Annotated in this window: 46 protein-coding genes (2 of these 46 only partly in view); 16 read left to right on the plus strand and 30 right to left on the minus strand. The window is 65.8% G+C overall.

Going from position 1 to position 57,671, the window contains the following annotated elements:
* The 4 genes from H582_RS0101780 to H582_RS33075 all read right to left on the minus strand — a co-directional run.
* A protein-coding gene (locus H582_RS0101780) for a response regulator transcription factor (protein WP_043110741.1) crosses the window boundary here: on the minus strand, positions 1 to 415 show its 5' portion. The gene continues 278 nt to the left of window position 1, outside the view; only the first 415 of its 693 coding nucleotides appear in the window; its start codon is at positions 413 to 415; its stop codon lies beyond the left edge, outside the window.
* 255 nt (positions 416 to 670) lie between these two features.
* Positions 671 to 1,567: a glucose 1-dehydrogenase gene (locus H582_RS0101785; RefSeq protein WP_028597122.1), complete on the minus strand. Its 897-nt coding sequence runs from the start codon at positions 1,565 to 1,567 to the stop codon at positions 671 to 673.
* Positions 1,568 to 1,682: 115 nt separating this feature from the next.
* Positions 1,683 to 4,391 carry a discoidin domain-containing protein gene (locus tag H582_RS0101790; RefSeq protein WP_043110742.1) on the minus strand — a complete coding sequence of 903 codons (2,709 nt, stop codon included), beginning with the start codon at positions 4,389 to 4,391 and terminating at the stop codon, positions 1,683 to 1,685.
* 888 nt (positions 4,392 to 5,279) lie between these two features.
* On the minus strand, positions 5,280 to 11,621 hold the full coding sequence (locus H582_RS33075) for an S-layer homology domain-containing protein (protein ID WP_052332867.1): 6,342 nt from the start codon (positions 11,619 to 11,621) through the stop codon (positions 5,280 to 5,282).
* A 458-nt stretch (positions 11,622 to 12,079) separates the two neighbouring features.
* On the opposite strand from H582_RS33075, the gene H582_RS0101805 reads away from it, so the two are divergent.
* Together H582_RS0101805 and H582_RS0101810 are read left to right on the plus strand one after the other, a co-directional pair.
* On the plus strand, positions 12,080 to 12,697 hold the full coding sequence (locus tag H582_RS0101805; RefSeq protein WP_028597124.1) for a TetR/AcrR family transcriptional regulator: 618 nt from the start codon (positions 12,080 to 12,082) through the stop codon (positions 12,695 to 12,697).
* A gap of 75 nt (positions 12,698 to 12,772) precedes the next feature.
* Positions 12,773 to 15,175, plus strand: coding sequence for an MMPL family transporter (locus H582_RS0101810; protein ID WP_028597125.1), 2,403 nt, complete (start codon positions 12,773 to 12,775; stop codon positions 15,173 to 15,175).
* A gap of 231 nt (positions 15,176 to 15,406) precedes the next feature.
* On the opposite strand, the gene H582_RS0101815 is transcribed toward H582_RS0101810, so the two are convergent.
* The 3 genes from H582_RS0101815 to H582_RS0101825 form a co-directional block, all read right to left on the minus strand.
* Positions 15,407 to 16,249, minus strand: a complete 843-nt coding sequence (locus tag H582_RS0101815; protein ID WP_028597126.1) for a sugar ABC transporter permease — start codon at positions 16,247 to 16,249, stop codon at positions 15,407 to 15,409.
* Positions 16,249 to 17,544, minus strand: a complete 1,296-nt coding sequence (locus H582_RS0101820) for a carbohydrate ABC transporter permease (protein WP_052332868.1) — start codon at positions 17,542 to 17,544, stop codon at positions 16,249 to 16,251. The genes H582_RS0101815 and H582_RS0101820 overlap by 1 nt, the downstream gene beginning before the upstream one ends.
* Before the next feature lie 105 nt (positions 17,545 to 17,649).
* A complete protein-coding gene (locus H582_RS0101825) occupies positions 17,650 to 18,990 on the minus strand; it encodes an extracellular solute-binding protein (RefSeq protein WP_028597128.1) in 1,341 nt (446 codons plus the stop codon).
* A 335-nt stretch (positions 18,991 to 19,325) separates the two neighbouring features.
* On the opposite strand from H582_RS0101825, the gene kduI reads away from it, so the two are divergent.
* From kduI to H582_RS25550, 8 genes are all read left to right on the plus strand, one after another.
* A complete protein-coding gene (kduI, locus tag H582_RS0101835) occupies positions 19,326 to 20,159 on the plus strand; it encodes a 5-dehydro-4-deoxy-D-glucuronate isomerase (RefSeq protein ID WP_028597129.1) in 834 nt (277 codons plus the stop codon).
* 63 nt (positions 20,160 to 20,222) lie between these two features.
* On the plus strand, positions 20,223 to 20,993 hold the full coding sequence (locus H582_RS0101840) for a DeoR/GlpR family DNA-binding transcription regulator (protein WP_028597130.1): 771 nt from the start codon (positions 20,223 to 20,225) through the stop codon (positions 20,991 to 20,993).
* Positions 20,994 to 21,032: 39 nt separating this feature from the next.
* Complete coding sequence (kduD, locus tag H582_RS0101845; RefSeq protein ID WP_174817677.1) at positions 21,033 to 21,779, plus strand: 2-dehydro-3-deoxy-D-gluconate 5-dehydrogenase KduD; 747 nt, start codon at positions 21,033 to 21,035, stop codon at positions 21,777 to 21,779.
* A 303-nt stretch (positions 21,780 to 22,082) separates the two neighbouring features.
* On the plus strand, positions 22,083 to 23,126 hold the full coding sequence (locus H582_RS0101850) for a LacI family DNA-binding transcriptional regulator (RefSeq protein WP_028597132.1): 1,044 nt from the start codon (positions 22,083 to 22,085) through the stop codon (positions 23,124 to 23,126).
* A 20-nt stretch (positions 23,127 to 23,146) separates the two neighbouring features.
* On the plus strand, positions 23,147 to 24,556 hold the full coding sequence (locus tag H582_RS25545) for an extracellular solute-binding protein (protein WP_240478900.1): 1,410 nt from the start codon (positions 23,147 to 23,149) through the stop codon (positions 24,554 to 24,556).
* Between the two features lie 54 nt (positions 24,557 to 24,610).
* Entirely contained in the window at positions 24,611 to 25,477 is an 867-nt protein-coding gene (locus tag H582_RS0101860) for an ABC transporter permease subunit (RefSeq protein ID WP_043110811.1), read from the plus strand.
* A gap of 3 nt (positions 25,478 to 25,480) precedes the next feature.
* On the plus strand, positions 25,481 to 26,350 hold the full coding sequence (locus H582_RS0101865; RefSeq protein ID WP_028597134.1) for a carbohydrate ABC transporter permease: 870 nt from the start codon (positions 25,481 to 25,483) through the stop codon (positions 26,348 to 26,350).
* Positions 26,351 to 26,376: 26 nt separating this feature from the next.
* Positions 26,377 to 27,864: a CehA/McbA family metallohydrolase gene (locus H582_RS25550; protein WP_052332869.1), complete on the plus strand. Its 1,488-nt coding sequence runs from the start codon at positions 26,377 to 26,379 to the stop codon at positions 27,862 to 27,864.
* Here the strand turns inward: H582_RS25550 and H582_RS25555 are convergent.
* Positions 27,849 to 28,649: a helix-turn-helix domain-containing protein gene (locus H582_RS25555; RefSeq protein ID WP_052332870.1), complete on the minus strand. Its 801-nt coding sequence runs from the start codon at positions 28,647 to 28,649 to the stop codon at positions 27,849 to 27,851. The genes H582_RS25550 and H582_RS25555 overlap by 16 nt on opposite strands.
* 151 nt (positions 28,650 to 28,800) lie before the next feature.
* On the opposite strand from H582_RS25555, the gene H582_RS0101880 reads away from it, so the two are divergent.
* The gene (locus H582_RS0101880; RefSeq protein WP_028597135.1) at positions 28,801 to 29,601 is read left to right on the plus strand and encodes a phytanoyl-CoA dioxygenase family protein; all 801 of its coding nucleotides are present in this window, start codon (positions 28,801 to 28,803) and stop codon (positions 29,599 to 29,601) included.
* Positions 29,602 to 29,811: 210 nt separating this feature from the next.
* Here the strand turns inward: H582_RS0101880 and H582_RS0101885 are convergent, their stop codons facing one another.
* From H582_RS0101885 to H582_RS0101895, 3 genes are all read right to left on the minus strand, one after another.
* Positions 29,812 to 31,044 carry an aminopeptidase gene (locus tag H582_RS0101885; protein ID WP_028597136.1) on the minus strand — a complete coding sequence of 411 codons (1,233 nt, stop codon included), beginning with the start codon at positions 31,042 to 31,044 and terminating at the stop codon, positions 29,812 to 29,814.
* A 155-nt stretch (positions 31,045 to 31,199) separates the two neighbouring features.
* On the minus strand, positions 31,200 to 31,598 hold the full coding sequence (locus tag H582_RS0101890; protein ID WP_028597137.1) for a nuclear transport factor 2 family protein: 399 nt from the start codon (positions 31,596 to 31,598) through the stop codon (positions 31,200 to 31,202).
* Positions 31,595 to 32,080, minus strand: coding sequence for a DinB family protein (locus H582_RS0101895; protein ID WP_028597138.1), 486 nt, complete (start codon positions 32,078 to 32,080; stop codon positions 31,595 to 31,597). Before H582_RS0101895 ends, H582_RS0101890 begins: the two co-directional genes overlap by 4 nt.
* Positions 32,081 to 32,286: 206 nt before the next feature.
* Here H582_RS0101895 and H582_RS0101900 point away from each other — a divergent pair, with 206 nt between their 5' ends.
* A complete protein-coding gene (locus tag H582_RS0101900) occupies positions 32,287 to 33,198 on the plus strand; it encodes a LysR family transcriptional regulator (RefSeq protein WP_028597139.1) in 912 nt (303 codons plus the stop codon).
* A 95-nt stretch (positions 33,199 to 33,293) separates the two neighbouring features.
* Here H582_RS0101900 and H582_RS0101905 read toward each other — a convergent pair whose 3' ends face one another.
* The 3 genes from H582_RS0101905 to H582_RS0101915 all read right to left on the minus strand — a co-directional run bounded on the left by H582_RS0101905 (position 33,294) and on the right by H582_RS0101915 (position 35,870).
* The gene (locus H582_RS0101905) at positions 33,294 to 34,475 is read right to left on the minus strand and encodes a hypothetical protein (RefSeq protein ID WP_127464392.1); all 1,182 of its coding nucleotides are present in this window, start codon (positions 34,473 to 34,475) and stop codon (positions 33,294 to 33,296) included.
* Between the two features lie 166 nt (positions 34,476 to 34,641).
* Positions 34,642 to 35,184, minus strand: coding sequence for a cupin domain-containing protein (locus tag H582_RS0101910; RefSeq protein ID WP_028597141.1), 543 nt, complete (start codon positions 35,182 to 35,184; stop codon positions 34,642 to 34,644).
* A complete protein-coding gene (locus H582_RS0101915) occupies positions 35,181 to 35,870 on the minus strand; it encodes an RNA polymerase sigma factor (protein ID WP_084136472.1) in 690 nt (229 codons plus the stop codon). Before H582_RS0101915 ends, H582_RS0101910 begins: the two co-directional genes overlap by 4 nt.
* Before the next feature lie 76 nt (positions 35,871 to 35,946).
* Here H582_RS0101915 and H582_RS32680 point away from each other — a divergent pair, with 76 nt between their 5' ends.
* Positions 35,947 to 36,921: a cyclase family protein gene (locus H582_RS32680; RefSeq protein WP_240478901.1), complete on the plus strand. Its 975-nt coding sequence runs from the start codon at positions 35,947 to 35,949 to the stop codon at positions 36,919 to 36,921.
* 123 nt (positions 36,922 to 37,044) lie between these two features.
* Here the strand turns inward: H582_RS32680 and H582_RS0101925 are convergent, their stop codons facing one another.
* The 4 genes from H582_RS0101925 to H582_RS0101940 all read right to left on the minus strand — a co-directional run bounded on the left by H582_RS0101925 (position 37,045) and on the right by H582_RS0101940 (position 43,263).
* A complete protein-coding gene (locus H582_RS0101925; RefSeq protein ID WP_052332871.1) occupies positions 37,045 to 39,816 on the minus strand; it encodes a ComEC/Rec2 family competence protein in 2,772 nt (923 codons plus the stop codon).
* A gap of 629 nt (positions 39,817 to 40,445) precedes the next feature.
* On the minus strand, positions 40,446 to 40,988 hold the full coding sequence (locus H582_RS0101930) for a deoxycytidylate deaminase (RefSeq protein WP_240478902.1): 543 nt from the start codon (positions 40,986 to 40,988) through the stop codon (positions 40,446 to 40,448).
* 82 nt (positions 40,989 to 41,070) lie between these two features.
* On the minus strand, positions 41,071 to 42,384 hold the full coding sequence (locus tag H582_RS0101935; protein WP_028597146.1) for a homocysteine synthase: 1,314 nt from the start codon (positions 42,382 to 42,384) through the stop codon (positions 41,071 to 41,073).
* Between the two features lie 54 nt (positions 42,385 to 42,438).
* On the minus strand, positions 42,439 to 43,263 hold the full coding sequence (locus H582_RS0101940; RefSeq protein WP_028597147.1) for a ComEA family DNA-binding protein: 825 nt from the start codon (positions 43,261 to 43,263) through the stop codon (positions 42,439 to 42,441).
* Between the two features lie 245 nt (positions 43,264 to 43,508).
* Between H582_RS0101940 and comER the strand changes: the two genes are divergently transcribed.
* Positions 43,509 to 44,348 (plus strand): late competence protein ComER, encoded by an 840-nt coding sequence (gene comER / locus H582_RS0101945; RefSeq protein ID WP_028597148.1) that lies wholly within the window; start codon positions 43,509 to 43,511, stop codon positions 44,346 to 44,348.
* A gap of 284 nt (positions 44,349 to 44,632) precedes the next feature.
* Positions 44,633 to 45,358, plus strand: coding sequence for a hypothetical protein (locus H582_RS29690; RefSeq protein WP_052332872.1), 726 nt, complete (start codon positions 44,633 to 44,635; stop codon positions 45,356 to 45,358).
* 84 nt (positions 45,359 to 45,442) lie between these two features.
* Here H582_RS29690 and leuS read toward each other — a convergent pair whose 3' ends face one another.
* Entirely contained in the window at positions 45,443 to 47,884 is a 2,442-nt protein-coding gene (gene leuS / locus H582_RS0101955) for a leucine--tRNA ligase (RefSeq protein WP_028597149.1), read from the minus strand.
* Between the two features lie 519 nt (positions 47,885 to 48,403).
* On the opposite strand from leuS, the gene H582_RS0101960 reads away from it, so the two are divergent.
* Positions 48,404 to 49,126, plus strand: coding sequence for a 3-ketoacyl-ACP reductase (locus tag H582_RS0101960; protein ID WP_028597150.1), 723 nt, complete (start codon positions 48,404 to 48,406; stop codon positions 49,124 to 49,126).
* Between the two features lie 105 nt (positions 49,127 to 49,231).
* Here the strand turns inward: H582_RS0101960 and H582_RS0101965 are convergent, their stop codons facing one another.
* From H582_RS0101965 to H582_RS25570, 11 genes are all read right to left on the minus strand, one after another.
* Positions 49,232 to 49,768, minus strand: coding sequence for a GNAT family N-acetyltransferase (locus H582_RS0101965; RefSeq protein WP_043110743.1), 537 nt, complete (start codon positions 49,766 to 49,768; stop codon positions 49,232 to 49,234).
* 106 nt (positions 49,769 to 49,874) lie between these two features.
* Positions 49,875 to 50,648, minus strand: a complete 774-nt coding sequence (locus H582_RS0101970; protein ID WP_028597152.1) for a class I SAM-dependent DNA methyltransferase — start codon at positions 50,646 to 50,648, stop codon at positions 49,875 to 49,877.
* A 22-nt stretch (positions 50,649 to 50,670) separates the two neighbouring features.
* Positions 50,671 to 51,783 carry a CvfB family protein gene (locus tag H582_RS25565; RefSeq protein WP_084136474.1) on the minus strand — a complete coding sequence of 371 codons (1,113 nt, stop codon included), beginning with the start codon at positions 51,781 to 51,783 and terminating at the stop codon, positions 50,671 to 50,673.
* A complete protein-coding gene (rsfS, locus tag H582_RS0101980; protein ID WP_028597153.1) occupies positions 51,780 to 52,127 on the minus strand; it encodes a ribosome silencing factor in 348 nt (115 codons plus the stop codon). The genes H582_RS25565 and rsfS overlap by 4 nt, the downstream gene beginning before the upstream one ends.
* A gap of 18 nt (positions 52,128 to 52,145) precedes the next feature.
* Positions 52,146 to 52,715, minus strand: a complete 570-nt coding sequence (gene yqeK / locus H582_RS0101985; protein ID WP_028597154.1) for a bis(5'-nucleosyl)-tetraphosphatase (symmetrical) YqeK — start codon at positions 52,713 to 52,715, stop codon at positions 52,146 to 52,148.
* Positions 52,708 to 53,322 carry a nicotinate-nucleotide adenylyltransferase gene (gene nadD, locus H582_RS0101990; protein WP_028597155.1) on the minus strand — a complete coding sequence of 205 codons (615 nt, stop codon included), beginning with the start codon at positions 53,320 to 53,322 and terminating at the stop codon, positions 52,708 to 52,710. Before nadD ends, yqeK begins: the two co-directional genes overlap by 8 nt.
* A 35-nt stretch (positions 53,323 to 53,357) precedes the next feature.
* Positions 53,358 to 53,654 (minus strand): ribosome assembly RNA-binding protein YhbY, encoded by a 297-nt coding sequence (gene yhbY, locus H582_RS0101995; protein WP_043110744.1) that lies wholly within the window; start codon positions 53,652 to 53,654, stop codon positions 53,358 to 53,360.
* Positions 53,655 to 53,701: 47 nt separating this feature from the next.
* Positions 53,702 to 54,598 carry a shikimate dehydrogenase gene (gene aroE, locus H582_RS0102000; RefSeq protein WP_043110745.1) on the minus strand — a complete coding sequence of 299 codons (897 nt, stop codon included), beginning with the start codon at positions 54,596 to 54,598 and terminating at the stop codon, positions 53,702 to 53,704.
* Between the two features lie 35 nt (positions 54,599 to 54,633).
* Complete coding sequence (yqeH, locus tag H582_RS0102005) at positions 54,634 to 55,752, minus strand: ribosome biogenesis GTPase YqeH (RefSeq protein ID WP_043110816.1); 1,119 nt, start codon at positions 55,750 to 55,752, stop codon at positions 54,634 to 54,636.
* A 20-nt stretch (positions 55,753 to 55,772) separates the two neighbouring features.
* Positions 55,773 to 56,300, minus strand: coding sequence for a YqeG family HAD IIIA-type phosphatase (locus H582_RS0102010; RefSeq protein WP_028597159.1), 528 nt, complete (start codon positions 56,298 to 56,300; stop codon positions 55,773 to 55,775).
* 239 nt (positions 56,301 to 56,539) lie between these two features.
* Positions 56,540 to 57,671, minus strand: the end of a protein-coding gene (locus H582_RS25570; protein ID WP_052332873.1) for a transglutaminase TgpA family protein. Its footprint extends 1,136 nt past the window's final position; 1,132 of the gene's 2,268 nt are visible here — the last part of the coding sequence; its start codon lies off the right edge, out of view; it ends in the stop codon at positions 56,540 to 56,542.

Below are 57,671 nucleotides of genomic sequence, written 5' to 3' on the forward strand. Positions count from 1 at the left end.
CCGCCTCGACGCGCCCGCTGTCCTCGGCCCTCGGCTGGGCGAGCAGCGCCGAGCGCCTCAGCTGGGCTTTCACCCGCGCGACCAGCTCCAGCGGATTGAACGGCTTCGTCATGTAGTCGTCCGCGCCGATGACGAGCCCCGAGATCTTGTCGAAGTCCGACGTGCGCGCGCTCAGCATGAGGATCGGCAGCGCATGCGCCGAGCGGATGCGGCGCGTCGCCTCGAGCCCGTCGATGCCGGGCATCATGAGGTCCATCACCGCCAGGTCGATGCCCCCGAGCTCGACCGCCTGGATCGCCTCGAGGCCGTCCTTCGCCTTTACGATGCGGAAGCCTTCCTTCTGCAGATGCAGCTCGATCAGATCCGCGATCTCGGCCTCGTCCTCCGCGATCAGAATCGTCGCTTGTCCCTCCATCGTCGTCACCGCCTTTCCTACTGTTCTACCAGAAAAGAGCGCGAAAGAAAAACGAAGCCCCCGTGCAGGCAAGCCGGATGGCTCGTCCGCGCGGGGGCTTAGGATGCGGCAGGGCTGGGGAAAGGGCTTCGTGGCGCAGCGCCGACAAGGGAGCTTCTTCCCTTGTTCACGCGGATTACGCGCGACGCAGCGCCAGCAAGGGAACTTCTTTCCTTGTTCCGGCGGATTCCGTCGGCGGCCTCGCCAGCCTCCGCCTTACGGCGTCGGCATGCCGCCGTTGGCGTTCAGCGTCTCGCCGACGACGTAGCTCGCCTCCTGGCTCGCCAGGAACACGTAGGCCGCGGCCATCTCCGCCGGCTGGCCGGGACGGCCGAGCGGCGTCTTGGCGCCGAACTCCGGCAGCACCTGCTGCGGCTGGCCGCCGCTGATCTGCAGCGGCGTCCAGACCGGCCCCGGCGCGACGACGTTCACGCGGATGCCCTTCGGCGCGACCTGCTGGGCAAGCGCCTTGCTGAACGTATTGATGGCGCTTTTTGTCGTGGCGTAGTCCAGCAGGATCTCCGACGGCGAGTAAGCCTGGATCGACGACGTGTTGATGATCGCGCCGCCGGCCGGCATGTGGCGGATGGCCGCCTTGCACAGCCAGAACAGCGCGTAGACGTTCGTCTTGAACGTCGCGTCGAACTGCTCGGTCGTCAGGTCGGCGATGTCCTCGACGTACTGCTGCATGCCCGCCACGTTGGCGAGGATGTCGATGCCGCCGAGCTCCTTGACCGCCGACTCGATGAGCGACTCGCAGAACGCCTCGTCCTTGAGGTCGCCCGGGATGGCGACCGCCTTGCGGCCGGCCTGCTCGATCTGCTGCACGACCTCCTTGGCGTCGGCCTCCTCCTCGGGCAAATACGTCAGCACGACGTCGGCGCCCTCGCGGGCGTAGGCGATCGCAACGGCGCGGCCGATGCCGCTGTCCGCGCCCGTCACGACGGCCTTGCGGCCAGCGAGCCGTCCGGAGCCCTTGTAGCTGCCGGAGCCGTCATCCGGCTTCGGATCCATTTTCGTTTCCAGTCCCGGAGGAGCCTGCTCCTGCTTGTATTCCGGTCCGGCCTTCGGGTACTGCGTCGTCGGGTCCTGCATGCGGTTCGGGTCGCTCATCATGCGATCTCTCCTTTATCGAGGGGCTTGCGGCCGGTTCAATCCGGCCTGTTCCTCCTTGTTATACCCCTCGGGAGCGAAAATGAACGCCGTCTCGCCTGAAAAACCGTTCGGTCTACCAGTTGTTGCCGGAGCCGCTCGCCGTGAAGCTCGGCGAGTCGTTCACAAATTTGCCGGACGGCGCGCCGTTCACCGCATTGTTCGTAAAGGTCGAGCTGCCCGTCGCGGAGCCGCGCACGTAGAAGCCGTGCGTGCCGGCATTCGTGATCGTGTTGGAGCTGTACGTCACCGAGATGCCCGGCGCGGGTTCTTCGATGAAGACGCCGGCGTACGTGCTCTCCTCGATCGTATTGCCGGCTACCGATACGGTCAGGCTTTGCGCCTTGCCGTTGTTGTTCAGCCAGTACGCCCAGATCGCGCCGATGCCGTAGCCGTAGTCCTTGTGCAGCGAGCCGGCGCGCACGAGGCGGTTGTTCTGGACGGTCAGCGTGCCGGTCATCGACGGCGGATTGAAGTTCGTTCCGAAGCTGATGCCCGACCCGTTGACGACGGTGTCTTCCAAAAGGTTGCTCAGCACCTTGTTGTCCTTGCCGCCGTAGATGGCGATGTTGTTCGCGAGCGTCGGAATCTGCACCGTGTTGAAGCTGAACGTATTGTTCGTGTTCAGGTAGGTGTCGGACCACATCGCCAGCCCGTCGTCTCCGCTCGTGCGCACCGAGTTGTTCGTCACGGTCGTGTTCGACGTGCCGTAGTGGAGGTTGACGCCGTCCGCCCAGACGTGGCGGATGCGGGAGTTCGAGAACGTCGCGCCGCTCGTCTGGTTCGTAAGCCAGAGGCCGACCTTGGCATGGGTGATCCACAGGTTCGTGATCGTGGAGTTCGTTCCGTTGCCTTCGACCGCCGTCACGCCGTTGTAGTCGTCGCGGATGCGGTCGTCCGGCGCGATCTTGAAGTCGGAGATCGTCACGTTGCCGCCGCGCAGGTACAGTCCGGCATACGCGCCGTTGATCTCGGAATGCCAGATGCCCGCGCCGCGCATGGAGACGCCGCTGTCGAGGTACAGGCGGGTGCCGGTGCCGTTGTAGCCGGCGCCCTTCGTGCCGCTGCCGATCGTGAACGAGCCCGCCGGAATCCAGACGCCCTTGAGCGTGCCGCCGGAGTTTTTGACCGCCGCGATCGCGCTGTTGAACGCCGCCGTATCGTCGCCGCCGCCATTCGCCGTCGCGCCGTAGTCCGTCACGGAGACATAGTTCGCCGGCTTGGAAAGGGCGGCGGGAACCGCCTCCGTCTCGACGAGGTCCACCGTGACGTAGGACGTCTGCCCGAAATTCAAGTTGCTGGCGTCGCGCTGCAGCTTGAGGACGGTGCCGGCCGGGTAGCTCTGGTCGAGCTTGAAGCTGACCTCGTCGTACATATGGTGCGGCGTCGTCGGCTGGGCGCTCGGGTTGTTGGACCAGCGGATCTCGCCGCCCTCGGTATTGTAAGATCCGTAGATCCAGCTGTACTTGGACGTCAGCGGCACCTGCTGCTTGAGCGTGCCGTTCACGTACAGGCTGATGCCTGCGTCGAGGCCGGTGCCGGCGGCGTTGTCCGGGATCGAGTAGCGCACCGTCACGCCCTGCGCCGCCTTGGCCAGCGTCAGCTGCACGTACTGGCCGGTGCCGGTCAGGCGCACCGCCCTGCGGCCGGATGCCTCGGAGGCCGGATCGCCGAACGTGCGGGACGGACCGATGGCCGTTCCGTTATGGGTCAGGCTTTCCGCCTGATAGGTGTCGTACGGCATCGTCGCCCCGAAGGAGCCGGACGGCGTAGGCGTCGGGGTCGGAGTGGCCGTAGGGGTCGGGGTTGGCGTGGCGGTTGGCGTGGCGGTTGGCGTGGCCGTTGGCGTGGCAGTCGGAGTCGGTGTCGCCCCGGCCTGGCCATACACCTCGAGCTCGGCGGCCTGGCCGCCCGTCGCGCCGCTGTTGGCGGTGAAGCTCAGGCGGACGTACCGGGCGGACGAGGCGGAAAAGGAAATCGCCGCTTCGTTGCCCGTCGCCGGATCGAACGTGTAGCTGGCCGACGCCTTCAGCGTCGAGTAGGACGTATTGTTCGCGCTGCCGAGCACGGCCAGCGTCTGCGAGCGGGTCCCCCAGCCGGAAGGCAGCTTGACCTTTACGCTGGAGATGCTCTGCGCGCTGCCCAGGTCGACGGTCAGCGTATTCGGGTAGGTGCCGGCAGCGCCTTCATAATACGAAGAGACATTTCCGTCCACCGCGTTCGAAGCCGGGAAGCCGCCGACGCTGCTGCTGGCCGTGGCGGCTTTGCCCAGCGCCAGGTTGGCGCCGAGCGACGCCTCGAGCGCCAGATGGTCGAGATTGACGTTGCCGCTGTCGGCCGCGTCGAACTTGTACTGGATCGTGTTCGAGCCTGCGTTCAGCGACACCGTCTCGCTGGCGGCGGCCCAGCTGTCCCAGTTGGCCGTGGCGGGCAGCGGCAGCTGCTTCAGCTTGGAGCCGTTGACGTACAGGCTGAGCGTCTGGGACGAGCCGGTGCCGTTGGCGTAGCGAAGCGCGGCGGAGTAGCTGCCGGCAGCGGCGGCGCTGACCGTGAAGGTCGTGGCGGCGCTGCCCTTGTTCGCGTCGGTATACCCGCCGACAAAGCCGCTGCCGGTATACCCGGCATGGTCGCTGGCGACGGACGCGCCGCCGGCTCGGGCGGCGGACTCCGCTTCGTAGATCGTCGGCGCGGCGGACGCTTGCGGCGCAGCCGCGACGAGCTGCACGGCCAGGACGGCGGCGGCGAGGACAGCAGCGCATCGCTGCATCCATGGAGATCGGTTCATTCTTGTTCCTCCTTAAAATTAGGCTGATCGCCTTTCGGCATCATCCGCGGACCGTTTCGGGCGGTCCGGATGATCGAATCCTGGTTTGCGCCTCTCTCCCCTTTCATGCCGAGATGCGGGCTCCGAAAAAGCTCGCCCCTTTGTCGAAAGCGCTTTCTACGAGTCCATTATCTCGACAACCGGATGCGGATACTACCATTCTGGTGACCTGTACGGACATTTTGAGCAGATTTCTGCTGCCATTCGTGCGCGATCCGATCCGCATTTCACCGCTCCATCGAGCTGCAACCCGAACTGCCGAGTAACTCGGTTTTTCCGCGCATCTCCGACCGTCCGCCTCTCCACTCTCCCGAGTAACTCGGTTTTTCCGCGCATCTCCGACCGTCCGGCTCTCCACTCTCCCGAGTTACTCGGTTTTTCCGCGCATCTCCGACCGTTCGCCTCTCCACTGACCCGAGTTACTCGGTTTTTCCGCGCATCTCCGACCGTTCGGCCCTCCACTTGCCCGAGTTGCTCGGTTTTTCCGCGCATCTCCGACCGTTCGGCACCCCACTCGCCCGAGCTGCTCGGTTTTTCCGCGCATCTCCGACCGGCCGGCTCTCCGCTCGCCCGAGTTGCGCATCTCCGACCGTTCGGCCCACCACTCTCCCGAGTTGCTCCGCCCCGCATCCCGACTAACTCGATTTTTTCGACTTAATGGCTCGACTGCGCACCACTGGCTGACATCCTGGCTCGCAAACGTATCGCACAAAGGCGACTGCCGTCCCCCATGTTCCCTGGACCGGCTGCTTCGGCTCGTCGTTCCGGAGACAAAAACAAAAAAGCCGCCCGCATGCCGATGGATCGGCAGACGGGCGGCCAGAGCTTCCTAGGTGCGGTCAAATGGAGTTACGGCCGCAGCTGCTCCAGAAGGCGGAGCAGAAGCATCGCGGCCTCGGCGCGCGTCACGTCCGCCTCCGGATGGAACTTGCCGTCCGGAGCGCCGAGCAGCAAGCCGCGCGCGGCCAGCTCACGTACCGCGTCCGCCGCCCAAGGGCGGATCGAGGCGGCATCTGCAAACGGAGGCGCCGAGGACGCTGCCGCTCCTGCAACGGAACTTCCGGCAGTCCCTTCTGCTTGCGCGCCGCCGCCTGCCTCCAGGCCGGCGCTCGCAGCGGCCTCGGAAGCGGCGGCCCCGCTCGCTGCCGAAACGCCCGCGAACGCCAGAATGCGCGCGGCGAGCACCGCCAGCTCCTGCCGGCTGAGCGCGTCATCCGGACGGAAGCGTCCGTCGGCATCGCCTTGCACGATGCCGGCTGCCTGCACGGCGGCCAGCGCCGCCGCGGCATTCGGGCGCTTGCCGGCGTCGCTCCATGCTGCCGGAACGGCAGGCAGCGCCTCCAGCTCGAACGCGCGGGCCAGAAGCAGCGCGATTTCCGCGCGAGTCACGCGGCGCGAAGGCTCGAACGAGCCTCCCGGCACGCCGGAAGCGATGCCTTTGGCCGAAAGCGCATGAATCGCCCCTGCCGCCCAGTGGCCGGCCGCCACGTCGCGGAACGCTTGAGCGGGCAGCTGCGCGACCGCGAAGCTGCCGGAGCTCAGCGTGCGCACGACGACAAGGCTGCCGGACCCATCCGGCGCTGCGAACGCCGGCGCGGTACGCAGCTTGCCTCCGGCCGAGCCGGCGACGAGCGCGGCCGTCCGGGCCGCATCCAGCCGTTCCGCCAGACGGAGCTGCAAGGAAACGTAGCCCAGCGAGCCGTCCGGCAGCGGCAGCGTCTTGCCGCCGGCGATCAGCTCGGCGCTCCAGCTGGCGGCGACGGCTCCCGTCACGCCGCCGCGCTGCGCTGCCGCTGCCGTAAGCTGCGCCTTCGCCGACGCCGGAGCGTCGCCGAGCGCAAGCCGCAGCGCTGCCGCCTTATCGCCCGCCGCGACAAGCCCGGCGAGCCCGGCCGCTTGGCGAGCCGACAGCTCCACCGCCCGGCCGTCCGCTTCCAGCCGCAGCAGGACGCCCGGCTCGGATGCCAAGCTCTGCAGCGCGGCGAGCGGCACAAGCGCGGCCAATCGGCCGTCCTCCGCGCGGTAAGCCTGCAGCCGCACGGAACGCTGTCCCGTGCGGACCGCTTCCTCCACGAGCTGTTCGTTGGCGGCAAGAGAAGCGTCTGCATCCTCGGCAAGCGCTGCTGCCGGAGAGGCTGTCGGCGAAGCCGTCGGGGCGGCGCTGGACGAAGGAGCCGGACTAGCTGACGGCGACGGTGTCGCCGACGGACCGCCCGGCTCGCTCGGACCGCCTGGTCCTCCCGGTTCCCCCGGACCGCCCGGACCGCCCGGTCCCCCCGGTTCTCCCGGCTCCCCCGGTCCTCCCGGCTCTCCCGGTCCCCCCGGCTCTCCCGGTCCTCCCGGCTCCCCCGGTCCTCCCGGTTCTCCCGGCCAGACCAGCCCTTCTCCCGTCGCCGCGCCGTCGGACGGCAGCGCTGCCGCCGCTGGCGCGCCCGGCGTCTCGGTCAGCTCGACCGTCGCGCCGCCGGCCCGGAACCGGCTGCCGAGCAGCGCTCCGCGCTGCTCCAGCCCTTCGAGAAATACGCGGCCCGCCACGCCCGGTCCGGCATGCACGCCCCAGGTGCCGGAGCCGTCCAGCACCAGATTGCGGATCGTGATCTCGCCTCCGGCCGCGCCCATCGGCTGGTTGCCGCTGACGTACAGGCCCGAGTACGTGCTGTCCAGCACATTGTTGTCGAAGAGGTCGATGGTCGCCTCGATCGGCAGGCTGTCCGTGAACAGCCAGATGCCGCCGAAGTCCTGCTTCCAGTTCGCCTCGCGCCCGCCGGTGCGGATCAGCGTGTTGCGCTCGACGACCGTGCGCCCGCCGAAAGGCACCGGATTGAAGCGCGTCGACAAGGCGATGCCAGCGCCGAATCCGACCGTATCGCTCAGCACGTTGTCCTGCACCTTGTTGTCCGAGCCGCCGAACACCGCGATGTTGTCCGCGAGCCACGGCAGCTGCACCGTGTTGTAGCGGACCGTGTTGCCGGACACGCGGGCGTCGTCCGCGCTCACGCCTTCCGGCCGCGCCGACCAGAGCGCGATCGAGTCGTCGCCGCTGTTGCGGACGTGGATCTGCTCGGCCATCGAGTCCCGCGTGCCGGTCGAGAAGTTGATGCCGTCCGCGTACGTATTGCGGATGCGCAAGCCCGCCGCGTACAGCCCGTCCGTGACGACGCCGCCGTCCTCGTCGTCGCTGCGCACCGACCAGATGCCGGCTTTGGCATGCTCGACCCATACCTGCTGGATCGTCGAGCCTCGCCCGAACGTGCCGTCGAACGCCGCCTCGCGCAGCTCGTCATGCCGAGCCGTCACGCCGACGTCAATCATGAGGTCGTACACGGAAATGCCGCCGCCGACGCCCATGAAGCCTGCGCCCTGCAGCTTGGAATGCCACATGCCCGCGCCGCGGATCGCGATGTCCCGCAGCTCGATCGGCCCTTGCCGCAGCTCGAACGTGCCGGCCGGAATCCAGACGCCCTCTCCGGCCCTGCGGGCATCCTCGATCGCGGCCCGAAGCGCCTCGGAGTCGTCCTGGCCGTCATTCGGCGCGGCGCCGTAATCGACGATCGACCGGTACCCGTCCGGCCGGGCATAGGCCGCCGGAGCCAGCTCCAGGTCCGCGCTGTCGATGACGACGTACCCGGCTCCGCTGTCGCCGCCGAACTGCAGGCGCAGCAGCGAGCCCGCCGGCAGCGTGCGGCCGAACCGCAGCTGCGACTCGTCGTAGAACCGGTGCGGATCGCCGTCCTCCGGCTCGTTGGACCAAGGATAGCTGCCATACACCCAGCTATGCTTGCTGGACAAGCCGATCCGGCCCGCATCCTCGCCGTCGACCGTCACGCTCAGCGCCGCGTCCAGCCCCGCCCCGTCGGCGCTGTCGGGCAGGACGTACCGCAGCGTCATCGCGCTGGCCGGCTCGTCCAGCCGGAACTCCACGAACTGGCCCGGCGCGTCCAGCAGGACCGCGCGGCGGCCCGAAGCCTCGGAGGCGAACGTCATGAACGCCCGGTCCGGCCCGACGACCGTGCCGTTTGTCGCCGCATGCTCGGCTTCATAGGTCAAAAAAGGCAGCGTCGCTCCGCGATAAGCGCGGCTGGTCGCGCCCTTCACCGTCAGCCGGTCGACGAGCAGCCCGCCGGCAGCCCCGTCCGGGAAGCTCAGCTCGACCGAGTTGGACCCTTCGCGCAGCGGCAGCGCGAGGGAGAGGTCCGTCCAGCCTGCGGCGCCGTCCAGCGCCAGCCGTCCCTGCGGCAGGCCGTTGACGGCAACGTCCGCTGCCCCCGAACCGCCCTCGGCCGCGACTCGAAACGCCGTCTCGTAGTCGCCGGCCGCGCCGGCCGCCACCGCCACGATGAGGCGGCTGCCCGCCTGCCCGATTCCGGCCGCATAGCCCGAGCCGCTATATCCGTCCCGCTGCAACGCCGCCGCCGCGCCGCCGCTCATGAAGCCGTTCTCGGCCTCGTAGCGGATATCGCCAGGCAGCTCCTCGAGCGTCCACAGGATGCTCTCCGGCGCCGCCCCCGTCTCGGCGGACGCCTCCAGGCGCAGCCCTCCGCCGGACAGCGCCAGCGCCTGTCCCGGCCGCGCCGCGCTGTGCAGCAAGATCCTGCCGCCGCGCGTCTCAAGCCGCCACTGCGCAGGCTCCGCCGCCGCTTCCGACGCTTCCACGGAGCGGATCTGGCCATCGGCGCCGACGGCCAGATAACGGCCGCCCGCGCCTCGCAGGCGCTGCCTGCCGTTGAAATCCTCCAGCCGCCACAGCGCGGCTGCTCCCGCGTCGCGGCCCGCAAGCGCCGATACGGCGCCATCGCTTGCCATGCCTGCATACCGATCCGCGCCGTTCCTCAGCCGGTAGACGCCTCCATGCGGCGCGGCCGGCGTCGAGCCGTCGCCGATCGCGGCGTCCTCCTCCGGCACGAAGCCGTCCAGCGGCGCGGCTTCCAGACGCCACTGCACCCGGGCCTTGTCCACCGAGCGCAGGCCGAGCTGGGCATACCCCTGGCCGTCCTCGATATGCACATATTCGTCGGAGCGGCCCGGCGACAGGCTGCGCAGCAGCGCCGTGCCGTCCGCCGGCCCGCGCTCCAGCGCCCAGCCGGAGCCGGAGCCGGTCCCGGCCGAGCCGGATTCGTCCGTCGCCGCTGCCGTCAAATAAGCCTTGCCCGCGCTCCAGCGAAGCCAGCCGCCCGTGGCCCGGTTCTGCAGCCGCCAGCCGCCGTCCTCCGCAGGAGCGGGCAGCCAGTGGGAGCGCTCGTCGCCCGGCTCCGCCGAGCCGTACAGCACCGCGCCGCTGCCGCCAGCCAGCAGAGCCTCGCCGCCGCTTTGGCCGATCAGCCGCACATAGCCGTCCGGCAGCTCGAGCGGCGGCTGCGGCTGCGGCTCTCCGCCTTCCGCGAACGTCTCGAAGCGCCATTTCGGACTGCCCCAGTTCGGATCGATCGGGTTGTACTCCGCCGTCTTGAGCTGATGCTCGACGTTCAGGTAGCCCGATGCGGACTCCGGACGCGCGTCCGCCGCGCTGCGGATGAGCCGCAGCCCCTTCGTGTCCTTCACGATCCATTCCGCAAGCAGGGAGCCGTCCGTCCGCTCCGCCACCCGCACCGGCTCGCGCGAGTCCGGCTTGACGCCTTCCAGCGTCATGTAATGTCCGGTCGCCCGGTTGCGGATCGTCTGGACGCCCTCCTTGCCCGGCATGTCCTCGACGAGCCACATCGCGGCCTCATCCGCCGCCGCGGCGTTGCCGTAGGCGAGCTTGCCGTCCTGCTCGAACAGATACAGCTCCAGATAATCGTTCTTGATGCGCACATAAGGCGACAGCTCCGCGTCCGGAGCCGGCTCCTTGACCGTCCACTCGGCAAAGGCGGCCTGCTCCGCTCCGATCGCGCCCGCGCGGGCCGTGCCGTCTCCTGCGGCCGCATGCAGCTTGAGCTCCGGCTCTCCCCATGCGGCGAAGCCGGCCTTGGTCCCCGCTCCGAGCTCGTCGCGGGCCGGCGTCAGGCTCCAGCGGACCGAATCGCCCGCTGCGCCCGCAGCCGCGAGCGCGAGCGGCGCGCCTGCGGCCGCGCGGCTCATATACCGGCCGTCGGCGACGTTCCGCAGCCGCACCGCCATGCCGTCGTCCTCGATCGCCCAATGCGACGACGGGTCCTGATAATCCGCCGCGAGCGAAGCGACGGCCCCGTCCCGGGCGGCCAGATACAGCCCCGAGCCGCCGTCCTGCAGCCGCATGGCCGGCGCGTCCGTCGCCGCTTCCAGCCGCCAGCTCGAGCTGCCCCAGCCGGGCTGCGCCCAGTCGCTGATCTGCAAAAAGCCGGTCTGCTGCTGCACATGCAGAATGTACGCCGGATGCTCCGCGCTGCGGAGCGTAAGCTTGCCGCCGGCCTGAGTCTCGACGAGCAGGTCGCCCGCCGAGCTGCCCTCCGGCAGCTCGGCCGCTTTCGCCGGCGCGTTCAGCGCGTCGCCGTCGTTGCCGAGGCGGTTCAGCACATGGCCGGTCGCCCGGTTGACGAGCCGCTCGCTGCCCGGCGTCGCGCCGGGCACGCGGAGCCAATGCGAGGCCGGGTCGTTCGCAACCGGCGTTCCGTATTCGACCTGGCCGTTCTTTTCATACAGAGCCATGCCCTTCCAATCGTCCACCAGCCGCACCGGCTCGACGTCCAGCGCGCGCTCCAGATGCCACACGGCAGAGCCCCAGGACGGCTGCGCCCAGTCGCTGGCGTTGGCGAAGCCGGTCAGCATCTGGATGTTCAGCACCTGGCCCGGCGCTCCCGGCACGGAGACGTTCACCGCGTCCGCTCCGTAACCGCCGCCGGCTGCCGATACGGTCCAGGCCGCCGCCGCGTCTTCGCGGGCCGCGAGCGCCACGCCCAGCGCATCGAGCGGATTCGGCGCGCCTTCCTTCGTCACCGCATGGCCGGTCGCCCGGTTGACGAGCCTTTTCGCTCCCCCCGGCCCTTCCTCCACGCTCCATTGGGCCGAACGGTCGGCGATCGCCGGGAATCCGTACCGCAGCTTCCCTTCCGCTTCATACAGGTAGTAGCCCTTCCATTCGTTCTTGAGCCGCACATACACGGACTCCCCGACCGTCGCTGCCGTCCCCGCGCCAGCGCTTGCGCCCGGCTCCTCCGCCGCAGCCGCCGACAGCGGCGGCAGCAGCAGGATCAGGCTGAGCAGCGCGGCCAGCAGCCGGCTGAAGCTTTTCCCCATCTGTCGTTCCCCCTCATGAGTCGTCCTTTCGTCTAAGCGCTTTCAGTTTAAGAAAAGACGGACCGGCCCTCTACCACAAACAGGACCTCCAAGAGCAAGATCGTGACCTGATGCGCAGGCCAAGGCCGCCGCGGAACGCAAAAAAGCCTCCCGCACGTATGTGCAGGAGGAGACAGAAAGGTTATGCTGCGGCCCGGAGCCCTCATCCGCGCCCACTCTCACATAAGCGCTCTGGGAAGGAGGCCGAGCGGACCGCAGCGCCGCGGATTTTGTCCTTGGCTCCGCCTAGTATAGCGCATCGGGCGGCTGAGCGCCTTATGAACCGGCAGGCAGCGGAGGGAAATGCTGCATGGAGAAAATGAAAGCGTTGCTCAAAAGGCAAACTTGCACATTGGGCAACAAGTAAAGTACGATGAAAACAGCTATTTTCAGTCCGCTTATTCAAGGAGGTGATTGACATGCGCCCGCACAGCCTGCGCGATCTTAAAAAAGAAGCGACCGCCCACGCCCTGGCCAAGGCGGCGTTCGAGCTTGCGCTCGAAAAAGGGCTGGACGGCTTCGTCGTCGAGGACGTCGTGCAGCGGGCCGGCTATTCGCGGCGGACGTTCGCGAACTACTTCTCGTGCAAGGAAGAGGCGGTCGCGATGATCGCCATGACGTTCGACGGCAACGTCGACGAAGACCAGGAGCTGCACATCGATCTCGCGGAGCGGCTCTCGCCGCTCGACGTGCTGCATCGCTGGCTGCAGGCCCGCTTCACGGCCGACCTGCTGGGAAAGGTGCGCGAGCTGTTCACGCTCTCGCGCCGCCATCCTACGCTGGAGCCGTTCATCCTGAGCGTGCTCAAGCGACTGCAGGCCGGCGCGGAGGAGGAGCTGCGGCGCTACTCCGCGGACGGCCGAGATATCGTCTACACCCATCTGCTCGCCGGAGCCGTATTCGGCGCGGTGCTGCCGATTCTCGACGGCACCCTCAAGGTGCGGCTGCCCGGCGATCCGGAGGACCGCGCGCCGGACGCGATTCCGTTCGAGCAGCATCTGGAGACGACGTTCGGCTATCTGAAAAGCGGCTTCTGACCGCCCTGCCCCAGCCCGCGCGGCGCTTCGCCGCCCGCTCGCCTCATCCCCCATCAAAGGAGAATGCATCCCATCATGTCCAAGCTCTTCTACAAGCTCGGCAAGACCGCCTTCGACAAGCCATGGGCGTTCATCGCCGCCTGGGTCGTCATCCTCGGCGCCGTCGTCGCCCTGATCGCATCCAATGGCGTGAGCGTCAGCTCCGAAATGAAGATCGAAGGCACCGAATCGCAAAAAGTGCTCGACAAGCTCCAGCAGGAGCTGCCGCAGGCAGCCGGAGATCAGGGCAGCGTCGTCTTCACCGCGCCTGACGGCGAGCGGCTCGACACGCCGGAGCGCCAGCAGGCGATCCTCGCCGCCATCGCCGACATCTACAAGCAGGAGTATGTCATCAACCCCGCCGATCTGGCGGCGGCCGCCGGCGCCCAGGCGCAGCAAGGCGCGGCTCAGGGCGGCCAGGATGCCGCCGCAGGCCAAGGCGCCGGCGCCCAGGACCAGGCCGCGGGCGCAGCCCAAGGCGGAGCCGCCGCAGGCGCGACCGGCGCGGCGGCGATGCCGTACGGCCCGCTGATCGTCGACGGCCAGCCCGTTCCCGGCGCGCTGATCGCCTCCGACGGCAGCGTCGCTCTGTTCCAGTTCCAATTCACGGTGCAAAAGACATCCGTCCCGACGGACGTGCTGAACGACATCATCGCCACCGTCGAAAAAGCCGAGAGCGGCACCGGCATCACCTCGCTGCCGAGCGACTCGCTGCTCATGCCGGAAATTCCGATCGGCGCCAACGAAGTGTACGGCCTCGTCGTCGCCGTCCTCGCGCTGCTCGTCACGCTCGGCTCGCTCGTCGCCGCGGGCCTGCCGATCCTGACCGCGCTCATCGGCGTCGGCATCGGCGTCGGCGGCGCGTACTCGATCTCGAGCTTCGTGCCGATGACGTCGTTCACGCCGATCCTCGCCCTCATGGTCGGCCTCGCGGTCGGCATCGACTACGCGCTGTTCATCGTCAACCGCCAGCGCCGCCTCATCCTCGACCAGGGGCTGACGGCGCGCGAAGCGGCCGGACGCGCCGTCGGCACGGCGGGCAGCGCCGTGTTCTTCGCCGGCCTGACCGTCATCATCTCGCTCTGCGGCCTGCTCGTCATCGGCATCGCCTTCCTGAGCACGATGGCGCTCGTCGCCTCCGTCACGGTGTTCATCAGCGTGCTCGTCGCGCTGTCGCTGCTGCCCGCGCTGCTCGGGCTCGTCGGCGAGCGCATCTGCTCGGCCAAGGCGCGCGAGAAAAGCCGCAAGGCCGGGGGAACGCAGAAGCACAGCTTCGCCCATAGCTGGGTCCGCTTCATCATCCGCTTCCGCTGGCTCGCCATCCTCGTCGTCATCGTCGCGCTCGGCGCGGCCGCCTTGCCGGTCCGCGACATGCAGATGGGCATCCCGTCCGGCGCGACCGCCAACCTCGACTCCGGCCAGCGCCAGAGCTACGACGCGATCGCCAAAGGCTTCGGCGAAGGCTACAACGGCCCGCTGCTGCTCGTGGCCGAGCCGCGCGAAGCCGGCGGCGCGATCGCTCCGGAAGCGCTCGGCAAGCTGGCGGCCGAGCTGCAGCAGGTGAAGGACGTCTCGATCGTTACGCCGATGGGCCTCTCCGAAGGCGGCAAGATGGCGATCCTGAGCGTCATTCCGAAGTCCGGCCCGACCGACGAGGCGACCAAGACGCTCGTCGAGACGCTGCGCGACCAGGACTCCGCCCTGTCCGCGGGCAACGGCGTGACGATCGGCGTCACCGGCTTCACGGCGATCAACATCGACATGTCGGCCCGACTGGCCGAAGTATTCCCGCTGTACATCGGCATCATCGTGCTGCTGTCGCTGATCATCCTGCTGCTCGTCTTCCGCTCGATCCTCGTGCCGATCAAGGCGACGGTCGGCTTCCTGCTGAGCGTGCTCGCCACGTTCGGCATCACGACCGCCATCTTCCAATGGGGCTGGATGAAGGACCTGCTCGGCTTCGATACGGGCGGCCCGATCATGAGCTTCATCCCGATCCTCGTCACCGGCATCCTGTACGGCCTCGCGATGGATTACCAGGTATTCCTCGTCTCCTCGATGCGCGAGTCGTACGTCCACGGCCATCGCGGACGCGACAGCGTCGTGCACGGCTACGAGCAGGCGAGCCGCGTCGTCGTTGCGGCGGCGGTCATCATGGTGTCCGTGTTCGCCGGCTTCATCTTCACGCATGACATCATGATCAAGCAGATCGGCTTCGCGCTGGCGCTCGGCATCCTGCTCGACGCCTTCCTCATCCGCATGACGCTCGTGCCCGCCGTCATGGCGCTGTTCGGCGACAAGGCGTGGAGCCTGCCGCGCTGGCTCGACCGCATCCTGCCGAACCTCGACGTCGAGGGCGACAAGCTGATCGCCGAGCTGAACGCGGCCGGCGGCGAGCGCGAGCAGGTCGCGAAGGTCGCTTCCGCGCGGAAGCCGTAAGGCGGACCGCAAGCGTTCCGATTCAAAAGGCACACCAAGCGTTCCATTTTAAAAGGCATACGCAAGCGCTCCAATTCAGAAGGCATACGCAAGCGCTCCAATTCAAAAAGAAGCGTCCCGACCCGCAGCGATGCGGGAGGGACGCTTCTTTTTGATGAAACGGATCGGGACGGCTGCCGAAGCGCATACGGCTCTCTTACGCGCCTCCGGCTCCCACGGCTCCCCATCCGGTCACCCCTTCGTCGCTCCGTCCGCCAGGCCGGAGATGAGGAACCGCTGCAGCAGCAGGAACACGGTGGCGATCGGGACAGCGATCAGGATCGTGCCCGCCGCGAAGATCGTGAAGTTGTTGGAGAACTTGTCGTTGATGAAGTTGTACAGCCCGAGCGCCAGCGTGTACTTCTCCGGCGAGCGCAGGATGATGCGCGGCGTCAGGAAGTCCATGAACGGCGCCATGAACGTGAACAGCGCCACGACGGCCAGGATCGGCCGGGCGAGCGGCATCAGGATGCGGAAGAACACCGTCAGATGCCCGGCTCCGTCCATCGTCGCCGACTCGTCGAGGTCGCGCGGGATCGTGTCGAGGTAGCCTTTGACGAGGAAGACGTTCATCGGCAGCCCGCCGATGGAATAGATCAGGATCAGCCCCGCGAACGTATCGAGCAGGTTGACGAGGTTCAGCAGCAGGTAGATCGCCACCATGCCCATGAGCACGGGGAACATCTGCAGCAGCAGGAACGTGTAGATGCCGTGCTTGCGGCCCGCGAAGCGGAAGCGCGAGAATACGAACGCCAGCATCGACACGAGCGAGACGCTGATGAGCGCGTTGAACGAGGCGACGATGAGCGTGTTTTTGTACCACAGCCCGTATTCGCTCAGCGGATCGGCGAACAGCCAGCGATAATGGTCCAGCGTCAGGTTGTCGGGAATCAGCTTGGCGCTGAACAGCGTGCTGCCGGGGTTGAGCGAGATGCTCACCGCCCACAGCAGCGGGTACAGGATGACGGCGAATAGGACCAGGACGATCAGGTAGATGCCGGACACTTCCAGCCGGGAACGCAGCGTGCGGCCCATCAATATCCCTCCTCGCGGAACGAGCGCGTCCGCCGGAACTGGTACAGGGCGAAGGCGGCGACGACGACGCCCATGATGATGCTGATGGCCGCGGCCATCTTGTAGTTGTTGTCGGTGAACGTCAGGTTGTACACCCAGGAGATGAGGATGTCCGTCGCCCCCGCGCTCTGGCCCGGCACCGGCGGACCGCCTTTGTTGAACAGGAAGATGATGTTGAAGTTGTTGAAATTGAACGAGTACTGCATGATGAGCAGCGGCGCGGTGGCGAACAGCACATGCGGCAGCGTGATGAAGCGGAACTTCTGCCAGCGGCTGCCTCCGTCGACGTCGGCGGCCTCGTACCAGTCCTTGGAGATGCTCTGCAGCACGCCGGTGAACAGCGTGAACACATACGGGAAGCCGAGCCACACCTGGATCAGGATGATCGCGGTCCGCGCCCAGCCGGCGTCGGTCAGCCACGGGATCTGAACGCCGAAGGGCGCGAGCAGCTGCGTGTTGATCGCCCCGAACGTATCGTTGAACATCGCCGCGAACACGAGCACCGTCATGAACGACGGCACCGCCCACGGCAGGATGAGCACGGTGCGGATCGCCTTTTTGAAGCGGATGCGGCTGTCGTTCACCAGCACCGCGAGCAGCATCGCGAGCGCGATCTGGAGCGTCGTGGCGACGAGCGTCCAGAAGACCGTCCAGGAGAGGACGGACAGCAGGCTCTGCGTCCACAGCGGGTTGACGAACAGCTCCTTGAAGTTGGCCCAGCCGACCCAGTCGAGCAGCTTCGCCGGCGGCGAATTGTACAGGCTGTAGTTCGTGAACGCCAGCGCGACCATGAACAGCAGCGGGAAAATGACGACCATCGCCAGCAGGATGAAGCTCGGCACGACGACGAAGTACGGGAAGCCTTTGTCGTAGCTGTCGTGGAACGCCTGCCGCATCGACGGGATGCGCTCGCCCTCGCGGCGGCGGACCGCGTCGCGCCAGGCGTCACGGATGTTCAGCCCGTAGGCGGCCAGCAGCGCGAGGCCGAGCAGCAGCGCGAGGATGCCCTCGGTCAGCAGCGTCCGGCTGTCGTCGACGTTCGGGTCCTCGCCGAGCGTGACGAGTCCTTGCAGCCCTTGGACCGTCCACGCCCCGAGCGACGCCGCCAGCGACAGCGCCAGCAGCAGCAGGATGGATCCCTTGATGTAGCGCCGGTTGTACAGCTGGCCGAGGCCGGGCACGACGGACAGCCACGCCGCCCGCTTCGGCGACGGCGCCCCGCCCGGACCAGGCCCGGTTTGCAGCGCATTTTGCATGATGACTCTCCTTCCTATCCCAGCTCTATTTCTCATGCGCGGCCGAAAAGAAAGCCTGCGGAGCGTGCCGGTCGCCCGGCGGCCCGCAGGCTCGTGCACGCTCGCTTACTTGCCGGACATCGCGATCTTGTCCTGCACCTGCTTGACGGCGTCGTCAAGCGACTGCTGCACGTCGCGGCCTTCGGAAGCGAACTTCAGCGCGTTGGCCATCGGATCCCAGACGTAGTCCAGCTCCGGCACGGTCGGGAACGGCTGGCCGTACTGCACCTGCTCGGAGAAGCCGGCGACGAGCGGATCGCCCGTCAGCTTCTCGTTGTTCAGCACGCCTTTGACCGGCGGCACCTGACCCGTCTTTTCGTAATACTCCAGCGCGTTCTCCTCGTTCGTGATGAACGCGGCCAGATCGCTCGCCCACTCCGGGCTCTTGGAGAACTTGGAGAGCATCCAGCCCTTGACGCCGATGAAGGACGTCGGGTGCTTGCCGTTGTCCAGCGTCGGCAGCGGCGCCACGCCGAGGTCGTCGCCGAGCTGCTTCTTGTAGTCGGTGATCGCCCACGGTCCGTTGATGACCGCGCCGACCTGGCCTGCTCCGAACAGGCCGCCGACGACGTCGCCGTTCACGCCTTTCGGCAGGTAGCCCTTGTCGAACCAGCTCTGGATCAGCTTCACGCCGGCGACGGCGCCTTCCTTGTTCAGGCCGATGTCGGCGGTGTCGAAGCCGGTGTCGGTCTTCTTGAAGATGTAGCCGTCGTTGCCGCCCATGAACGCCCACGCATAGTAGAAGTTCAGCCCTTCCATCAGGAAGCCGTACTTCTGCTTCTTCGCATCGGTCTGCTCGGCCGCCAGCTTCTCCAGATCGGCGACCGTCGCCGGCGGCGTCGGCACGAGCTTCTTGTTGTAGAACAGCGCGTACGTCTCTGTGACGAAAGGCAGGCCGTACAGCTGGCCGTCCTGGCTGAGCGCGGTGAGCGATTCCGGCGTGTACGCGTCCAACACCGGCTGCTCCGCCTTCACCGGCTGCACGAGCCCTTTGAGCACCAGGTTGCCGATGCCGGGCTGGAAGAACAGGTCCGGCCCTTTGCCGGCCGGTCCGTCGAGCGAGAGGATCTGCTGCTGGTCGTTCATCTTGACCGGCTTGACGCTCACCTTGATGCCCGTCTTCTCCGTGTACTTGTCGGTGATGGCCGTGATGGCGGCGACGCTCTCGGCGTTGTCGTCGGGCCAGATCGTCAGCTCGGCCGGCTTCTCCGGCATGCCGCTCGCTTCGCCGCCTGCGTTCGCGGCGGCGTCGTTGGACGGCGCGGCCGTAGGCGCCGCTTCGTTCGCGGCGCTGCCCGCATTGCCGGCGCTGCCGCTGTTGCTGTTGCCGTTGCTTCCGCAGGCCGCCAGGCTTGTGAGCGAGAGCGCCAGCACCAGCGCCGCCGCTGCGGTCGTTTTTTTGTTCATCGTTGTATCCTCCCCTATGTGTCGCGATCCAGCTTGCATGATGTCATTGTAGAGGCTGGGGCCATGCGCCCACTACCAACCTGGTGACCGGCTTGAGCACGATTGTGACATGGTTCGGGACGTCTGCTTGTAGCCGCTTCTCCAGAAGGATTCCGCCCTCTCCGCTTCCCGCAGACCTCCCCGCTTGGATGCCCTCGGCAAGCCGCCTCGCCATCAATTCCTTCGCCGAGCCTAAGGGGTCCCTGCTCGTCCCTCCTAGGATCAGCTTGCACATCGAACATGAATGAACTAATATGAACGTATTAATACGAATACGAACTCATAGGAGGTTCATCATGGAAATCCGCTACGCATCCCATCCGAACGAAGTCAAGGCGTTCGACACGACCCGCCTGCGACAGGAATTCCTCATCGAAAGCCTGTTCCAGCCGGACCGGCTGACGCTGACGCACACGCATGTGGACCGCTTCATCGTCGGCGGCGCCGTGCCGGCCGGCACCGGCATCAAGCTCGAAGCCGACAAGAAGACGATCGGAGCCGCCAGCTTCCTCGAACGCCGCGAGATCGGCATCATCAACGTCGGCGGCAGCGGCACGATCGTCGTCGACGGCACCGAATATGCGATGGCGCCGAAGGACTGCCTGTACATCGGCCGCGGCGCCCTCGACGTGGAGCTGCGCAGCGACGATGCGGCGAGCCCGGCGAAGTACTATTTCAACTCCACTCCGGCCCATCAGACGTACCCGACCGTCAAAGCCGCGATCAGCGAGGCGACGCCCGCCCATCTCGGCAGCCAGACGAACTCCAACGAGCGCACGATCTACAAGTACATCCATATCGACGGCATCCAGAGCTGCCAGCTCGTCATGGGCATGACGCTGCTCAAGGAAGGCAGCATGTGGAACACGATGCCGTGCCATACGCACAACCGCCGCTCCGAGGTGTACTTCTACTTCGACATGCCGGACAGCGGCAACGTCTTTCACCTGATGGGCGAGCCGCAGGAGACGCGCCATCTCGTCGTGCGCAACGAGCAGGGCGTCATCAGCCCGAGCTGGTCGATCCACAGCGGCGTCGGCACGAGCAGCTACACGTTCATCTGGGGCATGGCCGGCGAGAACCAGGTGTTCGACGACATGGACGCCGTGGCGATGCAGGATCTGCGCTGATGCGCTAAGATAAGATCAACCCTTGCACGAAGCGGAAATTGCCCCCGGATAGGATGAACGCGGATGAACCCATTGCGAAGACATGAGACGATTATGGAAATGCTGCTCGCCCGGCGCGAGGTGACGGTCGCCGAGCTGAGCGAGCGGCTGCAGGTGACCGGCAAGACGGTGCGCGAGGATCTCGCGAAGCTCGAGGAGCGCGGCCTGCTCGCCCGCATCCACGGCGGCGCGGTGCTCGCCCAGGACGGCCAGCTCGGCATCCTGACGGCCAAGGAGCCGCTGGAGCGCCACCATGCCGAAAAAGCCGCCATCGCCGCGCTGGCGCTCACGCTCGTCAAGCCGGGCGCCGTCATCGCCCTCGACGGCGGCAGCACGACGCTCGAGATCGCGCGGCTCCTCGACAACGAGCCGCTCACCGTCGTCACGAACGACGTCCGCATCATCGCCGAGCTCGCGCCCAAGGACCGCATCCAGCTCGTCGTGCCGGGCGGCTATCGGGTGCGCAACATGCTTGCGGGCGCTGAGGCGGCCCAGTACGTGCGGCGGCTCAACATCCAGACGGCGTTCCTGTCCGCAACCGGCGTGCATCCGGACAACGGCTTTACGATCTACACCGGCGACCTGCTGGAGCTGAAGCGGGCTTTCGTCGAGACGGCCCGCGCCGTCTATGCGGTGGCGGACCACAGCAAGTTCGGCCAGAGCGCCTTGTTCACCTTCGCCCGTCTGGACGAAGCGACGGCGATCCTGACCGATGCCGACGCGGACGAGGAGGCCACCCGGCCGCTTCGCGCCGCCGGCATCGCCGTCTGGAACGGCGCGCGCCCTTCCTCTTGAGCGGACGACCCCATTCTCGATAAAGAAGGACGGATCCCTATGTTCAATCTGCAAGGAAAGACCGCGCTCGTGACCGGCACGTCCGGCGGGCTCGGCCAGGCGATGGCTGTCGGCCTCGCCGAAGCCGGAGCGAATGTCGTCGCCGTCAGCTCCTCCGGCAGCGCGGCCGCGGTCGGCCAGATCCGCGGCCTCGGCCGCGAGGCGGAGGACCTGCAAGCCGATCTCAGCCGCCTCGACGAGCTGGGCGACGTGTTCGAGCGCGCCGCATCCCGCTTCGGAGGCATCGACATCCTCGTCAACAACGCCGGCATCATCCGCCGCACGCCGGCGGCGCAGCACAGCCGCGAGGACTGGCAGGCGGTCATCGACCTCAACCTGAACGCCGTCTTTTACCTGAGCCAGCTCGCCGGCGCGCATATGATCGAACGCGGCAGCGGCAAGATCGTCAACATCGCCTCGATGCTGTCTTTCCAAGGCGGCATCAACGTGCCGGGCTACACGGCCAGCAAGCATGCCGTCGCCGGCCTGACCAAGGCGCTCGCCAACGAGTGGGCGTCCAAGGGCATCCAGGTGAACGCCATCGCGCCGGGCTACATGGAGACGAACAACACCGCGCCGATCCTCGCCGACGAGGCGCGCTACCGCTCGATCACCGAGCGCATCCCGGCCGGACGCTGGGGCACGCCGGATGACTTGAAGGGTCCGGTCGTCTTCCTCGCCTCCTCCGCCTCCGATTACCTGAACGGCCACGTGCTCTGCGTGGACGGGGGCTGGCTGGCGCGCTGACCGGGCCGTTATGGTACCGTTTTTTCGATCATCCAGACCAAGCTTGACCTTGTCCGACAGGCTGTCCCTCGCGAAAGCGAGGGGCAGCCTGTTTTTTTTGCAGCCGGCGCAGCTGCAAAACCGGTTTAACGACGAGGATCGGACGTTGAAGTGGGGAAAGAAGCGACATCGCCCTGCAAAATCGCGCCAATCTTCATCGAATCGGGGCTTTTTACGAAAGGTTCACCCTACGTTTAGCGTGAGTTTATAAAACCGGTTTAATGTGGGCTTCGAGAGACAGGAAAGCGAGGTCGAACGCAATTCGTGGCTACCATCGAGGATGTCGCAAGAGCAGCCGGCGTGTCGAAAGGCACCGTATCGAGCGTGTTCAGCAAGAAACGCCCCATCAGCAAGGAAGTGACCGAGCGGGTGCTGGAAGCCGCCCGCGGCTTGAACTACAAGCCCAACTACTGGGCGCGCAGCCTGGCGAGCCGCTCCACCCGCATCATCGGGCTCAACATCCGCGGGGAGCCTTACCGCTTCGGTCCCTTCCATCTCGCCCTCATGAACGGCGTGCTGCGCGTCTGCTATGAGCATGGCTACCGGCTGCTCGTGAACACCTTGTCCCCGGGCTACCTCAGCCAGGTCGAGAACCTGGCCTCGGACCCGGTGGACGGCGAGATCATCCTCGACCCCTCCGCCAAAGGAGATGCCCGGATCGAGGACCGGCTCGCCAGCGGCACGCCGCTCGTCGTCATCGGCCGTCCCTCCGCCGAGCATGAAGCCAAGGTCAGCTATGTCGACCATGACAACGCGGGCCTCGCGGCCGGCGTCACCCGCTGCCTGCTGGAGCTCGGCCACCGGGACATCCTGTTCCTCAATGCTCCCGAGCTGCGGACCGTCGCAGAGGACCGCGCTCACGGCTACCGGGAGGCGTACCGCAAGGCGGGCTTGGAGCCTCCTCCGCAAAGGCTGCTCCACAAGCCGGAGCGCGGCACGTCCTCCCATCAGTTCGGCTTCGACGCCGCCAGCGCCATGCTGGAGCGGCATCCCGCGATTACGGCGGTCATCGCGGACAATGAGATGATGGCGCTAGGCGTGTACAAGGCGGCGGAAAGCCTCGGCCTGTCGATCCCCGGCGAGCTGTCCGTCTTTGCCTTCAGCGACGATGCCGTCCTGTTCCCCGAGCTCTCCCCGCCGCTCGCCGGAGTCCGGCAGCATGCGGAGCAGCTCGGCATGGAGGCGGCCGCCATGCTCATCGAGCAGCTGCGCAGCGGCAATTCGGCCGCGCGCCGGACGCTCGTTCCTGCCGAGCTCGTCCCTCGGGCGTCCTGCTCGGCTCCCGCCGTTTCCCCTCAATCTGTCTAATTCTAAGGAGGCTGATCTTCATGAAAACGAAACCTTGGCTGGCTGCCGCTATGGCGGCGGCGCTGAGCGCGAGCCTGCTGTCCGGCTGCAGCGGAGCGGACAACGGAGGCAACGCGGCATCTCCCGCTCCCGGCATCTCGGCGAGCCCTGCCGCTCCGCAGAAGCTGCGCATCCTGAGCGCGAACGTCGGCGGCAAGACGCCGGAAGAAAACGAGAAGTTCGAGGCCGCTCTGAGCGAGCTCACCGGGATGGACGTGACGCTGGAGAAGCCGGCGGAGGGCTACGACCAGAAGGTGCTGACCGCGCTCGGCTCGGGCGAGAAATACGATCTGATCGAGGGCAGCAACCTGGGCGTGCTCGATACCTTCGTCGAGCAGGGAGTCGTCAGCGACCTGACCGAGTTCGTCGAGAGCTCCGCCGTGCTGTCCGATCCGAAAGTCATCCCCGCCGCGGAGTGGGAGCAGCTGACGGACAAGGACGGACGGATCGTGGCCGTCTTCAGCAAGTTCCAGGGAGGCACGATGCCGATCGTCCGCAAGGACTGGCTGGACAAGCTGAAGCTGAGCGAGCCCCAGACGCTGGAGGACTACTACGAGGTCCTCAAGGCGTTCAAGGAGCAGGATCCGGACGGCAACGGCAAGGACGACACGTACGGACTGAGCACCTCCGGCCTCTATGACATCCAGGGCTTCATGAGCGCGGCCGGACTTAAATACCGGTATGTGATGGAGGACGGAAAACGGACGATTCCGTACGCCACCGATGCCGCGGTCCCGATGTACGAATGGTTCGCCAAGCTCTTCAAGGAAGGCATCCTCGATCCGAACTTCGTCACCAACGATACGGCCAAGATGCGCAATCTGTTCCTCACGGATCGGGTCGGCATGGTCACGTACTGGGATGCCTGGGTCGGCATGTTCAACAGCCTGCGCCAGCAGCAGGATCCCAGCACCGCCTTCGCGGCGGCGGCGCTGCCGCCGGCGTCAGGCCCGGACGGCGAGCGGATCATGCGCCGGGGAGACCCGGACTACTGGTTCGTGCCGGCCAACGCCGAGCATCCCGAAGCGGCCAAGCAGTTCCTCGAGTTTTGGCAGACCGAGCCCGGCATCATGCTCGGCAGCCTCGGCATCGAAGGCGAGGATTACATCAAGGAGGGCGATAGCCTGAAGCTGACGGACATCGGCAAGGAGCACAACATGGATCACGGCGTGCCGTTCTGGTACAACGAGAACGTGAAGCCTCCGTTCGGCAAGCTGCCGGGCGTGCAGGAGGCGCAGGACCTCGTCAAGGCCCACGCCTCGCTCGAGCTGGCGCTGCCCGGTTGGAGCGACGCGGAGAAGATCGTGCAGCAGTACGCGCTCGAGGCGATGTCCGGGAAGCGGCCGACGCGGTCAAGCGGATGCGCCAGGAGCTGCTCGCCAAGAAGCTGATCGACGAATAACAAGGGCGGTCGGCCCGGGAAAGGAGCAGCAGCCTTGACGACGATGAAGCGCTTCGGCGCCCTGTACGCGATGATGATTCCGGTCGTCCTCTACTTCCTTGTCTACGCCTACTATCCGCTGGCTCGCGGACTTCAGATCAGCTTCCAGGATTACCGGCTCATGGGCACCCATCCCTACACCGGCTGGGACAACTACCGCCTCGTGCTGCAGGACGCTTCCTTCCTGGATGCGTTCGTCAATACGCTTCTCATCGGCGGCGGCACGCTGGCGCTCGGCTTCGCGGCCCCGCTCGCGATCGCCCTGTCGCTGAACGAGGTGCTGCGCAGCTGGTTCCGCAAGACGGCCCAGATGGTCCTCTATCTGCCCCATCTCCTGTCGTGGGTCGTCATCGGGGGGATGTGGATCTTCCTGCTCTCCCCCGATACGGGGCTCGTGAACGTCGTCCTCGTCAAGCTCGGGATGAGCGGACCGATCCATTTCCTCGCCGATGCGGGCTGGTCCCGGTGGATGCTCATCCTGCTCGTGACGTGGAAGGACATGGGCTACAACTGCATCCTGTTCCTGGCCGGCATCGTGTCGATCAGCCCGTCGCTCTACGAGGCGGCGCGCATGGACGGGGCTTCCCGCTGGCAGCAGATGCGCGATGTGACGCTGCCCCAGCTGTCCGGCACGATGAAGGTCATTTTCCTGCTCAACACGCTCGGCATCCTGAGGATCTTCGATCCGGTGTTCATCCTGAGGAATCCGGCGACCGCCTCCAAGGTCGACGTGCTGATGATGTATACGTTCCAGAGAGGCATTTTGGAAATGAAGATCGGACCTGCAGCGGCAGCGAGCTTCCTCGTCGTGCTGCTGACTTTTGCGCTGACATTCGCCGTCCGGCGTCTGATCCGCTTTGACGAGGTGTAGCCCGTGGGCGATCGCTATGACCGGCTCGGATGGACCAATCGGACCTTCGACGCCTTGAATGCGGGATTCCTCATCCTGCTCATGCTGACGATGATCATTCCATTCCTGAACGTGCTCGCCTTGGCCTTCTCTTCCGGCATCGCCTCGATGCAGCCGGATATCGTGCTGATCCCGAAGGACTTCAGCACCGAAGGGTTCGTCACGGTCTGGAGCAGCCTGGACCTGTGGCGGCCGCTGCTCAACAGCACGATCGTCACGCTGTCCGGAACCGCGCTCCATGTGCTCTTGTCCAGCCTGGCGGGCTATGTGTTCATCCATCCGCATCTGCCGGGCCGCAAGCTCATGATCAGCTTCATCCTGCTGACGATGATGGTGCCGCAGGAGGCCGTCATGATTCCGCTCTATGTCGTGAACAAAGACCTGCATCTGATCAACACGCTGAGCGTGCTGGTGCTGTCCGGCCTCGTGTCGGGCTTCTCGATCCTGCTCATGCGGAACTTCTTCTCCGCCATCCCCTACGAGATGGCCGAGTCGGCCAAGATCGACGGCGCCGGCGAGCTGCGCGTCTTCTTCACGATGTACATGCGCCTCGCGGCGGCGGGGCTGGCGACGGTGACGCTGTATGAGTTCGTCGGTCGCTGGAACATGCTGACGCCTGCGGTCATGTATATTACCGACATGGCCAAGATCACCCTCCAGGTCGCCCTGAAGTCGATGATCGTCGATTCGGCGGCCACTTCGAGCAGCTACCTGATCACGACCAACGTGCGGATGGCCGGCATCGTCATCAGCGTCCTGCCGCTGATCGCCGTCTATCCTTTCGTGCAGAGGCATTTCATGAAAGGCATTCTCGCAGGCGCCAACAAGGAATAGGACTTCGAGCAGAAGGAGGACTGGAGATGAATGGAAACAGCTTGCCGGACGACGGGCTCCGCTATGATGCGGACCGCCTGGAGAACGGACCGAACGCGGAGCATCCGGGCGTCCAGACGCTGCGGCTCACGCGCCGGATCTCGGCGGAGGAGAAGAGGACCTATCCGGAACTCGCCTTCGACGTGGAAGAGGACCTCGAGCGCATCGAGGTCCTCTACGAATACGACCGTCAAGGCGGCGAGGCCGTCATCGACATCGGCCTGCGCTCGCCCGAGCGCATCGTCGGATGGAGCGGCGGAGCGAGAAGCCGCTTTTTTGTCGCCGCGGAGCAGGCTACGCCGGGCTACCGCAGCGGCAAGCCCGGGCGCGGGCGGTGGGCGGTCATGCTCGGAGCGTACCGGATTCCGGAGGGCGGCGTCACGGTGTCGGTCGAGGTGCGGCTCCGGCGGCCCGTCAGCCGCTGGGTCAAAGGCGACCTGCACGCGCATACGACGCACAGCGACGGCGCCTATTCGCTCGCCGAGGCCAGCTCGTCGGCGGCGAGCCGCGGGCTCGACTTTCTCGCGTTGACCGACCATAATACATCCTCGCAAAATGCGTTCGCCGATCGGGCCGACGAGCGCCTGCTGCTGCTGCCCGGCGTGGAGCTGACCAGCTATGGCGGCCACGCCAACCTGCTCGGCCATCCGGATGCTCTGGACGACTTCCGCGTCGCGTCTCCGCAAGAGGCGGAGCGGCAGCTGAGCCTGGCGAGGGAACGCGGAGCGTTCGTCTCCCTCAATCATCCGTTTTGTCCCGACTGCCCTTGGGAGTTCGGCTTCGATCTGCCGTTCGACGCCATCGAGGTCTGGAACGGTCCTTGGCGGGAGCTGAACGAACAGGCGCTGTCCTGGTGGCAGCGCCAGCTGTCTCTCGGCCGCAGGATCGTCGCCCTCGGAGGCAGCGATACGCATCGCCCGGATCGCTACGTCCGCCACGGAAGGCCGGCGGCGTCCCTCTGGACCCGCTCTCCGGGCACGGCAGGGCTGATGCAGGCGCTGCGCGCGGGAAGGGTCGTCCTCTCCCATGATCCGGAGGATACGTTCCTGACGCTGCGCTCCGGCAGCGCCGGCGTCGGCGACGAAGCTGCGCCGCATCCGGACGGCAGCCTGCCGCTGACGATCGGCATCCATGCGGCGGCGGACGACGAGATCTTCCTCTGGTCCGATCGCGGCCTGGAAGCCGCATGGAGGCTGGCCGGCAGGGCGGACCCCTCCCCGGAAGCAGCCGCGATGGCTGCGGCATACGCGTCGCTCGCCGGTCCAGGCGGCTTGCCGGAGGGCGAAGGCTCATCCCGCGCCCAGCCGGACGTCCCGGCGACGGATGTCCGTACGGACCGGGAAGGGCGCGCCACGCTGAGCTTCGCCGGAAGCGGCGACCGCCTGTTCTATCGTCTCGAGGCCCGGCGCCGCCTGCCCGCTTCTTCCCGGACATTCGTGACCTGCCTGACGAATCCGGTCTATGTCAAGCGTTGAAAATCCCCTTCAGACAGCCGGGCCGAATCCGTCCGGTATGCGGACGGGCTGACGCCGAAGCGGCGGCGGAACAGAGCCGCGAAATGGTTGTAGCTGCGGAATCCGACCTCCGCCGCCGCCTCCGAAGGCAGACGGCCGGCATGCGCGAGGAGCAGCGCGGCCTGCTCGAGCCGCATCTCCGCGAGCGTCTCGAGGATCGTCCTGCCGGTCTGCTCCTTGAACAGATGGGACAGCCGGGAGGGCGAAAGCGCGGCGATGCGGGCCAGGTCCTCGATCCGCAGCTCCTCCTCCATGCGCGAGGCGAGCACGCGCAGGACGGCGGCGACGCGGGGATCGACGCGGTCGCCGAGCTGCGACGCCGCGAGCAGCAGCAGCGCCCCGAGATGGTTCTCGCAGCGCAGCAGCCCGTAAGCGCCGCGCTCCCGGGCATCCTGGAGCAGCAGCCGGAACGAGCGCAGCGCGCGGCGGCGGAAAGTGCCGGACAAAGGCACGTTCAGCAGCTCCTTCTCCGGCAGCAGGCCGGTGTGCGGAAGACGGGCGAAATGGCACCACATGAAATGCCATTGCTCCCCTTTTGCCGTCCCGTATTCGTGGGCGACATCCTTGCGCAGCAGGATCAGATCGCCCTCCGAGCACGAGCTCTGTTCGGCCGGGGTGCGGAAATATCCCCTTCCTCCCAGCGTGTAGGCGAGCAGCCAGCTGTCCGCCCCTTCCGGCCGGCGCACGGAATAATCGTCGCCGCGGCGGAAATGGCCGGCGACGAGGCCGGGGATGCTTTCTCTCATGACGCGCCCTCCTTTTTTCAAATGCCGCCGTGCGGCGGATGCGGATGCGGCAGCAGAATCCAGCCAGATATAAGCAGGATCCGGACTTCCGCGCGTCCTCCTTCATCCTCTATGCTGGACTCATCCCGCTCCCACGAAAGGATGATGAAGCATGACCCAGCCCGCTTCGCCTCAAGACTCGCTGCGCTCGTTCCAGGACGAGGGCTACCTCATCGTACGAGGCTTGCTCCGCCAGGAGGAGATCGATGCCATCCGGCGCGAGTTCGACGCCATCGCCGGAACGGCTGTCCCCGGCTATTTCGAGCCGCAGTTCGGCAGCGATGCCGCCGCCGATCCCCTCAAGCGGTACCCCCGCGTCATGCATCCGCACCGGTTCAATGCGCTGTCCCGCAGCTTCATGCTGCATCCCGGCGTGATGGGCGTGCTCCGGGAGCTCCTCGGCGAGGAAGCGGTCGCGGCCCAAAGCATGTTCTACTACAAGCCGCCCGGATCGCGGGGCCAGGCGCTGCATCAGGACAACTTCTACCTCAAGGTGGAGCCCGGCACCTGCATCGCCGCCTGGACCGCCGTCGACCGCTGCGACGAGGAGAACGGCTGCATGCTGCTCGTTCCGAAAACGAACGTCAGCGATATCGTCTGCCCGGAGGAGGCGGATGTCAAGGAGTCTTTTACGACTCACTACGTCAAGCCGCCGAAGGACGAGAAGCCGGTCGCGGCCGTCATGGAGCCCGGCGACGTGCTGTTCTTCAACGGAAGCCTCATCCACGGCTCGTACCGCAACAAGTCCAAGGACCGCTTCCGGCGCGCGTTCATCTGCCACTATGCCGGCCTCTCGTCCACGTCCATCTCGCATTGGTACAATCCGCTCTACCGCGCGGACGGGACGGAGCTGCGCCTGCAGGACAATCCGGACGGTGGTCCCTGCGGCATCGAAACGCCGGCCTATCACTGACCGCCCCGCTCCTCCGCTCAGAGGCTGGAGCGGAGGAGATGACGAGGAGCCAATCGCTCTTGGGCATGCGAGCGCATTTTTCCGTCGCAGCCCTGTCAACCTGCGAGGATAAACGGTCCAAAAAGAACCTTCCGGGCGTCGTGTTCGCGACGCCCGGAAGGTTCTAGTCATAGGAATGCGGAAAATCCGCCGAAAGCTCGGCTCGAACGATCAGAAAGCCCAGTTGCCGCCGCGGAAGATCGGCTCCACCGAGCCGTCCTGCGTCACGCCGTCGATATTCATCTCGGGCGAGCCGATCATGAAGTCCTCGTGCACGAGGCTGCGGTTCGCGCCGCGGCTCGCCAGCTCCTCCGGCGACAGCTCGGTTCCGCCCTCGAGGTTGACCGGATACGCCTGGCCGAGCGCCAGATGGCAGGAGGCGTTCTCGTCGAAAAGCGTATTGTAGAACGTCACGCCGGAGTTCGAGATCGGCGAGTCGTCAGGCACGAGCGCGACCTCGCCGAGGCGCACCGCGTTCTCGTCCATCGACAGCAGCTTGGCCAGCGCCTCGTAGCCTTGCTCGGCGGTGAAGTCGGTCACTTTGCCGTCCTTGAACGTCAGGGAGAAGTTCTGGATGAGCTGGCCGCTGTAGTTGAGCGGCTTGGTGCTGCGGACGATGCCGTTCACCCGGTCCTTATGCGGCATGGTGAACACTTCCTCCGTCGGCATGTTCGGGTTGAACAGGACGCCGCGGCCGTTTTTCTTGCCGCCGCCCAGCCACAGATGGCCGTCCGGCAGGCCGATCGTCAGCTCGGTGCCCGGCGCCGTGAAGCGAAGCTCCGCGTAGCGCTTGGCGTTGAGGCGCTCGACCATGTCCAGCAGCGTGGCGTTGTGGCCGCGCCATGCCTCCACGGGATCCTCCAGCCCGATGCGGGTGGCGTCGACGATCCGCTCCCACAGCTTTTCGACCGCGGTCTCGGACGGCTCGTCCGGGAACACCTTGGCCGCCCATTCCGGCGTCGCCCAGGACACGAGCGTCCAGGCGTTCTCATGGTTCATGAGCGCGTTGCGGTATGGAGCCAGCGCCGTCGACGCCGCCTTGGAGCTGGCGGCGACACGCTCCGGATCGACGCCGGTCAGCAAGTCCGGATCGGGCGAATAGATCTGGATGAAGGCGGCGCCTTCGGCGACGAAGCCTTGGAACGCTTCCGCGCGCCACATCGGATACTTGGAGAAATTCTCTTCCGGCGCTTGGAGGAAACGGATGCGGGTGAGCTGCTCGTCGTTGTACTCGACGAACACGTCGCTCGCTCCGGCGCTGTAGGCGCGGGAGACGATCTGCCGCGCCAGCGGGGCGGCGGCGATCGGAGCCATCACGACGACCTTTTGGCCGGGCTGCACGTTGACGCCGACGCGGACGATCAGTTCGGCGTAGTTTTCCAGTTGCTGCTGAGTCGGAATCATGGTCAACCTCCACTAAGAAAAGGAATAGCCTGCATCTCTCCAGTATAAGGAACGCAGCGGCAAGTTCCAAGGGCAGGCTTGCGCGGCGAAGCGGTGCTCCACACATGCGCCAGCACGAGAAAAAAGGGCCGCCGTCGAGGCAGCCCTGGAACCGATTACTCTTTACGGAAAGCCGCTTCCAGCGCTCCCGTATCTTCGAACACTCGAAAATACTTGATCTTGCCGTCCTCCACCTCGCATGCGGCCGCCCAAGAGCTCGCAAAAATGCGGCCGGTCGAGCGGACCCGGTGCCGGAACTCCCCCCAGGCGAAAACCGTCCCTTCATCGGCCAGCATCCGATGCAGCTTGACCTCCTGCGGCTCCAGCTCCCGCTGAAGCTTGGACAACAGCGTCCGAACCCCTTCGACTCCGCGATAAGTGCCATAAAAGGGATGCCGCTCCGACTCATGCTCGCAGGCCGCGATGAAAATCGCTTCCGGGTGGACGTACTCGAGAGCCGGTTCCACCTCCCTCATCCTCTCCATATAGCTCAGCAAGACTTGGTTCGCCTTCATGGACGTCGCTCCCCGCTCGTTCGGGTCGCTCTCAGCAGGCTCATCACGACGCCGAGGTGGATGCCCTCATGGACGAGAGCGAAGTTGAACAGCTCGGCCGCGGTGCGGAACGAGAACGGCCCCATCTCCAGCGGCGGCTTCAGCTCCGCCTCCCATTTCTCCGGCGCGATCTCCGACAATCGGCCGAGCTGGGCGGCCAGCTGCTCCAGCAGCTCCGCCTTGGTCGGGGGAGCCTCCGTCCAATCCGCAGGCTTCGTGCCCGAGTCGAACAGCGCCGCATAATGGTCGGGAATGGCCGACGGCACGCCGAAGCACAAGGCCGCATATCGATCCCTCCAATACACGATATGACCGATATTCCAGCGGATTGTGTTGGCGAAGCCTTCCGGCTGCCGATCCAGCTGCTCCTCGGCTGCCGCCTGGACCTGGCCGAGCACGACTTGACGCACCACTTGACTCGTATGGACGATGGCTTGATGCATGATTGAATTCCTCCTTGGTTTCGGATGGCTTCCTTGATTCAAGAGTACCGAAATCGCGGAAAGCCAACCATCCCGCAATTCCGATGCCATCGATCGGTTTCGCTACTCCAAGGGCGGCGCAATGCGCGGCCGGCCGGCTTTGCGCTATAATGGAATGAACTGGACCATCCGTGCCCGACCACTTCATTCGATGAAGGAGCCATGACATGGAACTTAGGCAGCTCCACTATTTCGCGGCCATCTGCAAGGACATGCATTTTTCCAAGGCGGCGGAAGCTCTCTGCACGACCCAATCCAACCTCAGCCAGCAGATCAAGTTCCTGGAGAACGAGCTGGGAACTCCGCTGTTCGACCGCATCGGGAGGCGGATCGCGCTCACCGAGGCCGGACGGATCGTCCTGGAGCAGAGCCGGCTTATTTTTGAACGAGTCGATTATATTCAAGCGGCGATCTCGGATTTGAAGCGGATGGAGGGCGGCCAGCTCGATATCGGCATCCTTCCCGGCGACGGGGATCTTCTGTTCGACGCGCTGCTGATCGACTTCCACCGCTCCTATCCGAAGCTGTCGATCCAAGTGACGGAGACGACGGAGGTGTACGGGCAGGTGCTCGAAGGAGTCCGGGACATCGGCGTGACGACGACGCCGGCCGATCCGGATGACCGCATCGCGGTCATTCCGCTCTTTCATGAAGAATTCGTGCTGGCGGTCCGCTCCGACCATCCCGCCGCCAAGGCCAAAGCGATGTCCTTCGAGCAGCTGCAGCAGCTGAAGCTGGTCGCCTTCGGAGACGAGCACCAGATGACCAAGGTCATCCGGGAGAGCAGTCGAAAAGCCGGAATCCTCCTCGACCGCCCGATTGTCGCGCCCTCGCTGTCGACCCTTCTCGCCCTGGTCGAGCAAGGCGTCGGAGCCTGCATCCTTCCGCGGCTGCTCGTAGACAATCTCGGCCGCGATTCCATCGCTGCCGTGACCCTCTTGAACCCGACTCCGAGCCAAGACATCTGCATCCTCTACCGCAAGGACCGGTTCATGAGCCAAGCGGCGAAGCTGTTCATGGAGCTTCTGCAAGACTTTATCGACAAGGCGCAGGAGGCAAGCCGCCGTTCGTTAGGGTGAAAAGGAAAAAGCGTTCCGATCCGCGCACGCATAGGCGGATGGGAACGCTTTTTTGCTCCGGCTGGAGGCAGCGCTTGGACGCTTCGAGACCGCAGTCAGCCGAGCGGCTCCGTACGGCGCATGGCGTCCGGAGCTTCATGCAGCGGCATCGCCGCCGGCGGATTCGGCCGGCCGAGCAGCATGCGGAGGCCGAAGGCGAGCAGCAGGAACGCGGTCGCCGCGGCGGGCAGGTTGTAGCGGACGGTCTGGTACAGAGCATAGATCCGCGGGGCATGCTCGGCGGCGAGCGGCATGACGAACCGGTCCGCCAGGAAAAACGCGCCGACGGCGATCAGCGCCGCGCCGATCCAGCGGCTGTAGGCCGACAGCTCCGTCAGGACGGGCACGTCCGCCAGCTCGCCGCGCTGGAAGCGGCCATGCTGCTGGATCGCGTCGAAGAAGGCGTACAGCCAGACGAGCGGCAGCAGGAACAGGAACAGCGTCATCCGCAGGCTGTCCATCAAGTAGATGGACACGAGGAACAGTCCCATCAGCTGCAGGCCGCGCTTCTGCAGGCCGAGGTACAGATGGCCCGCTCCGGGCAGGAACGAGAGCGCGGCGGCGGCCATCTTGTTTTTGCGGCCGGAGGCGAAATGCCCCTCCAGCTCCTCGAACAGCGAGCGGTCGACGAGCGGCTCTCCCGCCTGCTTGCGCTGCACGAGATGCACGGCGTCGAACATCGCGTAGATCCACAGCACCGGCAGCAGCAGCAGGAAGAGCAGGAACACCGGCGTGTCCAGCACGATGGCGACGAAGACGACGAACACGCCGAGGCCCGCGAACGAGACGAGAAAGGCGGCGCCCCGCTGCATGAGGCCCAGGTACATATGGCCGAGCCCGGGGACAAAGGCGAGCAGGATCGCCGCCGTCTTCTCGCGCTGGCGCTCCGCCGCCATCGTCGGCACGAGACGCGCGGAGGGGATGCCGCTGCCGTCCATCGGACCGGGCTCGAACGCATGCGACGGCGCTGCCGGCGCCGACAGCGCCGTGACGAGCAGGTCGATCATGCTGACGCCCCAGACGAGCATCGGGAACAGCGCGAACACGAGGAATTCTCCGTCCATGCTGCCGGTCGCCGCGATCAGCAGCAGCAGCGCCGACGGGCCCCAGAACAGCAGGCCGTACAGCACCATCCGCCCGAACTTGCGCAGATAGGCGTGTCCGGCTCCGGGCAGGAAGCCGAGCAGCAGCGCCAGCAGCGGATGCGCCGCAGGGGCGGGATGCATAGGGTGGTTCATGGTCGTTGTCGCTCCTTTGTCGGGAATAGATGTCGTGCTAGGAAAATTCATAGAGGACGCTCCGCCGGGGCGGCTAGGGCGACGGATTTAGCAGGGCCGCTCGGCCGGTGCGGGAGCAAGCGGGACGGAGCCGCGCTTCGACGGCGCGCGCAGCAAGCGCCATCCGTCAGCTCGCTCCGCCGTCCCGATAACGGGCCGACTGCCACTCCTGCAGCAGCCGCGACGTGCGGTCGACCACACGGGACGACCAGCTCTCCTCCCCGGCGTCTGGACGCTCGGTCGAAAGAGACGGCTGCGGCGGACGGGCGGAAGCCGCGTGCTCCAGCTGGCGCCCGAGCTCGCCGAGCGCTCCGCTGCCGAGCAGCAGCAGCGTCAGCGCCGCCGCCAGGCCGTAGTGGAACGCCGGATGGCGCGTCCAGCTCCGGCGCCGCGGCGGCGGCCTGCGCTCGGCGTCCGCCTGCTCGCGGGCCAGCTCGTCCAGCACCGCGGCGCGGACGCGCTCCAGCGCTTCTCCCCGAAGCCGCTCCGCAAGCGCAGCCTGCTTGGGGCATTCATCGCGCGCCGGCTCCTCTGCGAGAGCCGCGGCCTGGAACGCCTCCAGGCAAAGCTCGCAGCTCTCCAGATGCCGCTCCATGGCGAGCCGCTCCGGCGCGCCGCCAAGCCCGGCCGCATAGCGGCTCCACGATTCCATCGGTGGATGCGGGTTCATTCGAAGTCCTCCTTTTGCCAATGCCGTCTCATCCAGCTGCGGGCGCGGTAGAGCTTGGACTCCACGCTCCTCGGCCGCAGCCCCCTCTCCTGCGAGATCTCCTCCTGCGTCCGGCGGCGAAAATAAAAGTCGCGGATCATCGTCCGGTATTCCTGCGGCAGCTCGGCGACCTTGCGCCGCACCTCGCGCCTCCGCTCCCGCTCGATGACCTGCTCGGCCGTGCCCGGAGCTTCGTCGCCCGGCTCCATCCATGGCGCCGCGGCGGCCTCGTGCCCGAGCTGAAGCTCGGCCGGCTCCTCCCGCCGGGCCTTGCTCCGCTTCCAGTCGATAGCGCGGTTGACCGCGATGCGGGTGATCCACGTCTTGAAGCCTTCCAGGCGGCATTCCGGCAAGGCGCGGCTGATGGCGAGCAGCGCCTCCTGCAGCACGTCTTCCGTATCGTGGGGGGAGCGCAAAATCGCGTAGATCGTGCGGTATAGATAATCTCCATATTCGTCGATGATCTCTCCGAACCGGTCCGTCCCGCTGTCCCGGACGGCTCGAAGCCATGCTTCGTCCTGCCTGATCGTCTGCGCCCCCCTTTCCCCATCCTGAATATAGACGAGCGGGGAGGGACTTCCCCCTGCGCTTGGCGAAACTTTTTTTTCGAGCGGAGGTCCGGTCAGGCGGGAAAGGCGCTGCCGCATGGAGAAAGATTCCCCTTAAGCTCGGCGCAGGCTGCGGTTGCGGATCGCCCAGGCGATCCGGGAAGGAGGCGGTTGCGTGGCATCAAATCCGGCATATGTCCCCTTTACCTTCTTGCTTGCCGCCGCCTTGATCGCGCTGCTCGGCATCGGATGGGCGCAGCGCAAAAAGCGGCTCGGACGCGGAGTGCTGATTCTGTCCCCGCTCGCGGCCGCCTTTCTGCTGCTTTACTTCTGGCATATTCCGTTTCATGACGCGGCTCGAAGCGTTCTCGCTCCGAGCCGTTCCTACAGCTGCGAGCTTGACGGCGATGGAAGCCGGACGCTGGAGCCGTTCACGATTCCGTTGCCGAAACGGACCGTCTTCAAAGGGAAGACCAACGCTTGCTCCCCTTTTTACCGAACGTATGCGACTAACGACAGGAGGGCTCGCGAGGTGAAGATCATTGACCTATCCCATCGAATTCAAGACGGAATGCCTCCGTATCCGGGCGATACGGAAACGACGCTAGTGCATTCCAAGGTCTATGAACGAGACTTTTATAACAACCATCAACTGACGATCAACATGCACGCCGGCACGCACATTGACGGACCGATGCATTTGCTGGACCGAAAGGAATATTTGAGCGAGATTCCGTTGGAGACGTTTATCGGAGAAGGCGTCGTGATCGATGTATCGGGGGGCATGAAAGAAATCGCTTATAAAGAAGAGTACGAGGAAAGGATCAAGAACAATCAGATCGTCCTTCTCTACACCGGCTTCGGCAGCCGTTTCGGGCAGCCTGGCTATTTCTCGGACCATCCCGTCCTGACGATGGAATTCGCGCAGCTGATCGTAAAAAAGCAGATCAAAATGATCGGGCTGGACATGCCGTCGCCGGATCGCGATCCTTTTGAAATCCATAAGTGTTTATTTGAAAATAGGATTCTCATCGCAGAGAATTTGACGAATCTGGACCAGCTGCTCCATGTCCCGGCGTTTGAGGTCATCGCGCTGCCTCTTTCGATTCGGGCAGATTCTTCGATCGCGCGGATCATTGCAAGAATCTAGCAGCAAGGGGCGAAAAGACGGCGATAGAGGCCCTTGAGCGGGTTGGCAAACACGCCCTGGCTCGGCGCGGCTGCAGGCCGACCGTTGATTTGATCTGCTCCCTCTTGGATGCGATCAAGCATTTCAGCTCCGCTGCCCTATCGCCTCCCCTTCGTCCCGCAGCAGCCTTATCTCCATCTCTCCGTCCCGATGGATCCGGAACTCGATCTCCCCGCTGTGGTCCGTGCGCAGAGGCTGCGAGCCGGCGCGCTTCAGCCGCTCCAGCACCTCTTCCGCCGGATGGCCGTACCGGTTGCCGAGGCCCGCGGACAGCACCGCCATCGACGGACGCCAAGCGGCCAGCCAAGCCGGCGACGTGGAATGCTTGCTGCCATGATGCCCCGCCTTGAGCACGTCGATCGGGCCTGCCAGCCCATGCGCGCGCGCCTCTGCGAGCACGCTCGGCTCGCTGACGCTGCCCAGATCGCCTGTCAGCAGGAATGTCCGCCCCGAAATTGTCAGCAGCAGCACGACGCTGCGCTCGTTCTGCTCCGCCTGCGGCTGCAGGGCGTCCTGCTCGTCCGGCCACAGCATGTCCAGCCTCGTCTCGCCGTCGAGCTGCCAGGACTGTCCGCTCTGAGCGCCGTAGAGCGGGATGCGGAGCTCCATCGCCTTGGCGAGAAAAGGCGGCGGCTCGCCTGCGGCGTCGAGGCTGCCGTTCCAAAGCAGCCGCCGCACGGGCAGGCTGTCGACGACGGCCTCCAGGCCGCCGATATGATCCTGGTCGAGATGCGTCGCGACGAGCAGGTCGATGCGGTCGACGCCGCGCTTCATCAGCAGAGGCACGAGCAGCTTGCGGCCGATCTCGTACGGATCGCGCCTTTCGCGCCAGGCTTCCTTTTGAAATGAGATCGTCCCGCCGCCGTCGATCAGCATCGTTTTGCCCGATGCGGTGCGGATCAGGATCGAATCGCCCTGGCCGACGTTCAGAAAGGACACGGTCGCGGAGCGCCCGCTCCAGTCCGGATGGGCGGCATGCAGCAGCAGGAGGAGCAGCGCCGCGCCTGCGGCGGCCGCTGCCGCGAGCGAACGGAGACGGGGCGACAGGCTTCGCGCATAAGCGAGAACAGCGTCGAGGCGATGCATTCGCGGGCCGATTCCTCCAGCGGAGGCCGCTCTCGCTGGCGCTGCCGTCGCCAGGACGCCAAGCGGCTGCGTGTCGTCTTCCCCGGCCTCGGCGGCGGCGGCCGCTTCGTTTTGCCGATGGCTTTTCCAGCGGGCCAGGCTCAGCAGCAGCCCGAACGCCGCCCCGTAGTAGGCGCCGATCCACCAGAGCGGAGGCGTCGCCCACACCGTCGCTCCCGGCCGCCAGCCGCCCATCCCGGAGATGAGCCGGAACGTCCATTCGTTGCCGACAGCGGAAGCGGACGCGATCCATTGCGCCAGCCCCGGCCACAGCGGATCAAGCAGCATCGCCGCCGCGCCGGCCGGCATGATGAGGAAGCTGATGAACGGCACGAGCAGCAGGTTGGCGGGCAGCGACAGCAGATGGAGCTGGTTGAAATAGAAGATCGTCACGGGAAAGGAAGCCGCTTGCGCGACGATCGTGACGACGACGGCATCGTAGACGAAGCGCGACCGGCCGCGCGGACGGGGCCAGACGCGCTGCGCCGCCGGCACGCCGAGGATGAGCCCGGCGGTGACGATGTAGCTGAGCTGGAAGCTGACGCTTTCGATCAGCCGGGGCTCCCAAAGAAGCAGCAGCACCGCGGAGGCGGCAAGCAGATGCAGGCCGTCCTTGAGCTTGCCGGCGCGGGCGGCGGCGAGGCCGAGCAGCGCCATCAAGCCGGCGCGCAGGATCGACGGCGACGCGCCGGTCAGCAGCACATAGGGCGGCACGGCGAGCATGAGCAGCAGCAGGATGCGCTCTCGGGACAGCCGGAGCAGGCGCAGCAAACCGCCGAGCAAGCCGAGCATGACCGCCACATGCATGCCCGATACGGCCATGATGTGCGTCAGGCCGAGCCGGGCGAAGCGGCGGTACAGCTCCGGGTCCGTCTCGTCCTGGTCGCCGAGGACGAGCGCCTGCATGTATCCGGCCTGGTCCGCCGGATACAGCCGAGCTAGCGCGCCGCCGAGCGACGCGCGGGCCGCGTCCATGCGGCCGAGCAGCGCGGCGGCGCTCCAGGGGCGGCCGGGCGCGGCTTCGACCGCGTCCGCGCCTTGCACCTGCAGCAGCCAGGCGATGCCCTGGCTGCGCAGGTAGCGGCGGTAGTCGAAGCCGCCGCGATTGGCCGGCGGAGCCGGCACCTCCAGCGTGCCGCGCAGCCGCACGCTGTCCCCGCGCCGCCAGCTTCGGGCGGCGGCAAGCTCGTGCTCGTGCAGCAGCTTCACGCGCACGAGCAAAGTCTCGCGCAGCGGCGTCGCCTGCTGCGCGTCCCCCGCGCGGAGGCGATGCGCCTCCACGCGCAGCTGCGCCACGTCGCCGTCGATCCGGATCGGCGACGCGATCGTCCCGGCCGCCTCGGCGCGCAGCTCCGGCGGCTCCAGCTGCGCCGCGGCGGCGGCGTATTCGGCGGCGAGCGCGGTCACGGACCGCGCCTCCGCCCACTGCCGCTCGCCTGCGGCAAGCGCATAGGCCGCCAGGCAAGCGGCGGCCAGCCCGGGCCTGGCCTGACCGGCGAGCGCCAGCGCCGCCAGGACCAGGCCGAGCCCGAGCCCGGCGGCGAGCATGCCGCCGGGGGACGCATACGCGGCCGCCGAGCTGCCCGCGACGAAGCAGACGGCCGCCCACACGAGCGGCCGCCCGTCCAGCCAGCCTTTTATCCGCCGATGCGGCTCGATCGGCCAGCCTTCTCTTTGCCGGAGCGGCTCGGCCGCCACTCCCCGCTGCTGACGCATCGAAGGCTCGATCATCCGGCTTCACCTCCTCATATCCATTCAAGCGTGGTTCATCGCGAATCTCCTTAACGGATACAGTTGGCGTTAGAAACATTCGTCACTGCGAAACGCGTGTTCAAACCCAGTTGCTCGGTTTTTCCGCGCAACTCCGACGCGAAGGCCCCTGTTCGAACCCCGTTACTCGGTTTTTCCGCGCAACTCTGACGCGAGGGCTCCTGTTCGAGCCTAGTTGCTCGGTTTTTCCGCGCAACTCCGACGCGAAGGCTCCCGTTCGAGCCTAGTTGCTCGGTTTTTCCGCGCAACTCCGACGCGAGGGCTCCCGTTCGAGCCTCGTTGCTCGGTTTTTCCGCGCAACTCCGCCGCTCGGCATTGGAGCCGCTCGCTAAAGTCCCTTTTCGCAACGAAAAAAGCACCTCCTGGCCATCGCGAACACGCGATGCTCCAGGAGGTGCTTCCTCCTTGCAACCATTCTTCAACCTCGTCCTTGCCGCCTATCGGGTCGTTCCAAGCCGAATGCTCCGTCGAGGAGTCGCTCGTCCGTTCACTTCCGTGCTCGTCCGAGCCACCCGAACCAGTTCGCCCCAGAGCCTTTGCTCGACCGCCCTTCGCCAGCCGCCTCCATCACCCGGCAGCCGTCCGGCTGCTCAGTCGACCACCGCCGCGCCCGCTTGCGGAGGCGGTGCATAGCCGTCCAGCCGGCGGAACACGATGCCCTTCTGCGCCATCAGATGCTCCACCTTGGCCGCATCCTTCGGGTAGCCCCGGTGGAACACGATCTCCACGATGCCGCTGTTGGCGAGCATGTTCGCGCATGTCCAGCACGGCTGGTCCGTCACGTACACCGTCGAGCCCTCGCGGTCGATCCGGTCGGTGAACAGCAGCAGGTTCTGCTCGGCATGGATCGTGCGGATGCAGCGCTGCTTCTTGACCATCTCCGGCTCGCCGGCGACGCCCTCGCGCTGCTCCCACTCCTCGACGATCATGCAGCCCGCCTCCGAGCAGTCGGAGACGCCCATCGGAGCGCCGTTGTACGCCGTGCCGAGCAGCTTCTTGCCCTGCACGAGCAGCGCGCCGACATGCCGCCGCGGGCAGCGGGAGCGGGTTGAGACCATATAGGCGATGTCCATGAAATACGTATCCCAGTCCTTGCGGACCTCTTCTTGCTGTCCTGGCATCCGATCGGGCATCGAAGCCCCTCCTCCCTGTCGAATCCTGTCTGAAGCCATTATACCGGATTCGAAAGGAAAGTCATACGGCTGCCGGCCGCCTTCAGCTCGCCGATCCGGCCGCTACGGCCTGGCTCGCCAGGATCGCCTGCTCCAGGTCATGCAGGATGTCGTCGATATGCTCCGTGCCGACCGACAGCCGGATCAGGCCCGGCGTCACGCCGGAGCTGAGCTGCTCGTCCGGCGACAGCTGCTGGTGCGTCGTGCTCGCCGGATGGATGATGAGCGACTTGGAATCGCCGACGTTGGCCAGATGCGAGAACAGCTGGACGGAATTGATGAGCGCCTTGCCGGCCTCGACGCCGCCCTTGATCTCGAACGTCAGGATCGCGCCTTGGCCGCGCGGCAGGTACTTCTGCGCCAGCCCATGCGACGGGTGGCTCTCCAGGCCGGCGTAGCTGACGGAGGCGACGGCGTCGTTCCCCTCAAGCCAGCGCGCGACCGCGAGCGCGTTCGTGCTGTGCCGCTCCAGCCGCAGGTGGAGCGTCTCCAGTCCTTGCAGCAGCAGGAAGGAGTTGAAAGGCGAGATCGCCGCGCCGATGTCGCGCAGCAGCTGCACGCGGGCCTTGATGATGTAGGCGATCGGGCCGACCGCATCGGTGTACACGAGGCCGTGGTAGCTCGGATCCGGCTGCGTCAGGCCCGGGAACTTGTCGTTCTGCGTCCAGTCGAACTTGCCGCTGTCGACGATGATGCCGCCGATCGACGTGCCGTGGCCGCCGATGAACTTGGTCGCGGAGTGCACGACGATGTCGGCGCCGAAGTCGATCGGACGGAGCAGGTACGGACTCGGGAACGTGTTGTCCACGATTAGCGGGATGCCGTTCTCATGCGCGATCGCGGCGACCGCCTCGATGTCCAGCACGTCCCCGCGCGGGTTGCCGATCGTCTCGCCGAAGACGGCCTTCGTCTTGTCCGTGATCGCGGCGCGGAAGTTTTCCGGATCGGAGCTGTCGACGAACTTGACCGTGATGCCGAGCTTCGGCAGCGTGTGCGCGAACAGGTTGTACGTGCCGCCGTACAGGCTGGAGGAGCTGACGATCTCGTCGCCCGCGGAGGCGATGTTGAGGATGGAGAACGTGATCGCGGAGGAGCCCGAGGCGACCGCAAGCGCGGCCGCGCCGCCTTCGAGGGCGGCGACGCGCTTCTCGAACACGTCGCTCGTCGGGTTCATGATGCGCGTGTAGATGTTGCCGAACTGCTTGAGACCGAACAGGTCTGCGGCATGCTCCGTGCTCTCGAAGCCGTAGGACGTCGTCTGGTAGATCGGCACCGCGCGGGACTGCGTCGTCGGATCGATTTCCTGCCCGCCGTGTACGGCCAGCGTTTCCGGGGCCGGCTTGCGTTGTTCTGCCATATTCATTCTCCTCCTATATCGATAAGATTAATTGGTTTCGTCCTGTCCATCTTCTCACATCCGATGGGAGACCACAACAAGATTTTTCCACTTCTCGAGCAGCTTCGGGCCGATCCCCTTGACCCGCTCGACATCCTCCACGCTGGCAAAAGGTCCGTTGCGCTCGCGGTCTTCCACGATCGCCTTCGCTTTGGCGGGACCGACGCCGGGCAAGCCGTCCAGCTCCTCGGCCGTCGCCCGGTTCAGGTCGAGGCGGCCGTCCGCCGCATAGCCGCCGGCAGGCGCGGACGCGCCTCCTTGGCCGCTGCCGGAATCAGCGGCCGCCCCCTCGCCTGCGCCCGCCGCTCCGCCTCCCGTTCCCTCACTTGCTCCTGCCGCTCCGCCCCCCGTTCCCTCGCCTCCACCTCCCGCCCCTGCACCTGCTCCTGCCGCTCCGCTTCCCGCTCCTGCACCCGCGGCTCCGCCGGCCGCTCCCGCCGTTCCGCCCTGCCCCGCTGCAGAGACCGCGCCGCTCGAAGCGCTCTGATCCGCGCCTCGCTCCGTTCCGGATGCAGCCTGCTCCTGCTGGCTGCTCCCCGCTCCATCCTTCGTTTTCCCGCTCCCGGCATTGTCCCCGTCACCAATTCCTGTTTTCCCGCTCCCGGCACCGCCCCCGTCACTCGTTCCCGCCTGCCCGCTCTTCGCTTCCTGCCCGCTCTCCCCCGCAGCGGCCGTCAGCGCCGCCGAATCCCCTGCGGCGGCGTCCAGCCGGATCCAGCCGGACGGCTCCGCCTCCCGAGCCGGCTGCAGGCCGAGCGCGAGCAGCAGACAGCCCGTCGCCGCCAGCACGCCGATGCCCGCCTTCTTCCACCCTTGCCTCCCTTTCATCCGATCGTCCATGCCCCTCATCCTTCCTTGTTTTCATGTTTTTCCAAAATCCGGCGCCCGTTTCGACATGTTGGCCGGGCCTCGCCGCATACAGTAATAGCGATTCGCCATCCGTCCGCCCAGCGGCTCCCGGATGGCCTGACGGAATCGGCGGAATTCCCGCGCCAGCGGCAATTTCCCAGCCGGTTCCATGCGAGGCGCCCTGCCAAGCCAGGCCGGTACAGAGCGCTCCTCAGCCCGCTAGGAGGGATTCATTCATGAAGGTGGGTTTCATCGGTACCGGCAGCATGGGCAGCCTGCTCGTGGACGCCTTAGTCCGTTCGGGAGCCCTTGAGGCATCCGATGTCGTCGTCGCCAACCGCACCCAAGCCAAAGCGGAGCGGCTCGCCGCCGCCTATCCCGGCATGACCGCCGCCGCGAGCAACCGCGAGCTCGTCCTGCAATGCGACTGCGCGTTCCTCTGCATCAAGCCGTCCGAATTCAAGACGGTGCTGCAGGAGCTGCGCCCGTGGGCGCGGGAGGATCAGATCGTCGTCTCGATCACGAGCCCGGTCCTCATCCAGCAGCTCGAGGACCAGCTCCCCTGCCGCATTGCCAAAGTCATTCCCAGCATTACGAGCGGCGTCCTGAGCGGCGTCTCGCTCTGCATGTTCGGCAGCCGCATGACCGTGCCCGACTGCTGCCTGCTCGAAGGACTGCTCTCCCATATCAGCGAGCCGCTGCTCATCGACGAGCAGTACACCCGCGTCGTATCCGACCTGTCCAGCTGCGGCCCGGCGTTCATGGCGTTCCTCGCGCAGCGGCTCGTCGACGCCGCGGTCGAGGTGACCGGCATCGACCCGGACGAGGCGGTCGCCATCACGAGCGCCATGCTGCTCGGCACCGGCAAGCTGCTCACCGAAGGCGGCATGACGCCGAAGGAGCTGATCCAGCGCGTCTCCGTGCCGGGCGGCATCACCCAGCAGGGGCTGCAGCTGCTGCGGCAGGAGACCGACGGCGTATTCCAGAAGCTGATCCGCACGACGCACGACAAGTACCGCGAGGATCTCGAGAAGGTGCAGGCCGCCCTATACGGCGAAGAGGTGAACGGTCCCTGACCGCTTCATAAGAAGCGGACTCAGGGTCCGTTCACCTCTCCGGGATGCTTTCCTCAGGAAAGATCAAGCCCCCTCGGGGGCTTTTTTTTCATCATAGCATAATTCAGCCCTTATGATGTAATTCTTACACAAAAAATCAATCAATACATTTCCCTAGTATATTTACACATATAATAATAATAGTTTATTTTAATATAGATATATAGTTCTAAAATCATAATACTATAGACCTAATTCGACAAATGAAGTAATATTATTGAAAACATTCGAAAGGAAGTTAAACGATGTTAGTTTTGCTGATGATTGTCGGTTTCATTTCTTTCATTGTCTTTTTGACAATGGGGATTGTAGGGAAAGTCCGCAAGAGCTCTACCTTTAAGAAGCATTTGATTTTCGCTGCTTCTGGATTCATTGTCTTCTTTATTAGTACAATCATGATTCCCGAGCCTCAACCCAAAGTCGCGTCCCAGGATTCTCTTGTTCCTGCCGTCATGGAGAGTCCTGAACCGTCAGACGATCCAGTCTCTACGCCAAAAGAAACTACTTCCCCTATTCCTGAAAAGACCGAGGCAAAGCCAGCTTCGACTCCTGATGTAGAGGCAGCTGCGAACTGGAAGGATGAACTATCGCAAATCGCTGATATCTCAGGAACAAAAACAGAACGAGCTGACGCGGCCGAGGCATTGGCCCGTACATATAAGCCTTCTCAAGATGAACTGCTCGAATTTTCCGGCTTTATTTTACAGGCTTATTCAGACAAGACCTATCTGACCAAGAAAGATGATGATGAATATATGTTATCAAATATTTTCCGAGCAGTCGTTCTAGAACGGTTCATGGATGACGCCGAGAAACTGCCGTTAGATTCCTTTGCTTTTGATTTTTATCAGAATACCAAATATGTCTATCGTGGTGTTGATGCCGTAGACAGTGAATCCGTTTTAGCGAATGAACACCAAATGAACAAAGCCATGATTAAAATTGAAGCTTCCCTTTCGTCAACAAACTGAATTGAGAAAGAAAGGCCCGTCGTCCAGCTGGACGACGGGCCTTTCTTTCTCCATGAGGGTGAAACGCTCCAAGCCCTAGCCGACTCAGTTCGCCACGATGTTGACGAGCTTGCCCTTGACGGCGACGACCTTGCGCACCGTCTTGCCGGCGATCAGCTCGGCGACCTTCGGCAGCTCCTTGGCGACGCGCTCCATCTCCGCCGTATCCATGTCGGCGGCGATCGAGACGCGCTCGGCGATCTTGCCGTTCACCTGCACGACGATCTCGACCTCCTGGTCGACCGTCCACTGCTCGTCGAACTCCGGCCAGGCGACGTAGCTGATCGAGCCTTCGCGGCCGAGCTTTTCCCACAGCTCCTCGGCGATATGCGGGGCAAGCGGCGACAGCAGCTGCACGAAGTTCTCCATCGACCGGCGCGGCAGCGTCTCCGCCTTGTACGCCTCGTTGACCCAAATCATCAGCTGGCTGATGGCCGTGTTGAAGCGCAGGTTCTCGAAGTCGTCCGACACCTTCTTGATCGAGCGGTGCCAGACGCGGTTGTACGCGTCGCTGCCGGCCTCGTCCGTGATGCGCGGGTTCAGCTCGCCGCCCTCGCCGACGAACAGGCGCCAGACGCGACTCAGGAAGCGGTGCATGCCTTCGACGCCGCTCTCGTTCCACGGCTTGGTCGCCTCCAGCGGCCCCATGAACATCTCGTACAGACGCAGCGTGTCCGCGCCGTACTCGCTGACGATGTCGTCCGGGTTGATGACGTTGCCGCGCGACTTGGACATCTTCTCGTTGTTCGTGCCGAGGATCATGCCCTGGTTGACCAGCTTGTGGAAAGGCTCCTTGGTGTCGACGGCGCCGATGTCGTACAGCACCTTATGCCAGAAGCGCGCGTACAGCAGGTGAAGCACCGCATGCTCCGCGCCGCCGATATACAGGTCGACCGGCATCCACTCGCGCTGCTTCTCCTTGGAGACGAGCTCCTTGTCGTTGTGCGGGTCGATGAAGCGCAGGTAGTACCAGCAGCTGCCGGCCCACTGCGGCATCGTGTTCGTCTCGCGGCGCGCCGGCAGGCCGGTCTCCGGATCGGTCGTGTTGACCCAGTCCGTCACGTTCGCCAGCGGCGACTCGCCCGTGCCCGACGGCTTGATCGCGTCGACATCCGGCAGCAGCAGCGGCAGCTGATCCTCCGGAACGGGCTTCATGCTGCCGTCCTCCAGATGAAGGATCGGGATCGGCTCGCCCCAGTAGCGCTGGCGGCTGAACAGCCAGTCGCGCAGCCGATAGGTCGTCTTGCCGCGGCCCTTGCCGCTCTGCTCCAGACGCTCGATCATGGCGGCGATCGCCTCGGCATTGGACTTGCCGTCCAGAAAGTCCGAGTTCACATGCGGGCCGTCGCCGGCAAAAGCCTCCTGCTCGACGTCGCCGCCCTGCACGACCTCGACGATCGGCAGGCCGAACTGCTTGGCGAACTCCCAGTCGCGCTGGTCGTGGCCCGGCACCGCCATGATCGCGCCCGTGCCGTAGCCGGCGAGCACATAGTCGGCGATCCAGACCGGCACCTTCGCGCCGCTGACCGGGTTGATCGCGTACGCGCCAGTGAACACGCCGGACTTTTCCTTGGCCAGGTCGGTCCGCTCCAGATCGCTCTTGCGGGCGGCCGCCTCGCGGTAGGCCGCCACGGCGGCGCGCTGCTCCTCGCTGGCGATGACGTCGACGAGCTCATGCTCCGGCGCCAGCACGCAGTACGTCGCGCCGAACAGCGTATCGGGACGCGTCGTGAACACGTGGATCTCGGCGTCCGAGCCGTCCACCGCGAACGCGACCTCCGCGCCGACGGACTTGCCGATCCAGTTGCGCTGCATGTCCTTGATGCTCTCCGACCAGTCGAGCTCCTCCAGATCGTCGAGCAGCCGCTCGGCGTACTCGGTGATCTTCAGCACCCACTGGCGCATCGGCTTGCGCACGACCGGATGGTTGCCGCGCTCCGACAGGCCGTTGATGACCTCCTCGTTGGCCAGCACCGTCCCGAGCGCCTCGCACCAGTTGACCGGGATCTCGGCGACATAGGCGAGGCCCTTCTTGTACAGCTGGATGAAGATCCACTGCGTCCACTTGTAGTAGTCCGGATCGGTCGTGCTGATCTCGCGGTCCCAGTCGTAGGAGAAGCCGAGCGACTTGATTTGGCGGCGGAAGTTGTTGATGTTCTTGACCGTGATGTCGCGCGGATGCTCGCCCGTGTCGAGCGCATGCTGCTCCGCCGGCAGGCCGAACGCGTCCCAGCCCATCGGATGGAGCACGTTGTAGCCCTTCATCCGCTTGTAGCGGGACACGATGTCGGTCGCCGTGTAGCCCTCGGGATGGCCGACGTGCAGGCCGGCGCCGGACGGATAAGGGAACATGTCGAGCGCGTAGAACTTCGGCTTGCCCGGCTCCTCGGTCGTGGCGAACGTCTTATGCTCATCCCAGTACTGCTGCCATTTCGGCTCCAGCTGCTGGGGATTGTAGCCCTGGTTGTGGTTGCGGTCTTGACTCATCGTTATATGGCCTCCTGTCGAGTTGAAGCGCTTCAGGCATGCAAAAAAACCTCCCGCCCCAGCGCTGAAACGCTAGGGACGAGAGGCTTGGATTCCCGTGGTACCACCCTAGTTGACGTCCGGCCTACGGCTCGGTCCGCCCACTCTTTGACGCCCTTAACGCGGGCCGGTCGGCAAGGCTGCGCCCGCGGCGCGGGAATGACCTTGCGGCTCCGAGGCGAGATTCGGCACGCTGCGGCTCCGGCTTCCACCCTGTCTCCGGATCTCTGATTCCCGCTGCGGAGCCTACTGCTCCTCATCAACGCCAACTATAGCGAATTGAGTCGATTATAGCGGAGCGGCGGACGGCGTGTCAAGCCGGAGGCCCGCTCTGCGCGGTTGCCCGGGCAGCTCGAAGCGCCTTCAGCGCATATTCCAGGCTTCGTTCCAGCTAGTCCGGAGCGCCGTTTGGCGCAGGGCGGCTCCATCCGATATACTAGGACCTGACCTATCCATCCGAGACCAAAGGAGAGATCATTCATGGAGCTCAAGAAAAAGACCGCCATCATCACCGGCGCCGGCAAAGGCATCGGCCGCGCCGCCGCCGAAGCGCTCGCCCGCGAGGGCGTCAGCCTCGGCCTCATCTCGCGCACGGAGACCGAGCTCGCCGCGCTCGCCAAGGAGCTGTCGGACCGCCACGGCGTCGACGTCCATTACGCCGTCGCCGACATCGCGGACGCCGCCCAGGCCGCCGAGGCCGCGCAGGGGCTCGCCCAGGAGCTCGGACGAGTCGACATCCTGCTCAACAACGCCGGCGTCGCCAGCTTCGGCAAGGTCGCCGACATGGAACCGGCCGAGTGGGAGCGCATCGTGCGCATTAACCTGTTCGGCACCTACTATGTGACGCATGCCGTGCTGCCGTTCATGCTGGAGCGCCAGTACGGCTCGATCATCAACGTCGCCTCGACGGCGGGCGAGCGCGGCTTCGCCACCGGCTCCGCGTACAACGCCTCCAAGTTCGGCGTCATGGGCTTCACCGAAGCGCTCATGCAGGAGGTGCGCAAGTCGAACATCCGCGTGACGGCGCTGACGCCGAGCACAGTCAACACCCCGCTCGCCTCGGCCAACGGCCTGCTCAAGGGCGGCGGGCACGACGAGGGCATCCTTCAGCCGGAGGACGTCGCCGAGCTGATCGTCGCCACGCTCAAGCTGCCGGACCGCGTCTTCATCAAGACGGCCGGCATCTGGACGACCAATCCTTGACCTTTGACCCACGCACGCAAAAAAACGCGGCGGCCGCAGGCCCGGACGATTCCGGGAGCGGCCGCCGCGTTTTTTGCGACAATTCGTCGAAATGCAGCGAAGTGCTTACCGCGCGGAAGGCAAGCCGATCCAGAAGCGGCGCACGACGTTGCCGTCCGCTTCTTCATGCGGCTCGTCCTCGACGCCGCCGCAGGCAAGGATGACGCGGGCGGACGCCTCGTTGCTCCGGTCGCAGACGAGCAGCGCCCGCTCGACGCCGAGCGCGGCCGCCTGCTCCAGCGTCAGCTTGAGCAGCGCTTTTGCGTAGCCTTTTCCCCGCTCCGACGGCCGGATGCCGTAGCCGACATGCCCGCCCGCCGCCAGCAAGCCCGGCGTCAGGCGATGCCGGAGGTTGGCCGCGCCGAGCACGCGTCCTGCGCCGTCCGTCAGCCAGAACGTCGAGTCCGGCACCCAGCCGGGCGGCTGCTTGTCCTCCAGCCCCCGTTCCTCCAGCCAGGCCAGCATCTCCTCGAACGGCTCCGGCTTCCTCTCCGTAACCCAGGGCACGAACGTCTCCCCGCTCTCCAGCCATTCCCGGTAATACGACTCGTACTCTTCCCGCAGCTCCAGGCATGGAGCTGCGAGCCTAAGCGGCTTGTCCATCGTCGCATCTCCCCACTTATTTTAACGATTCAAAATCGTATGATTAGTCACATCCCGCTTGACAAAAAAACCTCCAACGCCGATAAGCTGGAGGCTTTGTGAATATCTACTTCACGGCCGCGAAAAACAGCCGCTCCGACTGCTCCGTCGGCTCGTGCAGGCGGAAGTCCGCGTAGCGGTCGACGCGGGAGAAGCCGGCGGCGCGCAGCGCGGAGGCGATCCAGTCCGGGTCGTAGGCGCGCTGCTGATGCACTTCCTCGAAGCGCACGAACCGGCCTTCGCGGTCGGACTCGTCGCGCGCGAAAATCGTAAGATGATGGCGGATCTCGACGCGCTCGTCGTCAAGCTCGGACGTCCAGATGTAGCCGACGTCGCGCTCGTCGAGCGTGAACGGCTGCTCCTCGGCGTAGCGGCGCAGCGTGAGCGGCGCATGAACGTCGAACAGCAGCGCGCCTCCCGGCTTCAGTCCCCGATAGGCTGCGCGGAACGCCGCCTCGACGTCTTCTTCCTCTGTCAGGTAGTTGAGGCAGTCACAGAAGCTGATCGCCGCGTCGACCGGCTGCGGCAGCTCCCAGTCGCGCATGTCCTGCTGCAGCCAGCGGACCGAGCCCGCGCGCGGACGGATCGCCTGCTGCGGCGTCTCGTCCCACTTGCTGCGGGCGATCGCCAGCATGTCGGCCGACAGGTCGATGCCGTACACGGTGAAGCCGGACTTCGCCAGCGGAATCGCCAGGCTGCCGGTGCCGCAGCCGAGATCGGCCACCGTTTCCGGGATGCCGTAGCGGTCCCAGCACTCCCGCATGAAGCGGATCCAGTCCGGATACGGCATGTCCTCCATGAGCCGGTCGTAGACGCCGGCGAATTGACGGTACGCTCTCATCGCGTTCGCATCTCCTTCCTGGCTAGCGGCCGCGGTTCGGACCCGGGAAAGGCTTTTTCTGCGGCGCCTTTTTCACCGGTTCCCTGGACGCCGGCTCTTTGGCTGCGCGTTCCGTGGCGGCAGGCTGCTTTGGCGCCGCCCCGGCCTTCGCCGACTCCGCCTTCGCCGCATCGGTTTTGGCCGCTCCGGCCTTCGCCGCATCCGCCTTAACCGCATCCGCCTTGGCCTTGAACGCCGCCGCTTCCTCTTCGGTCAGCAGCTTCGTCCAGTTGCCCTCCTGGCGGACGATCCCGTCGCGCATCAGCTTGCCGACCGCCCGCTTGAACGCCGACTTGCTGATGCCGAACTTGTTCTTGATGAGCTCCGCCGGCGTCTCGTCGGAATACGGCATCGCGCCGCCCGGACGCTCCTTGAGAAAAGCAAGCAGCCGGTCGGCGTCCTCGATCCGGCCGACCTGCTTGAGCTTGCCCATCGACAGGTTGACGCGGCCGTCCTCGCGCACGAACGTGACGCGCGCGCTCACGCGCTGGCCGAGGCGCAGCGGCTCCGGCCGCTCCGCCGCCGGAATCATGCCGTACGCGCCGAAGCCGACGACGCCGCCGTCGAGCACGACGAACGAGCCCATCTGCAGCGTGCGGCTCACCCAGCCCTCTTTCCACTCGTTTTTCCAGGTGGCGGGAGCCGGGAACACATGCTTGGCCAGGTCCTCCTCGCGGGCGAGCTTGGCGAGCAGGCGGCCGCTCTTGTCATGCGTCAGCGTCACGAACACCTCGTCCCCCGGCAGCGGACGCAGGTCGATCAGCTCCGGCAGCTCCGAGATCGGCAGCAGCAGCTGGCGGCCGAGCCCGATCTCGAGGAAGCAGCCGAGCCGCGGATGGATGTCCGCGACAGCGAGGCGCTTCAGCTCGCCGAGCCGGATAAGCGGCTTTTTGAGCGTAGCGGAAAGGCGGTCGTCCGTATCGTGGAACAGGAATGCCTCGACCTCCATGCCTTCCTTGACCTTGACGCCGTTCGTCTCGGAGTAGTGCAGCAGCACCTCCGTGTCCTCATCGTCGCCCAGAGACAAAAAATAGCCGAAGGGCGACACTTCGCGCGCCACCCTCAGCTTCATCGTCGATCCGGCGTAGGTCGTCATGCGAACTCCACGACCTTGGCGTCGGACCAGAGCCTTTCCAGGCTGTAATAATCCCGCTCGTCGCGGTGGAACACATGCACGACGACGTCGCCGAGGTCGATCAGCACCCAGCGGGCCGTGTCCATGCCCTCGATGCCGCGGATCGTCACGCCGCCCTCCTGGGCGCGCTTGCGGATCTCGGTCGCGATCGCCTGCACCTGCGTATCGGAGTTGCCGTGGCAGATGACGAAATAATCGGCGACGAGCGAGATTTCCTTGAGGTTCAGAGCGACGACGTTGCCGGCTTTTTTATCTTCGGCCGCCTCGACGGCCGCTTGCAGCAGTTGTTCGGAATTCAGGGCCATTCCGTTGCCTCCTTGGGCTTAAGTGGTAGTGGTGTTGCGGATCAGGCCGTTGCGGGCCGTTACAGTAAGCGGATAGATGCGCTTGCCTTTGTCGAGCAGGAAGCGGATCGTGGAATCGAAGCCGGCCGTCAGCGCGCCGTCCAGATCGGTCTGGGCGAGCTCGCGGATGCGGTCGACGCCGGGAAACTCGCGGCTCGGCTCCATATAGTCCGCGAGGCAGACGACCCGGTCGAGCAGCGTCATGGACTCGCGGCCGGACGTATGCCAGCGCACGGCGTCCAGCACCTCCGCGTCGGTCACGCCGAAGTCCTTGGCCGCCGCATAGGCGCCGGCCGGAGCATGCCACAGCTCCTTGTCGTAGCCGAGCACGTCCAGATCGACGCCTTCCTCGCGGATGTAGGCCTCCATCCGGTCGACTGGCCAATACTTGGCCAGATCATGCAGGATGGCGGCCAGCTCGGCCTGGGCGGGATCGGCGCCGAAGCGCCGCGCCAGCACGATCGACGTCTCGATGACGCCCTGCACATGCAGCCAGCGGCGCTCCGGCATGCCGGAGCGGATTGTCTCGATCATACGCTCCTTATCCATCATGGCGGTACAGCCCCTTTGCGGTCAGATGGCTCAGCACGGCGTCCGGCACGAGATAGCGCGCGGACAGACCTGCGGCGAGCCGCGTGCGGATCGCCGTCGACGAGATGTCCAGCTGCGGCATCGGCACGCGGATGACGCGCTCGCGCAGAGATTCCGGCAGCGGCGGCATGAGCGCCGGGTCCGCCGGCTGGCCGCCGTCCTCGGGACGGTCGACCCCGATGAAGCGGATGCGCTGCGCGAGCTCGCCGATCCGGTGCCAGAGCGGCAGATCACGAATGCGGTCGGTGCCGACGATCAGGTGGAACTCCGCGTCCGGCTCCAGCCAGCTCAGCTCCTCCACCGTATCGTAGGTATAGCTGACGCCGCCGCGCCGCAACTCCAGATCCAGCACGCGGAAGGCCGGATGACCCTCCGTCGCGAGCTCCGTCATGCGCAGCCGCTCCTCGGGGGACGCCCCGGGCGCGCGCTCCTTGAGCGGCGGGCCGGCATTCGGGATGAACCAGACCTGGTCCAGGCCGCATGCCTCCATGGAGCGCTCGGCGGCGACGAGATGCCCGATATGGATCGGGTCGAACGTGCCGCCCATCAGTCCGATCTTGCGCATCGGCTTCCTCCTCTACGCGATCGCGGGCCGAATGCCTAGCGCGGCAGCTCGATCGTCTTGTAGTCCTTGGACTCCTTGTACAGGACGATCGTCTTGCCGATCACCTGCACGAGATGCGAGCCGGAGCCTGAGGCCAGCTGGGCGCCGACCTCGCGCGGATCCTCGTCGCAGTTGTTGAGCAGGTTCACTTTGAGCAGCTCCCGCTTCTCGATCGCTTCCTCGATATGCTTCACCAGCTGCTCGTTGTAGCCGCCCTTGCCGATCTGAAAGATCGGGGTCAGGTGGTGGGCCAGCGCGCGCAGATGGCGCTTTTGCTTGCCGGTCAATGTCATGAACGTCACATTTCCTCTCTGTCTCGTCCCGCTGCGAGGCGGGAATTTCAAGTCGCGGCCGGGACCTGCAGCGCTTGCAGCACGGTCTCGCGCATCGCCTGCGCGGGAGCCGGCAGTCCCGTCCAATATTCAAAGGCGTAAGCGCCTTGGTAGATGAACATCCCGAGTCCGCCGTGCGTGCGGCAGCCGCGCTCGCGCGCGCCGGCCAGCCAGGCCGTCTCCAGCGGATTGTAGATGAGATCGCTGCATACGGCATCCGGCCGCAGCAGCGAGATGTCGATCGGCATGTCGGCCACATACGGGTACATGCCGATCGACGTCGTATTGACGACCAGATCGGCGCGGCGGATCGCCTCGTCGGCGTCCGTGCCGGCCGCGGCCAGCGCCTCGACCTCTCCGCGGTCGGACATGGCGTCCGCCAGCTCCCGGGCCCGCGACTCCGTACGGTTCAGCACGCTCACGCGCTCCGGCTCCTCGCCGAGCAGCGCGTGCAGGATGCCGCGGGCCGCGCCGCCGGCGCCGATGACGGCGATGCGCTTGCCCTTCAGCTCCGGCATCGCCTCTTCCTTGAGCGATCGCACGTAGCCGATGCCGTCCGTATTGTAGCCGGTCAGCATGCCGCCGTTGTTGACGACCGTATTGACCGCTCCGATCCGCCGCGCTCCTTCGTCGACGAAGTCGAGATGGCGCATGACGTCCAGCTTATGCGGAATCGTGACGTTGACGCCGCGGATGCCCATCGCGCGGACGCCGAGCCAGAAGTCGCCGAGCTTGTCCGCCGTCACATGGAACGCCGCGTAGACGCCGTTGACGCCCGTCTCGCGGAAGGCGCGGTTCATCATGATCGGAGATTTGGAATGGCGGATCGGATCGCCGATGACGCCGAACAGCGTCGTCGAGCTGTCGACGGCGATCCGGTCCGAGCCGTCCAGTCGGGTCTGCATCGTAAGTCCTCCCGTAGCGAGATGTGGCGCAGCTTCTAGATGAGCGCTTCGCGGACAAGCACCTTGACGCCCTTGGACGCGTACACTTCGATCTGGGCTCCGCTCGTGCCGTTGACGCGGATCCAGCCGAGGCCGGAGATGAAGATATCGGACTCGCTGCCGCGCGGAACGCGCAGCGAATGGCGCGTCCAGGCCGGCATCGTCTCCAGCTCCGCCGCGGTCGGCGGCGCGAGCAGCTCGCCCTTGTGCTGGGCGTACAGCTCGTCGGCGCGCTCAAGCTTCGTGCGATGCACCTTGAGCCCGTTGGCCGTGTAGAGCGTGAAGCTCAGATTCGAGCCGCGCGTATAGTCGAAGCGGACGAGGCTGCCGAAAAACAGCGTCTGCCCCGCGTCGAGCTGATAGACGAGCGGCTTGATCGGCTTGTCCGGCAGCAGCGCGCCGAGCACGCCGCGCGGCACGAGCTCCGTCAGGCGCGACGGGTAGACGATGCCCGGCGTGTCGACGATCGCCTTGCCGTCGTCGAGCGGAATGCGGATCTCGTCGAGCGTCGTGCCCGGGAAGCGCGAGACGGTCAGCTCGCGGTCCAGGTCGCTGTAGTCGGAGATGAGCCGGTTGATGAGCGTCGACTTGCCGACGTTGGTCGCGCCGACGACATAGACGTCGCGGCGGCCGCGCAGCTGCTCCACGGACTCGACGACGCGCTCGAAGCCCATGCCCTTCTTGGCGCTGCACAGGACGACGTCGACCGTGCGCAGTCCTTGGGCCTTGGCCTGGCGCTGCACCCAGTTGCGGATGCGGTTGTAGTTCGTGCCCTTGGGCAGCAGGTCGATCTTGTTGACGACGAGCAGCACCGGATTGGCGCCGACGAACCGCTGCAGGCCCGAGATCAGGCTGCCCTCGAAGTCGAACAGATCCACGATATGCACGACGAGACTGTCGGTGGACGCGATGCCGCCGAGCAGCCGGAGGAACTCGTCGTGGTCCATCGACACCTGGACCGCGTCATTGTAGTTGCGGATGCGGAAGCACCGCTGGCAGATCGCCCCATCCGCGTCGAGCGCGGAGGCGGGCACATAGCCCGGCCGGTCCTTGCTCAGCGTCTGCAGCTCGGCGCCGCAGCCGGCGCAGGACGGCTTGTCCTTATTTTTCCCTATTATCGGCTTCACTTGCTTGCTCACTTGCCTGTTTCCTCCTCCTGCCACAGGCCCTTGCGGCGCAGCCGCGTCAGGGCGATCCGCTCCAGCAGCCGGTTGATCCGGGTGCCGAAGCCTTCGTCCAGCGGCGCGATCGGGGAGACGAGAATCGTGTACAATCCCATCCGCTTGCCGCCGAGCACGTCGGTCATCATCTGGTCGCCGATGACGACCGTCTGCTCCGCCTCGAGCCCGAGCACGACGAGCGCCTTGCGGAAGGCGCGCGTCGACGGCTTGCGGGCGGCATGGATGAACGGGATCGACAGCGGCAGCGCGAAGCGCGACACCCGGGTCTCGTGGTTATTAGACACGACGACGACCTGGAAGCCGAGCTCCCGCACCCGGTCGAGCCAAACGATCAGCTCGGGCGTAGCAAGCGCGATCTTCGATCCGACAAGGGTGTTGTCGAGATCGGTGATGATGCCCTTGACGCCTTTGCGGGCGAGCAGATCCAGATCGATATCATATATAGATTTCACGCGCATGTGCGGCACCAGCCGTTCGAACATCGCTTTGTCTCCCTTGCTATAGAGCCTGCTTGTCTTACGAAACTATACCATAGTACAGGATGCAGGCGCAAAATGGAACCTTAAGCGCAAAAGCGCGAAAAACCCCGTCCCGCGCGCCGGCTCGCCAGCGCTCGAAACGGAGTCTTTCGCCGCATCCATGCGGCGCGCAGGGACGGCTTGCGGGGCTCGGAGGGGAAGCCCCTGCCGAGCGCCGCCGGCGCAAGCGCGCCGGCCGGGCATCAGCCCGGCGAGCGCAGCCTTCCGCTCAGCTCCCGGACCTTGGCGGCATACGAATCGGCTTCCTCGCGCGTCGCCGGCCGGCCGCCGTACTTCGTGCGCTCGAACAGGCCGAGCACTTCACCCAGCTCCTGCTTGAGGAAGCGGCGCTGGCCGGACCAGCGCTCCACCGCCTCGCGCAGCGTCTCATGCTCCGCCTTGGCGAGGCCGTGGCGGCGCGCCGAGCGGATGAGCCGCTCGGTCTCCCAGACGATCCGCTGCTCGGCCGTGAGCGAGCGGGTCCGGTAGCCGCGCCATCTGGCGGCGAGCCAGTCGCGGCGCAGGAAAGCGAGCACCGCCGCCGCTGCCGCGAACAGGCCCAGCCCGGTCCAGCCCAGCCATCTCGGCACGAGCGGCCCTGCGGCTTCGGCCGGAGCCTCTGTCGCGTCTGGCGCTGCGGACGGCTCCGGCGCGAGGCTCGGCTCCGGCGCGGCTTCGGCCGCGGCCGAAGCGTACGGGAAGGCGAAGCCCGGCGTCGGCTCGAACGGAATCCAGCCGTAGCCCTCGAAGTAGATCTCCACCCAGGAGTGGGCGTCGGAATTGCGCACCGTGTACGTATCGGCCCCGTCGCGGTCCATCCGCTCGGCCGCCTCGCGCCCTCCGCGCATCATCGCCTCGGGATCGACCGTGCCGGTGCCCGAAGCGTAGCCTTTGACCCATCTCGACGGCAAGCCGGCGGAGCGGGCCAGCACGGCCATCGCGCTCGAGAAGTAGTCGCAGTAGCCCTCCTGGATCTCGAACAAGAACGAGTCGACGAAGTCGGCGCTCTTTTTCTTGGTCAAGTCGGGCTCGTTCGTGTACGGGAACGTCGTGCTCAGATACGTCTCGATCGCCTTCGCCTTGTCGTAGTCGGTCGCCGCGCCGGCTGTAATCTCGCGGGCGAGGTCGGCGACGCGGCTCGGCGTTTTTGAAGGAACCTGGCGGTAATAGTCGGAAATCATGCCAGTCTCCATAATGGCTGGAGCCGCTTTAAGCTCTTCCGAGAGCACGACCTGCTCCGAGCGGATCGTATAGCTGGAAGGATAGGCATTGCCGCCCGGATCGGGCATCAGCTTTTCCGTCCTAGAATCGTACAGCACCCGCATCCGCGAGCCG

It is taken from the genome of Paenibacillus pasadenensis DSM 19293, assembly GCF_000422485.1.
GTDB lineage: Bacteria > Bacillota > Bacilli > Paenibacillales > Paenibacillaceae > Paenibacillus_O > Paenibacillus_O pasadenensis.

Bases quoted from the DNA above. Each gene is read 5' to 3' on its own strand.
- H582_RS0101785 (WP_028597122.1), bottom strand. From the start codon at position 1,567: ATGAGCGACCCGAACCGCATGCAGGACCCGACGACGCAGTACCCGAAG.
- H582_RS0101790 (WP_043110742.1), bottom strand. From the start codon at position 4,391: ATGAACCGATCTCCATGGATGCAGCGATGCGCTGCTGTCCTCGCCGCC.
- H582_RS33075 (WP_052332867.1), bottom strand. From the start codon at position 11,621: ATGGGGAAAAGCTTCAGCCGGCTGCTGGCCGCGCTGCTCAGCCTGATC.
- H582_RS0101805 (WP_028597124.1), top strand. From the start codon at position 12,080: ATGCGCCCGCACAGCCTGCGCGATCTTAAAAAAGAAGCGACCGCCCAC.
- H582_RS0101810 (WP_028597125.1), top strand. From the start codon at position 12,773: ATGTCCAAGCTCTTCTACAAGCTCGGCAAGACCGCCTTCGACAAGCCA.
- H582_RS0101815 (WP_028597126.1), bottom strand. From the start codon at position 16,249: ATGGGCCGCACGCTGCGTTCCCGGCTGGAAGTGTCCGGCATCTACCTG.
- H582_RS0101820 (WP_052332868.1), bottom strand. From the start codon at position 17,544: ATGCAAAATGCGCTGCAAACCGGGCCTGGTCCGGGCGGGGCGCCGTCG.
- H582_RS0101825 (WP_028597128.1), bottom strand. From the start codon at position 18,990: ATGAACAAAAAAACGACCGCAGCGGCGGCGCTGGTGCTGGCGCTCTCG.
- kduI (WP_028597129.1), top strand. From the start codon at position 19,326: ATGGAAATCCGCTACGCATCCCATCCGAACGAAGTCAAGGCGTTCGAC.
- H582_RS0101840 (WP_028597130.1), top strand. From the start codon at position 20,223: ATGAACCCATTGCGAAGACATGAGACGATTATGGAAATGCTGCTCGCC.
- kduD (WP_174817677.1), top strand. From the start codon at position 21,033: ATGTTCAATCTGCAAGGAAAGACCGCGCTCGTGACCGGCACGTCCGGC.
- H582_RS25545 (WP_240478900.1), top strand. From the start codon at position 23,147: ATGAAAACGAAACCTTGGCTGGCTGCCGCTATGGCGGCGGCGCTGAGC.
- H582_RS0101860 (WP_043110811.1), top strand. From the start codon at position 24,611: ATGAAGCGCTTCGGCGCCCTGTACGCGATGATGATTCCGGTCGTCCTC.
- H582_RS25550 (WP_052332869.1), top strand. From the start codon at position 26,377: ATGAATGGAAACAGCTTGCCGGACGACGGGCTCCGCTATGATGCGGAC.
- H582_RS25555 (WP_052332870.1), bottom strand. From the start codon at position 28,649: ATGAGAGAAAGCATCCCCGGCCTCGTCGCCGGCCATTTCCGCCGCGGC.
- H582_RS0101880 (WP_028597135.1), top strand. From the start codon at position 28,801: ATGACCCAGCCCGCTTCGCCTCAAGACTCGCTGCGCTCGTTCCAGGAC.
- H582_RS0101885 (WP_028597136.1), bottom strand. From the start codon at position 31,044: ATGATTCCGACTCAGCAGCAACTGGAAAACTACGCCGAACTGATCGTC.
- H582_RS0101890 (WP_028597137.1), bottom strand. From the start codon at position 31,598: ATGAAGGCGAACCAAGTCTTGCTGAGCTATATGGAGAGGATGAGGGAG.
- H582_RS0101895 (WP_028597138.1), bottom strand. From the start codon at position 32,080: ATGCATCAAGCCATCGTCCATACGAGTCAAGTGGTGCGTCAAGTCGTG.
- H582_RS0101900 (WP_028597139.1), top strand. From the start codon at position 32,287: ATGGAACTTAGGCAGCTCCACTATTTCGCGGCCATCTGCAAGGACATG.
- H582_RS0101905 (WP_127464392.1), bottom strand. From the start codon at position 34,475: ATGAACCACCCTATGCATCCCGCCCCTGCGGCGCATCCGCTGCTGGCG.
- H582_RS0101910 (WP_028597141.1), bottom strand. From the start codon at position 35,184: ATGAACCCGCATCCACCGATGGAATCGTGGAGCCGCTATGCGGCCGGG.
- H582_RS0101915 (WP_084136472.1), bottom strand. From the start codon at position 35,870: ATGCGGCAGCGCCTTTCCCGCCTGACCGGACCTCCGCTCGAAAAAAAA.
- H582_RS0101925 (WP_052332871.1), bottom strand. From the start codon at position 39,816: ATGATCGAGCCTTCGATGCGTCAGCAGCGGGGAGTGGCGGCCGAGCCG.
- H582_RS0101930 (WP_240478902.1), bottom strand. From the start codon at position 40,988: ATGCCCGATCGGATGCCAGGACAGCAAGAAGAGGTCCGCAAGGACTGG.
- H582_RS0101935 (WP_028597146.1), bottom strand. From the start codon at position 42,384: ATGGCAGAACAACGCAAGCCGGCCCCGGAAACGCTGGCCGTACACGGC.
- H582_RS0101940 (WP_028597147.1), bottom strand. From the start codon at position 43,263: ATGGACGATCGGATGAAAGGGAGGCAAGGGTGGAAGAAGGCGGGCATC.
- comER (WP_028597148.1), top strand. From the start codon at position 43,509: ATGAAGGTGGGTTTCATCGGTACCGGCAGCATGGGCAGCCTGCTCGTG.
- H582_RS29690 (WP_052332872.1), top strand. From the start codon at position 44,633: ATGTTAGTTTTGCTGATGATTGTCGGTTTCATTTCTTTCATTGTCTTT.
- leuS (WP_028597149.1), bottom strand. From the start codon at position 47,884: ATGAGTCAAGACCGCAACCACAACCAGGGCTACAATCCCCAGCAGCTG.
- H582_RS0101960 (WP_028597150.1), top strand. From the start codon at position 48,404: ATGGAGCTCAAGAAAAAGACCGCCATCATCACCGGCGCCGGCAAAGGC.
- H582_RS0101965 (WP_043110743.1), bottom strand. From the start codon at position 49,768: ATGGACAAGCCGCTTAGGCTCGCAGCTCCATGCCTGGAGCTGCGGGAA.
- H582_RS0101970 (WP_028597152.1), bottom strand. From the start codon at position 50,648: ATGAGAGCGTACCGTCAATTCGCCGGCGTCTACGACCGGCTCATGGAG.
- H582_RS25565 (WP_084136474.1), bottom strand. From the start codon at position 51,783: ATGACGACCTACGCCGGATCGACGATGAAGCTGAGGGTGGCGCGCGAA.
- rsfS (WP_028597153.1), bottom strand. From the start codon at position 52,127: ATGGCCCTGAATTCCGAACAACTGCTGCAAGCGGCCGTCGAGGCGGCC.
- yqeK (WP_028597154.1), bottom strand. From the start codon at position 52,715: ATGGATAAGGAGCGTATGATCGAGACAATCCGCTCCGGCATGCCGGAG.
- nadD (WP_028597155.1), bottom strand. From the start codon at position 53,322: ATGCGCAAGATCGGACTGATGGGCGGCACGTTCGACCCGATCCATATC.
- yhbY (WP_043110744.1), bottom strand. From the start codon at position 53,654: ATGACATTGACCGGCAAGCAAAAGCGCCATCTGCGCGCGCTGGCCCAC.
- aroE (WP_043110745.1), bottom strand. From the start codon at position 54,598: ATGCAGACCCGACTGGACGGCTCGGACCGGATCGCCGTCGACAGCTCG.
- H582_RS0102010 (WP_028597159.1), bottom strand. From the start codon at position 56,300: ATGTTCGAACGGCTGGTGCCGCACATGCGCGTGAAATCTATATATGAT.